The organism is Pseudophaeobacter sp. 1A09344 (genome assembly GCF_041008745.1).
Lineage (GTDB): Bacteria > Pseudomonadota > Alphaproteobacteria > Rhodobacterales > Rhodobacteraceae > Phycobacter > Phycobacter gallaeciensis_A.
In genome coordinates, this window is record NZ_JAXGFS010000004.1 from 114,436 (window position 1) to 170,959 (window position 56,524).

The 56,524-nt window shown below is 62.3% G+C and carries 55 protein-coding genes (1 of these 55 cut by a window edge); 18 read left to right on the plus strand and 37 right to left on the minus strand.

The window, feature by feature from the left end; translation table 11 throughout:
• The first annotated feature begins 150 nt into the window (after positions 1 to 150).
• On the plus strand, positions 151 to 465 hold the full coding sequence (locus SM765_RS08465; RefSeq protein WP_274837125.1) for an excinuclease ABC subunit A: 315 nt from the start codon (positions 151 to 153) through the stop codon (positions 463 to 465).
• A 30-nt stretch (positions 466 to 495) separates the two neighbouring features.
• Here SM765_RS08465 and uvrA read toward each other — a convergent pair whose 3' ends face one another.
• From uvrA to SM765_RS08500, 7 genes are all read right to left on the minus strand, one after another.
• A complete protein-coding gene (uvrA, locus tag SM765_RS08470; protein WP_274837126.1) occupies positions 496 to 3,357 on the minus strand; it encodes an excinuclease ABC subunit UvrA in 2,862 nt (953 codons plus the stop codon).
• Positions 3,358 to 3,451: 94 nt separating this feature from the next.
• Entirely contained in the window at positions 3,452 to 4,627 is a 1,176-nt protein-coding gene (locus tag SM765_RS08475; protein WP_274837127.1) for an MFS transporter, read from the minus strand.
• Between the two features lie 142 nt (positions 4,628 to 4,769).
• A complete protein-coding gene (gene lpdA / locus SM765_RS08480; protein ID WP_274837128.1) occupies positions 4,770 to 6,164 on the minus strand; it encodes a dihydrolipoyl dehydrogenase in 1,395 nt (464 codons plus the stop codon).
• A 374-nt stretch (positions 6,165 to 6,538) separates the two neighbouring features.
• Positions 6,539 to 7,117, minus strand: a complete 579-nt coding sequence (locus SM765_RS08485; RefSeq protein ID WP_274834249.1) for a DUF924 family protein — start codon at positions 7,115 to 7,117, stop codon at positions 6,539 to 6,541.
• A 139-nt stretch (positions 7,118 to 7,256) separates the two neighbouring features.
• A complete protein-coding gene (locus tag SM765_RS08490; RefSeq protein ID WP_065270385.1) occupies positions 7,257 to 8,531 on the minus strand; it encodes an MFS transporter in 1,275 nt (424 codons plus the stop codon).
• 205 nt (positions 8,532 to 8,736) lie between these two features.
• The gene (gene queA / locus SM765_RS08495) at positions 8,737 to 9,807 is read right to left on the minus strand and encodes a tRNA preQ1(34) S-adenosylmethionine ribosyltransferase-isomerase QueA (protein WP_274837129.1); all 1,071 of its coding nucleotides are present in this window, start codon (positions 9,805 to 9,807) and stop codon (positions 8,737 to 8,739) included.
• A 65-nt stretch (positions 9,808 to 9,872) separates the two neighbouring features.
• On the minus strand, positions 9,873 to 13,388 hold the full coding sequence (locus SM765_RS08500; protein WP_274834252.1) for a YhdP family protein: 3,516 nt from the start codon (positions 13,386 to 13,388) through the stop codon (positions 9,873 to 9,875).
• 47 nt (positions 13,389 to 13,435) lie between these two features.
• Here SM765_RS08500 and SM765_RS08505 point away from each other — a divergent pair, with 47 nt between their 5' ends.
• From SM765_RS08505 to SM765_RS08525, 5 genes are all read left to right on the plus strand, one after another.
• The gene (locus SM765_RS08505; protein ID WP_274829238.1) at positions 13,436 to 13,897 is read left to right on the plus strand and encodes a peroxiredoxin; all 462 of its coding nucleotides are present in this window, start codon (positions 13,436 to 13,438) and stop codon (positions 13,895 to 13,897) included.
• A 190-nt stretch (positions 13,898 to 14,087) separates the two neighbouring features.
• Positions 14,088 to 14,942 (plus strand): ferritin-like domain-containing protein, encoded by an 855-nt coding sequence (locus SM765_RS08510; RefSeq protein WP_274837130.1) that lies wholly within the window; start codon positions 14,088 to 14,090, stop codon positions 14,940 to 14,942.
• 215 nt (positions 14,943 to 15,157) lie between these two features.
• Positions 15,158 to 16,492: a M23 family metallopeptidase gene (locus SM765_RS08515; protein WP_274829235.1), complete on the plus strand. Its 1,335-nt coding sequence runs from the start codon at positions 15,158 to 15,160 to the stop codon at positions 16,490 to 16,492.
• Positions 16,482 to 17,018, plus strand: coding sequence for a bactofilin family protein (locus SM765_RS08520; RefSeq protein WP_065270389.1), 537 nt, complete (start codon positions 16,482 to 16,484; stop codon positions 17,016 to 17,018). The genes SM765_RS08515 and SM765_RS08520 overlap by 11 nt, the downstream gene beginning before the upstream one ends.
• A gap of 259 nt (positions 17,019 to 17,277) precedes the next feature.
• On the plus strand, positions 17,278 to 18,540 hold the full coding sequence (locus SM765_RS08525; protein ID WP_274837131.1) for a calcium-binding protein: 1,263 nt from the start codon (positions 17,278 to 17,280) through the stop codon (positions 18,538 to 18,540).
• Between the two features lie 104 nt (positions 18,541 to 18,644).
• On the opposite strand, the gene SM765_RS08530 is transcribed toward SM765_RS08525, so the two are convergent.
• Positions 18,645 to 19,193 carry a peptidylprolyl isomerase gene (locus tag SM765_RS08530; RefSeq protein WP_065270392.1) on the minus strand — a complete coding sequence of 183 codons (549 nt, stop codon included), beginning with the start codon at positions 19,191 to 19,193 and terminating at the stop codon, positions 18,645 to 18,647.
• Positions 19,186 to 19,692, minus strand: coding sequence for a peptidylprolyl isomerase (locus SM765_RS08535; RefSeq protein ID WP_274833735.1), 507 nt, complete (start codon positions 19,690 to 19,692; stop codon positions 19,186 to 19,188). The genes SM765_RS08530 and SM765_RS08535 overlap by 8 nt, the downstream gene beginning before the upstream one ends.
• A gap of 136 nt (positions 19,693 to 19,828) precedes the next feature.
• Here SM765_RS08535 and SM765_RS08540 point away from each other — a divergent pair, with 136 nt between their 5' ends.
• The 6 genes from SM765_RS08540 (at position 19,829) to SM765_RS08565 (ending at position 27,737) form a co-directional block, all read left to right on the plus strand.
• The gene (locus SM765_RS08540) at positions 19,829 to 21,022 is read left to right on the plus strand and encodes a phosphoglycerate kinase (protein ID WP_274837132.1); all 1,194 of its coding nucleotides are present in this window, start codon (positions 19,829 to 19,831) and stop codon (positions 21,020 to 21,022) included.
• A 223-nt stretch (positions 21,023 to 21,245) separates the two neighbouring features.
• Positions 21,246 to 23,084, plus strand: coding sequence for a methyl-accepting chemotaxis protein (locus tag SM765_RS08545; protein WP_274837133.1), 1,839 nt, complete (start codon positions 21,246 to 21,248; stop codon positions 23,082 to 23,084).
• Between the two features lie 367 nt (positions 23,085 to 23,451).
• Entirely contained in the window at positions 23,452 to 23,751 is a 300-nt protein-coding gene (locus SM765_RS08550) for an FtsB family cell division protein (RefSeq protein WP_065273470.1), read from the plus strand.
• A 232-nt stretch (positions 23,752 to 23,983) separates the two neighbouring features.
• A complete protein-coding gene (gene pdhA, locus SM765_RS08555; protein WP_065270396.1) occupies positions 23,984 to 24,997 on the plus strand; it encodes a pyruvate dehydrogenase (acetyl-transferring) E1 component subunit alpha in 1,014 nt (337 codons plus the stop codon).
• A 16-nt stretch (positions 24,998 to 25,013) separates the two neighbouring features.
• Positions 25,014 to 26,393, plus strand: coding sequence for a pyruvate dehydrogenase complex E1 component subunit beta (locus SM765_RS08560; protein WP_274837134.1), 1,380 nt, complete (start codon positions 25,014 to 25,016; stop codon positions 26,391 to 26,393).
• A gap of 12 nt (positions 26,394 to 26,405) precedes the next feature.
• On the plus strand, positions 26,406 to 27,737 hold the full coding sequence (locus SM765_RS08565; protein ID WP_274837136.1) for a pyruvate dehydrogenase complex dihydrolipoamide acetyltransferase: 1,332 nt from the start codon (positions 26,406 to 26,408) through the stop codon (positions 27,735 to 27,737).
• 94 nt (positions 27,738 to 27,831) lie between these two features.
• Here the strand turns inward: SM765_RS08565 and SM765_RS08570 are convergent, their stop codons facing one another.
• The 25 genes from SM765_RS08570 to fabD all read right to left on the minus strand — a co-directional run bounded on the left by SM765_RS08570 (position 27,832) and on the right by fabD (position 50,078).
• The gene (locus SM765_RS08570; protein ID WP_274837137.1) at positions 27,832 to 28,125 is read right to left on the minus strand and encodes a DUF1330 domain-containing protein; all 294 of its coding nucleotides are present in this window, start codon (positions 28,123 to 28,125) and stop codon (positions 27,832 to 27,834) included.
• A 190-nt stretch (positions 28,126 to 28,315) separates the two neighbouring features.
• On the minus strand, positions 28,316 to 29,125 hold the full coding sequence (gene cysE / locus SM765_RS08575; protein ID WP_065270400.1) for a serine O-acetyltransferase: 810 nt from the start codon (positions 29,123 to 29,125) through the stop codon (positions 28,316 to 28,318).
• A 129-nt stretch (positions 29,126 to 29,254) separates the two neighbouring features.
• Positions 29,255 to 29,539: a DUF7742 family protein gene (locus SM765_RS08580; RefSeq protein ID WP_274837138.1), complete on the minus strand. Its 285-nt coding sequence runs from the start codon at positions 29,537 to 29,539 to the stop codon at positions 29,255 to 29,257.
• Positions 29,536 to 33,504 carry a baseplate multidomain protein megatron gene (locus SM765_RS08585; protein ID WP_274837139.1) on the minus strand — a complete coding sequence of 1,323 codons (3,969 nt, stop codon included), beginning with the start codon at positions 33,502 to 33,504 and terminating at the stop codon, positions 29,536 to 29,538. Before SM765_RS08585 ends, SM765_RS08580 begins: the two co-directional genes overlap by 4 nt.
• On the minus strand, positions 33,504 to 33,977 hold the full coding sequence (locus SM765_RS08590; RefSeq protein ID WP_274834268.1) for an NlpC/P60 family protein: 474 nt from the start codon (positions 33,975 to 33,977) through the stop codon (positions 33,504 to 33,506). The genes SM765_RS08585 and SM765_RS08590 overlap by 1 nt, the downstream gene beginning before the upstream one ends.
• Positions 33,974 to 34,861, minus strand: coding sequence for a DUF2163 domain-containing protein (locus SM765_RS08595; RefSeq protein ID WP_274837140.1), 888 nt, complete (start codon positions 34,859 to 34,861; stop codon positions 33,974 to 33,976). The genes SM765_RS08590 and SM765_RS08595 overlap by 4 nt, the downstream gene beginning before the upstream one ends.
• The gene (locus tag SM765_RS08600) at positions 34,861 to 35,493 is read right to left on the minus strand and encodes a DUF2460 domain-containing protein (protein WP_065270405.1); all 633 of its coding nucleotides are present in this window, start codon (positions 35,491 to 35,493) and stop codon (positions 34,861 to 34,863) included. The genes SM765_RS08595 and SM765_RS08600 overlap by 1 nt, the downstream gene beginning before the upstream one ends.
• 52 nt (positions 35,494 to 35,545) lie before the next feature.
• A complete protein-coding gene (locus SM765_RS08605; protein ID WP_274837141.1) occupies positions 35,546 to 36,202 on the minus strand; it encodes a phage tail tape measure protein in 657 nt (218 codons plus the stop codon).
• The gene (locus tag SM765_RS08610; RefSeq protein WP_274837142.1) at positions 36,189 to 36,404 is read right to left on the minus strand and encodes a rcc01693 family protein; all 216 of its coding nucleotides are present in this window, start codon (positions 36,402 to 36,404) and stop codon (positions 36,189 to 36,191) included. The genes SM765_RS08605 and SM765_RS08610 overlap by 14 nt, the downstream gene beginning before the upstream one ends.
• Entirely contained in the window at positions 36,401 to 36,724 is a 324-nt protein-coding gene (locus SM765_RS08615) for a gene transfer agent family protein (RefSeq protein ID WP_274837143.1), read from the minus strand. The genes SM765_RS08610 and SM765_RS08615 overlap by 4 nt, the downstream gene beginning before the upstream one ends.
• Positions 36,725 to 36,727: 3 nt before the next feature.
• Positions 36,728 to 37,141: a phage major tail protein, TP901-1 family gene (locus SM765_RS08620; RefSeq protein ID WP_274837144.1), complete on the minus strand. Its 414-nt coding sequence runs from the start codon at positions 37,139 to 37,141 to the stop codon at positions 36,728 to 36,730.
• A 47-nt stretch (positions 37,142 to 37,188) separates the two neighbouring features.
• The gene (locus tag SM765_RS08625) at positions 37,189 to 37,596 is read right to left on the minus strand and encodes a DUF3168 domain-containing protein (protein WP_274833764.1); all 408 of its coding nucleotides are present in this window, start codon (positions 37,594 to 37,596) and stop codon (positions 37,189 to 37,191) included.
• Complete coding sequence (locus SM765_RS08630) at positions 37,593 to 37,943, minus strand: head-tail adaptor protein (protein ID WP_274837145.1); 351 nt, start codon at positions 37,941 to 37,943, stop codon at positions 37,593 to 37,595. The genes SM765_RS08625 and SM765_RS08630 overlap by 4 nt, the downstream gene beginning before the upstream one ends.
• On the minus strand, positions 37,940 to 38,539 hold the full coding sequence (locus SM765_RS08635; protein ID WP_274837146.1) for a head-tail connector protein: 600 nt from the start codon (positions 38,537 to 38,539) through the stop codon (positions 37,940 to 37,942). Before SM765_RS08635 ends, SM765_RS08630 begins: the two co-directional genes overlap by 4 nt.
• Positions 38,540 to 38,710: 171 nt before the next feature.
• Positions 38,711 to 39,892, minus strand: a complete 1,182-nt coding sequence (locus tag SM765_RS08640; protein ID WP_274837147.1) for a phage major capsid protein — start codon at positions 39,890 to 39,892, stop codon at positions 38,711 to 38,713.
• Positions 39,867 to 40,481, minus strand: a complete 615-nt coding sequence (locus tag SM765_RS08645; RefSeq protein ID WP_274837148.1) for an HK97 family phage prohead protease — start codon at positions 40,479 to 40,481, stop codon at positions 39,867 to 39,869. Before SM765_RS08645 ends, SM765_RS08640 begins: the two co-directional genes overlap by 26 nt.
• A gap of 32 nt (positions 40,482 to 40,513) precedes the next feature.
• Positions 40,514 to 40,732: a GTA head formation protein, RCAP_rcc01685 family gene (locus SM765_RS08650; protein WP_065270415.1), complete on the minus strand. Its 219-nt coding sequence runs from the start codon at positions 40,730 to 40,732 to the stop codon at positions 40,514 to 40,516.
• On the minus strand, positions 40,725 to 41,918 hold the full coding sequence (locus SM765_RS08655; protein WP_274837149.1) for a phage portal protein: 1,194 nt from the start codon (positions 41,916 to 41,918) through the stop codon (positions 40,725 to 40,727). Before SM765_RS08655 ends, SM765_RS08650 begins: the two co-directional genes overlap by 8 nt.
• A gap of 121 nt (positions 41,919 to 42,039) precedes the next feature.
• A complete protein-coding gene (locus tag SM765_RS08660) occupies positions 42,040 to 43,431 on the minus strand; it encodes a DNA-packaging protein (RefSeq protein WP_368981487.1) in 1,392 nt (463 codons plus the stop codon).
• A 541-nt stretch (positions 43,432 to 43,972) separates the two neighbouring features.
• Positions 43,973 to 45,127 carry an endolytic transglycosylase MltG gene (gene mltG / locus SM765_RS08665; protein ID WP_065270417.1) on the minus strand — a complete coding sequence of 385 codons (1,155 nt, stop codon included), beginning with the start codon at positions 45,125 to 45,127 and terminating at the stop codon, positions 43,973 to 43,975.
• Positions 45,128 to 46,393, minus strand: a complete 1,266-nt coding sequence (gene fabF, locus SM765_RS08670) for a beta-ketoacyl-ACP synthase II (RefSeq protein ID WP_274837151.1) — start codon at positions 46,391 to 46,393, stop codon at positions 45,128 to 45,130.
• Positions 46,394 to 46,667: 274 nt separating this feature from the next.
• Complete coding sequence (locus SM765_RS08675) at positions 46,668 to 47,411, minus strand: 1-(5-phosphoribosyl)-5-[(5-phosphoribosylamino)methylideneamino]imidazole-4-carboxamide isomerase (protein WP_065273473.1); 744 nt, start codon at positions 47,409 to 47,411, stop codon at positions 46,668 to 46,670.
• A gap of 170 nt (positions 47,412 to 47,581) precedes the next feature.
• Positions 47,582 to 47,815, minus strand: coding sequence for an acyl carrier protein (locus SM765_RS08680; RefSeq protein ID WP_065273474.1), 234 nt, complete (start codon positions 47,813 to 47,815; stop codon positions 47,582 to 47,584).
• Positions 47,816 to 48,236: 421 nt separating this feature from the next.
• A complete protein-coding gene (gene fabG / locus SM765_RS08685) occupies positions 48,237 to 48,974 on the minus strand; it encodes a 3-oxoacyl-ACP reductase FabG (RefSeq protein WP_065270419.1) in 738 nt (245 codons plus the stop codon).
• 171 nt (positions 48,975 to 49,145) lie between these two features.
• The gene (gene fabD / locus SM765_RS08690) at positions 49,146 to 50,078 is read right to left on the minus strand and encodes an ACP S-malonyltransferase (protein ID WP_274829199.1); all 933 of its coding nucleotides are present in this window, start codon (positions 50,076 to 50,078) and stop codon (positions 49,146 to 49,148) included.
• A 188-nt stretch (positions 50,079 to 50,266) separates the two neighbouring features.
• Between fabD and SM765_RS08695 the strand changes: the two genes are divergently transcribed.
• Positions 50,267 to 51,523: a cytochrome b/b6 domain-containing protein gene (locus tag SM765_RS08695; protein WP_368981488.1), complete on the plus strand. Its 1,257-nt coding sequence runs from the start codon at positions 50,267 to 50,269 to the stop codon at positions 51,521 to 51,523.
• 375 nt (positions 51,524 to 51,898) lie between these two features.
• Here SM765_RS08695 and SM765_RS08700 read toward each other — a convergent pair whose 3' ends face one another.
• Both SM765_RS08700 and SM765_RS08705 read right to left on the minus strand, forming a co-directional pair.
• Entirely contained in the window at positions 51,899 to 52,474 is a 576-nt protein-coding gene (locus SM765_RS08700; RefSeq protein WP_065270422.1) for a YceI family protein, read from the minus strand.
• Positions 52,475 to 52,667: 193 nt separating this feature from the next.
• Positions 52,668 to 53,195 (minus strand): hypothetical protein, encoded by a 528-nt coding sequence (locus tag SM765_RS08705; RefSeq protein WP_237028405.1) that lies wholly within the window; start codon positions 53,193 to 53,195, stop codon positions 52,668 to 52,670.
• A gap of 321 nt (positions 53,196 to 53,516) precedes the next feature.
• Here SM765_RS08705 and rpsF point away from each other — a divergent pair, with 321 nt between their 5' ends.
• The 5 genes from rpsF (at position 53,517) to SM765_RS08730 (ending at position 56,413) form a co-directional block, all read left to right on the plus strand.
• On the plus strand, positions 53,517 to 53,870 hold the full coding sequence (gene rpsF, locus SM765_RS08710) for a 30S ribosomal protein S6 (protein ID WP_065270423.1): 354 nt from the start codon (positions 53,517 to 53,519) through the stop codon (positions 53,868 to 53,870).
• A gap of 28 nt (positions 53,871 to 53,898) precedes the next feature.
• Positions 53,899 to 54,126, plus strand: coding sequence for a 30S ribosomal protein S18 (gene rpsR, locus SM765_RS08715; RefSeq protein WP_005982441.1), 228 nt, complete (start codon positions 53,899 to 53,901; stop codon positions 54,124 to 54,126).
• A gap of 11 nt (positions 54,127 to 54,137) precedes the next feature.
• A complete protein-coding gene (rplI, locus tag SM765_RS08720) occupies positions 54,138 to 54,761 on the plus strand; it encodes a 50S ribosomal protein L9 (RefSeq protein WP_065270424.1) in 624 nt (207 codons plus the stop codon).
• Positions 54,762 to 54,907: 146 nt separating this feature from the next.
• Positions 54,908 to 55,270 carry a hypothetical protein gene (locus SM765_RS08725; protein WP_274829187.1) on the plus strand — a complete coding sequence of 121 codons (363 nt, stop codon included), beginning with the start codon at positions 54,908 to 54,910 and terminating at the stop codon, positions 55,268 to 55,270.
• A gap of 678 nt (positions 55,271 to 55,948) precedes the next feature.
• Positions 55,949 to 56,413 (plus strand): lytic transglycosylase domain-containing protein, encoded by a 465-nt coding sequence (locus SM765_RS08730; protein WP_274837153.1) that lies wholly within the window; start codon positions 55,949 to 55,951, stop codon positions 56,411 to 56,413.
• Positions 56,414 to 56,513: 100 nt separating this feature from the next.
• On the opposite strand, the gene tig is transcribed toward SM765_RS08730, so the two are convergent.
• On the minus strand, positions 56,514 to 56,524 hold the 3' end of the coding sequence (tig, locus tag SM765_RS08735) for a trigger factor (RefSeq protein WP_065270427.1). The gene runs 1,321 nt beyond the window's last position; only the last 11 of its 1,332 coding nucleotides appear in the window; its start codon lies off the right edge, out of view; it ends in the stop codon at positions 56,514 to 56,516.

The window sequence follows — 56,524 nt, forward strand, 5'->3', positions numbered from 1 at the left end:
TGCAATCTGCCGCTTTGATCCGGCCAATCGGCAAGATCAGGCTGAACAACTGCGCCCAGATGGTTTCGCAAGGAAGGCACCGGCTTGGCGCGCTATCCTTTGCGCTGACCGCCAATCACCGATTGGCACAAAGCACAGGAAAGGAACGTCATGCGTTTCATCATCACTGCTGTCATTCTGGGCCTCAGCCTCCCCGCCGCCAGTTTCGCCGCGCCAAAGGGCTGCCCGCCGGGGCTGGCCAAGAAATCCGTTCCCTGCGTGCCCCCGGGCCAGGTAGGCAAGCACCGCGGCCCGCACGCGGTGGGGGACAGGCTGATGAACTACATCATTCTGCGCGACCCCAAGCGGTACAGGCTGGACCCGAGGTACACCTATTACCGCAGCCACGGCTATCTCTATCGGGTCGATCCTGAAACCCGCAAGGTTCTGAACCTGATCGGTGCGGTTGCAGACATCCTGGAATAGTCTGAGCCGCGCCCATAGGGAGAGGCTGCCTTACTCGGCAGCCACCCTGCCCGCTTGCTCCAGCATCGGTTTCAGATAACGCCCGGTATGGCTGCGCGGTTCTGCGGCCACCTGTTCCGGCGTGCCGGTGGCGACGATTTCCCCGCCACCATCACCGCCTTCGGGTCCGATATCGATGATATGATCGGCGGTCTTGATGACATCAAGGTTATGTTCGATCACCACCACCGAATTCCCCTGATCCACCAACTCATGCAGCACTTCGAGCAGTTTTTTCACGTCTTCGAAATGCAGACCGGTGGTGGGTTCGTCCAAGATATAGAGTGTCCGGCCAGTGGAGCGTTTCGACAGTTCCTTGGACAGCTTTACCCGCTGCGCCTCACCGCCTGACAGCGTGGTCGCTTGCTGGCCCACCTTGATATAGCCAAGACCAACCCGCATCAGCGCGTCCATCTTGTCGCGGATCGATGGCACCGCGGCAAAGAACTGCTGCGCTTCCTCGACGGTCATATCCAGCACATCCGCGATGCTTTTGCCCTTGAAGGTGACCTCAAGCGTTTCGCGGTTATAGCGTTTGCCCTTGCAGGTTTCGCATTCAACGTAGACGTCCGGCAGGAAGTGCATCTCGATCTTGATGACACCATCCCCCTGACAAGCCTCACAGCGGCCGCCCTTGACGTTGAAGGAGAACCGCCCCGGCTTGTAGCCGCGCGTCTTGGCCTCTGGCAGGCCCGCGAACCAGTCGCGGATCGGAGTAAAGGCACCGGTATAGGTCGCCGGGTTCGAGCGCGGTGTGCGGCCGATGGGGCGCTGGTCGATGTCGATCACCTTGTCCAGATGTTCCAGCCCCTTGATGGTCTCACACGGCGCCGGGGTCTGCCGCGCCCCGTTGAGGCGCATCGAGGCGGTCTTGAACAGGGTTTCAATCGTCAGGGTGGATTTACCGCCCCCGGATACGCCGGATACGCAGACAAATCTGCCAAGCGGGAATTCGGCTGTCACCTCTTTCAGGTTGTTGCCGGTCGCCTTGACCACCTTGATTTTTTTCTTGTTGCCCTTGCGCCGTTTGGCGGGGATTTCGATTTCCCGCACGCCTGACAAATATTGCCCGGTGACCGAAGCCGCATCGGCGGCGATCTGCTGCGGCGTGCCGTGGCTCACCACCTGCCCGCCATGCACCCCGGCACCGGGGCCGATATCGAACACATAGTCGGCCTGACGGATCATATCCTCGTCATGCTCGACCACGATCACCGTATTGCCCTGATCACGCAGGTTTTTCAGGGTCGTTATCAGCCGGTCGTTGTCGCGCTGATGCAGGCCAATGGACGGCTCATCCAGAACATACAGGACTCCGGTCAAGCCTGAACCGATCTGGCTCGCCAGCCGGATCCGCTGGCTCTCGCCGCCCGAGAGCGTGCCGGAATTCCGGCTGAGCGTTAGATATTCAAGGCCGACGTTGTTGAGGAAACCCAGCCGTTCGCGGATTTCCTTGACGATGGCGCGGGCGATTTCCTGTTTCTGGGTGCTGAGGTGATCCGGCACCTCCTCGATCCAGGCGAGTGCCTCACGGATGGATTTCTGCACCACCTGACCGACGTGAATATCGGCGATCCGCACCGCCAGCGCCTCTTCCCGCAGGCGGTAGCCGCCGCAGGCGCCGCAAGGGCGGTTATTCTGATAGCGTTCGAATTCTTCGCGGATCCAATTGCTGTCCGTCTCGCGATAGCGGCGTTCCATGTTCGGAATGACGCCTTCGAAAACGCGGGTGACGTTATAGACCCGGCCGCCTTCGTCATAGCGGAACGGGATTTCCTCATCGCCCGAGCCATAAAGGAACACCTGCTTCACATGGGCAGGCAGATCCTTCCACGGCGTATTCTTGTCGAACTCATAGTGCTTGGCAATCGCTTCGATGGTCTGAAGGAAGTACGGCGATTTGCCCTTGCGCCAGGGCGCCAGCGCGCCGTCATAAACCTTGAGGCTCTGATCCGGCACCACCAGACGTTCGTCAAAAAACAGCTCCATTCCCAGCCCGTCACATTCCGGACAGGCCCCAAAGGGCGCATTGAAGGAGAACAGGCGCGGCTCGATCTCGGGGATGGTGAAGCCGCTCACCGGGCAGGCAAAGTTTTCCGAGAAGGTGATGCGCTCGGGATCGCCTTCACGCGGAGCCGTTTCCAGAATGGCGATGCCATCCGCCAGATCCAGCGCGGTGCGCAAGCTGTCCGCCAGCCGGGTTTCCAGCCCTTCGCGCACAACGATCCGATCAACGACAACGTCGATGTCATGGCGGAACTTCTTGTCCAGGGTTGGCGGTTCGTCCAGCTCATAGAATTCGCCGTCCACCTTGACCCGCTGGAAGCCCTGCTTCCGAAGTTCAAGGAATTCCTTTTTGTACTCGCCCTTGCGATCCCGCACGATGGGCGCCAGCAGATAGCCGCGCGTGCCCTCCTCCAGCGTCATGACACGGTCGACCATATCCTGCACCTGCTGCGCCTCGATCGGCAGGCCGGTCGCCGGGCTGTAGGGCGTCCCTGCCCGCGCGAACAACAGGCGCAGGTAGTCGTAGATTTCGGTCACGGTGCCAACGGTAGACCGCGGGTTTTTCGAGGTGGTCTTCTGCTCGATGGAGATCGCCGGAGATAGGCCGCTGATGTGATCCACATCGGGTTTTTCCATCATGTCGAGGAACTGGCGCGCATAGGCCGAGAGCGATTCCACATAGCGGCGCTGCCCTTCGGCATAGATGGTATCAAAGGCGAGCGACGACTTGCCCGAGCCGCTAAGGCCGGTGATCACCACCAATTCGTCGCGCGGAATGTCCACGTCGACGTTTTTCAGGTTGTGTTCGCGCGCGCCGCGCACCTCGATGGACTTCAGCTCAGCCATGGAACCCCCGTTATCCGCGCCCCGGCCTGCACCGGTCGCCCGCCCCTACAGATAGGCAAAGCTTTCCGAGTCTCCAACCTAAAATCGAGAACGTTCAGCGAACATTTGATTTTCTGCGCAGTGCCGCCAGCCAGCCATGCACCAAACATCCGCAGATGAACACAATGACGCCGGTCACGATCATGCCATTATAGCCCGCCAGCCCCAGCACCCAGACCATCAGCGGCGTGCCGATGGTATTGCCAAGATTACCGGCCATGGCGAGGGCGCCATTGGAGCTGGCCTGATCGACCGCCCCGGAATTGAGCTGCGCCACCGAGGCAAAACTCGGTCCCTGCACCAGCCCCAGCGCCCCGGCCAGCGCCAGACAGGCCAGCGGCGCGCCGGGATCGGCCCACATCCAGACCAGCGCCAGCGCGCTGAGCGCAAAGCCCGCCTGGATCAATGGCACTGCATGGATCCGCCGCAGCAGGAAAACCCCCAGCGTCATCGACACTGCGATGCTGGTCAGCGGCATCGCGCCCATCACAAAACCCCGCACCTGCGGCGCCAGATAGGGCGGCAGGACGGTCAGGATCGCAACGAAACAGATGGTGTAGAACAGCCAGCCAGCCGCAGGTGCCGCCAGCCAGGGAGAGCGGAAAATCTCCAGATGCAGACGCGGTAGATCGGCGAACCGGGGTAGCGGCTGGCGCGGCGGCACCGGCACATCGCGCAGCACCCGCAGCAGCAACAAAGCCAGCGCTGCCATGATCACGGCGTGGGTGGCAAACAGCGCCTGAACCCCAGCCATCCGTGCCAGCGGAACGCCAAACCACGAAAGGAACGCAAAGGCTACCGCGAAAAACGTGCTCCACAGCGTCAGCGCCGCGCCGCGGTGCCGATTAGAACTGATCTGGGCAATCAGGGTCGGTGCCGCCACCACCACGCCCAGATGCGACAGGCCTTCGATCACGCGGGTGGCCAGAAACAGCGAGAAAGGCAGATCTAGGCTTTGCAGGGCGGACATCGCAGCGCCGCTGGCCAGGGCCGCCACAAGCGTGCGACGGAAGCCGAAAGAGGCCACCACCATGCCCGCAATGACACCCAGCCCGATCCCGAGGAACCCAACCAGCGAGACCGTGAATCCGATGGCGCTGCCCGCATCCGGAAACAGCTCGGCCATCTCAGCGAAGACCACGCTCACCTTGCCATATTGCGCTGCAGCGCCAAGGCCAGCGCCCCAAATCAGAAGGATCACACTCCAGCGGGTGTCCTGGCTCGGTGTCATGCTGAAATCCCGTCTGAATAGGTCATGATAAATATGCCTCGCCGCAATACCCCGAAACAATTGCAGCGACCAGCCGCTCAATAAAAAACCGCCCAAAGCCGCGAATGGCCTTGGGCGGTGCGTGTGTCACATGTCGCAGCGCTTAGAAGTGAATGGTGCGGTCAAAGGCGTTCAGGACGCTTTCATGCATCATCTCGCTCAGCGTCGGATGCGGGAAGACGGTGTTCATCAGGTCTTCCTCGGTGGTTTCCAGCTGGCGGCCCACCACATAGCCCTGAATGAGCTCCGTCACCTCGGCGCCGATCATATGCGCGCCCAACAGCTCACCCGTCTTGGCGTCAAAGATAGTTTTGACCAGCCCTTCGGGTTCGCCAAGGGCGATGGCCTTGCCGTTGCCGACAAAGGGGAAACGACCAACCTTGATGTCGTACCCCAGCTCCTTGGCCTTCGCCTCGCTGTAGCCAACGCTGGCCACCTGCGGATGGCAATACGTGCAGCCCGCGATGCTTTCTGGCTTGACCGGATGGGCGTGTTTGCCTGCGATCAGCTCTGCCACCATGACGCCTTCGTGGCTGGCCTTATGCGCCAGCCAGGGCGCACCGGCGATATCCCCGATAGCGTAAAGCCCCTCGACGCCGGTGCGGCAGAATTCATCGGTCACCACATGGGTGCGGTCAACGTTGACGCCAAGCGCCTCCAGACCCAGCCCTTCGGTATTGCCAACGATGCCAACGGCCGAGATCACCGTGTCGAATTCCATCTTCTGGACCTTGCCGCCAGCCTCAATATGAGCGGTGACCTTGCCTTTTGCCCGATCCAACTGCTTGACCATGGATTTCTCCATGATCTTCATGCCTTGCTTCTCGAAGGCCTTCTTGGCCATGCCGGAAATCTCGGCATCCTCGACCGGCAGCACCCGGTCCATCACCTCGACCACGGTGGTGTCGGCGCCCAGGGTGTTGAAGAAGCTGGCAAATTCGATGCCGATGGCGCCCGATCCGATGACCAGCAGCTTTTTCGGCATCCGCGGTGCGGTCAGCGCGTGGCGGTAGGTCCAGACCAGATCACCGTCTGCCTCCAGCCCCGGCAGCTCCCGCGCGCGGGCGCCGGTCGCGAGGATGATGTTCTTGGCCGCCAGATCCTCGGTGCCCTTGTCGGTCTTGACCGAGACCTTGCCCTTGGCGGGGATCGTCGCCTCGCCCATGATCACGGTGACCTTGTTTTTCTTCAGTAGATGCGCGACGCCCGAGGACAGCTGTTTCGCCACCCCGCGCGAGCGTTTCACCACCGCGTCCAGATCGTAGCCGATGCCATCGGCGCTGAGCCCGAATTCCTTGGCCCGGTGCATCAGGTGGAACACTTCGGAGGAACGCAGCATCGCCTTGGTCGGGATGCAACCCCAGTTGAGGCAGATGCCGCCCAGGTTCTCACGCTCGATGACCGCGGTCTTGAGCCCCAGCTGGGCTGCGCGGATGGCAGCCACATAGCCGCCGGGGCCTGCGCCGATTACGATCACGTCATAGGTTTGTGCGGCCATGATATCCCTCGCCAAACTGGATCTGAAACTAGTTTACCGTTAAACCAATTTTTTGCACGCCGCAATCTCGCAGTGACAAAAGCCTTTGGGAACGTGGTGGGCATTTTCACCGACCGGTATCCACCGCGAGACCTGCGCGCCGGAACAACCATATGCACAGTCACTGCTACAGGCCACAAAAAATCCCGCTCCAGCGCAGTCATCCCGCGACGACCGTTTCAAGAAGATGTGATCACGGCTGGCCGCATAGAGGGATGGTAAAGGGATTGTCTGGCGCCGAAAGCCCGGCACAGAAAAGGCGCTGTCCGACCGGCCAGACAGCGCCTTTAGAATGTCAGCGTCAGGGATACCCCCTGATAGTCGTTCCCCTCGGTTCAGCTGGCTTGCTGAAAGGTCCGGATCGTGGCGCCATACCCCCCGGCTTCGACGTAGTCGCGCTCCGGTTCGGTGCTGTGGCGCAGCAATGCATCGTTGCGGTAGGGAAAGCGACCGAACTTGCGGATCACGTCGCGATGGGCCCGCGCGTGCAGCAGATTGGACTCACCATATTCGGGCATCCGTTCCTTCAGCAGGCGCACGCAGCGCTCCTGATCGCACAGGTTTTCCGAATGCATCAGCGGCAGATAAAAGAACTGACGCGCAGGTTCATCGATCTTCAGATCCCATTTCTTATTCAGCGCGTTCTTGGCCACTGCCAGCGCAATCTCATCCGAGGCAAAGGCCTGACCTTCACCGCGGAACATGTTGCGCGGGAACTGGTCCATCAGGATGATATAGGCAAGGGTTCCACTGGGATAGGTGAGCCAGAGCGAGAACTTGCCCTCGCAGGCCTCCTCCCAGGCCTTTCCGAACCGTTTGCGGATGGTCGCGTCCAGATCATCATCCTGCACATACCAGCCCTTTTCTCCGACCTCGTCGAGCCAGAATTCAAGGATTTCTTCGGGGCCAACCATCCCATTTACTCCACATGTGTTGCCTACCCCCAAGTTCAGAGGATTTTACCCCCTCATGGCAAGTCATAGAACCGTCACAAATTGCAACAGGAGCGGCAATTGGTGAAATATTGCTCACGTTTCCTGCAGGTTAGCGCAATCACCCGGCCTCATGCGCGGCTTCCTGCTCTTCCATCTCGGTTTCGATGACGTATTCCTGTGCAAATTCGACCGCCACGGGCGAGCCTGTCGGCGCCATCGGCGCGAAGGTGCCCGAATCCTCGGCTGCGATCGAGGCACGCTGCGTCGTCCGATAGAGCGCGTATGCCGCCAGCGCAAAGGTCAGCACCGCCATGATCAGGAAGAATCCCGGAGGGCCAAAGACGCTTTCGCCCATCAGCCAACCGGTGATCAGTGGCCCGGTAATGGCGCCAAGGCCGTTGATGAAGACCAGACCGCCCGAGGCCGCCGCCATATCGTCGTAATCCAGATAGTCGTTGGTGTGGGCGATCAGCAGCGAATAAAGCGGGTTGGTCATCCCGCCGATAAAAAAGGCCGCCAGCAGCAGCATCCAGAAATTCGCGCCCATCGCCATACCCAGAACCGCCGCTGCGCCACTGAAGGCCGCCGCGAACAGGATCACCACGCGCCGGTCCATGCGGTCGGAAATCCATCCCAGCGGATATTGCAGCACCAGCGCGCCGACATAGAAGGTCGCGACGAACAGCGAAATCTGCGGCAAGGTCAGCCCGGCCGAAGCCGCGTAGACCGCGCTCATCCCGAACTGGGCCGAGAAGACGCCGCCCAGCAGAAACATACCCACGCAGCCCAGAGGCGATGCATCCATCAGCTGGCGCAAGGTCATCGGTTTCGTAGTGTCAAAGGCAGGCGTCGGCGAAATCGACAGCAAAATTGGCGCAAAGGACACCGAAATCACAACCGAGGCGATCACAAAGGTCTCATAGCCCGACGGGTTACCAAGCAGCATCAGCGCCTGCGCCGAGACGATGCCCAGCATCTGCACCAGCATGTAAAGCGACAGCGCCTTGCCGCGGTTGGCATTGTCTGCCGCATTGTTCAGCCAGCTTTCAGCGGTGACATACACGCCGGAAAAGCAAAACCCGATCAGCACCCGCCCGGCCATCCAGGCAAAGGGATTGGTGATCGCGGGATAAAGAATCATCACGGCAGAAATCAGCGAGGCCAGCGCCGCAAAGACGCGGACATGGCCGACCCGCCGGATCATCTCCGGCGCCATCCGCGAGCCGCCCAGAAAGCCGACGAAATAGGCGGACATGACAAAGGACATCTGCAACGTCGAGAACCCTTCAAGGTCGCCGCGCACCCCAAGAATGGTGCCCTGAAGACCGTTCCCGATCATCAGCATTCCCATCCCCAGAAGCAGCGCCCATGCGCTTGAGAGTACCTGCAGCATTGCCCGTATCCTTTTGCATCCGCCGCCTGCCCCCGGTTTTGAATCCGGCAGGCGGTGTTTCATTTCGCATCTTCCGCCCTTATCTGCGGATGCGGTGTGTGGAAAGAACTATCGCAGATCGCAGAGACGATTTCATCCCGCCGTCACGTTTACAGCGGAATTCTCTGCATTTTCTGAAGGTCTGGCGCTGGCGATCTGGCGGGGCTCAGCTCTGCCGCGATCCCGCCCCGGAGGGGATCAGAAGCGACGCATCGCCATAGGAGAAGAACCTGTATCCGCTGTCGACGGCGTGGGCATAGATCTGCCGCACGGTCTCCTGCCCCATCAGCGCAGAAACCAGCATCATCAGGGTGGAGCGCGGCAGGTGGAAATTCGTCATCAGCGCATCGGCCACATGGAAGGTAAAGCCCGGGTAGATGAAAATATCGGTCTCCCCTTCCCATGGCGCGATCGCACCGCTGCGTGCGGCGCTTTCGATCAGACGCAGCGCTGTGGTGCCCACCGGGATGATGCGCCCGCCTGCAGCCTTAGTCGCCGCGATCTCGGCGGCAGCTTCGGGGCTGACCCGCCCCCATTCGGCGTGCATCTTGTGGGTGGTCACATCCTCCACCTTGACTGGCAAGAAGGTGCCTGCCCCCACGTGCAGGGTGACATAGCTGAACGCGATCCCGCGATCCTTAAGCGCCTGCAGCAGCGGTGCATCAAAATGCAGCGAGGCGGTCGGCGCCGCTACGGCGCCGGTGTGGCGCGCCCAGACCGTCTGGTAATCGGTCTTGTCCTGCGCATCCGCCGGGCGCTTGGCAGCAATGTAGGGTGGCAGCGGCATGGCGCCCGCCTCGGCCAGGGCCGCCTCGAATTCGTCGCCTTCCAGATTGAACCGCAGGGCGCCCTGCCCGTCGACAACACCCTCCAGCACGGCGCTGAAACCATCGGCAAAACGGATCGTCTCGCCCGGTTTTACCTTTTTCAGGGGTTTCAGCAGGGCATTCCAGGTACCGTCTGCGCCCGGCTCCAGCAAGGTGACTTCGATTCGGGCGGAGGTATCGCCTTGCGCACTGCTGCGATGGCGCTGCCCCGACAGGCGCGCAGGAATAACCTTGGTGTCGTTCAATACCAGACGATCGCCGGGCTGGAACCACTCCGGCAGGTCTGAAACCCGCGCATCGGTAATCCGGTCTCCTTCGGCCACCAGAAGACGGGCCGCGCTGCGCGGAGAGGCAGGGCGGGTTGCAATCAGATCCTCGGGGAGATCAAAGTCAAAATCGCTCAGTTTCATGCGGCGGCATATAGGAGCTTTGTGATGCCTTGGCTATGGCAATCTGCGCCAGATTGCCTGTGTACTCAGCGTTCGCCGGCCTGAGGAGCGGTCGGGGCGGCTGGCACCTCTTCGGGCGCCAATGGCCCGCTGGTGGGCGGCGGCGCGGCGGGGGTCTGCCCCGGCACCTCCGGCGCCCGGCCCCGGAACAGCTCGCGGAAGATGCCCGGCGCCAGGCCCGACAAAGGATTGACCTGCACCTTGGGATCATCCGCCGTGCCCCGCAGCCGGTAGGAAAAGCCGATCAACCCTTCGCCCTTGCGGGTCAGGACGCTGCCGATGGCGTTCAGCACATAGATCGGGGAAATCACCCCCCGCATATCCAGTGCCGTGGTCTCAAGATTGTAATTCCCGTCCATCGACAGACCGATCGACGGCCCCACTGCACTGCTTTCGTGAACGATCAGATGGGTGGCGCCAAGGCGGAACTTTGCTTCGACTTCAGAAAACTGAATCCCCTGCCCGGCGAGTTCATTGACCAGACCCACGAGGCTGATCGCGTTGACCAGCGCTGCCATGGAGGGCGCGTCCTTCACCCGCGTGTTGCGCACGGTCATGCGGCCATCGTATTCGCCCGGCGTGGCTGCAGGCACCAGCGTCATGTCAAAACTGCCGCCCTGACCGTGCCGCAGCACCCCGGCCGAGCGGAAGATCCCGCCGGCATCCTCGGACTTGATCCGCGTCGCCGTGCCGCCCTTGTCCGGGACCACAATACCGCTCAGCGGGGTCTGACCATTCAGCCGCGCGGTGAACTTGCCATTGAAGCCGCCCGCCGTGGAAAACCGCCCCTGAAACCCATTGAGGGCGATACTGTCAGTTACCTGCAGCCGATCAAGGCTCAAGAGGATCGGTCCGGTGCCGCCCGATCCGGAGCCACTGCCGCCGCTGGAACTGGTAAAAGGCACCCGGCGCATATCGATCACGCCGCCGCCAATACGGATTTCCGGTGCCGCCACCCCGCGCCCAACAAATGTCACCGGTCCGCGCAGCCAGCCATCCAGCGACACCGCGCTAAAGGCCGCTCGGTCCAGCCCGCCATCTTCCCGCGTGGTCACGGTGCCCTCGGCCTTCAACCCCGCAGCCTCGACCCGCAGCCGGTCCACTGAAGGCTGCGCCCGCAGCGTTACCACAAGATCCAGAAGACCCGTGTCCGCCTCCGCCTTGCGCCAGCTCAGCGCTGGAATACGCAGGCCGATCCCTTCGAGCGCCGAGCGCAGGTTCAACTCGGGTGGCACCCCGGGCGCAAGGCGGAGCACGAATTCGCCTTGACCGGTCCCAAAGACGGACCCCGTCGGCAAGCCGATATTGAACCTCTCCACCACCGCGTTCGAAAGCGCCACCTTACCGGTGACATAGCTGGTCGGATCGGTACCGGGGCCAACCGGCTGGCGCCATGTTGCCGTCAGCGGCACATCCGACAGGGTCGCAGCACCAGAGAGCTGCACGTGGCTTTGATCCCCCGACAGTTCCAGCCGCTCTGCGGCGACCGGATGTCCCGGGACCAGAACCCCGCTACTGACGCCGGTCACGCTGCCCGTGTAGTGATAAAGGATCTCCTCTGGCGGCACGCCCGCGCGCAGGGGCAGCGACAAGGTTCCGCTGACCTGCACCTGCCCCTCTGCCAGCTTCACCGGCAGCCCCGCCTTGGACATGATATTGAGCGGCGGACGTTCGAGCAGCGACAGCCCCGCCGTTACCGCACCCGAGGCCTTGACCCGGACGATCCCCGGCGCGCCGCCTTTGATCGAAGTGTCGGGAATGATGAAAGACGTGCCCGTCACATCCACAGCGCCACCGTCATCGGCGGTCACCGTGCCCCGGCTGGCGATCACCACCAGACGCGTGCCGTGGATGCTGAAATGGCCATCGGCGCCCCGCACCGGCGGCAGATGCTTCTGAAAGCGCGCATCGACCCCGGAAAAGGTGGTATCTAGATGCAGAAACGGCTTTTCCAGCCCGGCGCCACGCAGCGCCACATAGGCATCGCGGGCAGTGCCTTGATAAAGGTTATCCCGCACCCATTCGCGCGGTTTCGGCGGCGCCGCGGCTGGCCACAATTCCTTGATCCGATCCACCGACATCTGATCCACATGACCGTTCAGCGCATAGGTCCATCCTGCTTCTTCGGCGGAGACCTTGCCGTCGAGCAGGATGTTGGAATCCCCGTCCTGGATCAAAACCTCGCCCAGGGTCAGGCTAAAGGGTTCCGGCTCCAACCGAAAATCCACCCCAACGCCCGCCAGTTCCAGCGGCTGATCGTACAGGTCGCGCGGGTTGAGGCTGAGGTCGGAAAACTGCAACTGCCCGACCAGTTCCGTGAGCCGTCCGTTCTCGATCCCGCTCAGATGGGCGCGCCCCTCCATCGTACCTGAGACCCAGCCGCTTTCGACTTTCAGCTCATCGAACTGCAGGGCCTGCTGATCAGGGTAGTAGGTGAAATAGCTATGCGCGCTTTGGATCGGCACGGGGCGGGTTTCTTCCGACGGCTGGATCACACCACGCCCGATTTGCAAGCCAGCGGAAAGGGTCAGCAGCTCGCCTTCGCTGCCTAGGCCACCGCGGAGCGAGCCGGAAATCGGTGCCCGCAGCGCCTGAAGCCAGCCAAGCGCCGGCGCCTGAACCGCGATATCCTCGCTCGCGATCTCTTCGATCAGGAACCCGAATTCGGCTGAGGCATCGCCGATGTCGGATTTGTAGTTGGCCTCAATGGTGCCGACATACTGCCGCCCGCTCAGCACCGAAAAGCCGCCAGACAACGCCAGCGATCTGCCCTCACGCGCCAGCCGCACGGTGCCGCCGTCCAGTGTCCAGACCCGGTTCAGTCGGCCATCTTCATAGCGCAGCGTCAAACCTTCGGTCTCAACCTCGGACAGCGCCGCAAGGACCGGGCGTTCAAATTGGGTATCCCAGTGTTCGATCAATTGCGGCAGGTCGGATGCTTCGCGGAACGGCGATCCCGCCTCAGAGAGGCTGAGTTCGAACTTGCCATCCGCGCCGCGCCGCAAAGAGGCAAAGAGCCCGCTGAGCCAGATCTTGCGGGGCTGAAACTTGCCACTCAGCAAGGGTCGCATCGCCAGCGACACCTGCGCATCCGCCAGCCGGGCCACCGGCGTTCCATCCGCCTGCGCCAGAGATACATCGCGCAGCCCGAGCCGTGGGCGCCAGCCCTTGTTCACCACAAGGTGGATTTCCCCAAACTCGATCTGAAGACCGCCAAGGCTTTGTTCCAGGCGCGTTTCGACCTTCTGGCGCAGCCATTGCGGCGCATCGATGCGGGTGCCGATCCCGAAATAAACCGCGCCCGCCCCGAGAAAGCATAGGACGGCCACAACGCGCACCACGGCTTTCAGCCGCCGCCAGCGCCGCCGGTCTTTGGGGCGCGCCGCAAGCCCTTCCGCGGCCTCCGCATCAGCTGGACCAGCGACCTGCTCGGCCCGTGCAGCCTCCTGCCCGGACGCCGCCTGTTCGGCAGCCTCGGGTGCCGCGACTTCCTCCGAGTGATCCGCTGACCTCGCGATCTGTGCTTTTCCTTTGCTCGCCATAGCCTATTTATGGCACCCAATGATGCAAAACCAAGCGGAGACCCCATATGCTCGAACCATCCGATCTCGCCCCGATGTTCACCCTGCCCCGTGACGGCGGCGGTGAAATCTCGCTTGCCGACCTCAAGGGACGAGCCGTCGTCCTGTTTTTCTATCCGCGAGATGATACCCCGGGCTGCACCAAGGAATCCATTGGATTTTCAGGCGCTTTGCAGGCTTTTGCCGATGCCGGGGTCGAGGTTTACGGGATTTCCAAGGACACCGTGGCCAAACACGACAAATTCGTTGCCAAACATGAACTGACCACGCCGCTCCTCTCCGATGCCGAAGGCACCACCTGCGAGGATTACGGCGTGTGGAAGGAGAAGAACATGTACGGCAAAAAACACTGGGGCATCGAACGCTCCACCTTCCTGATCGACGCCGAGGGCCGCATCGCGCGGGTCTGGCGCAAGGTCAAGGTGGACGGACATGTTGAGGAGGTTCTGGAGGCCGCCAAAGCCCTGTAACCTGAAACGGATTGCCGCCACACCACCCGGCGCTGCGCAACGCGCAGCGCCGGGCCCAACGGGAGGCGGTCACGTCACAAGTGACCAACGACGGGCGGGAGGTCCCGGCCTTCGTCACAGACAAATCCGTTGCCATGGCGCGCGCCACAGGGCAGGAACGCGGCGCAGCACGAAACCCGACGGAGGCGAGATGACCGACACCCCCAATTCTGAGGCCGGGATGTCCCTGGCCGAAATGGCGATAGAGGTTCTGACCACCGCCGACGGCCGCCAGAAAACCGCCCTTTCCCGCCAGCACGCGGCCCGCTGGTTTGCCTATCGTCGCGGTGAGGCACCCGAGATCCCGGTCGGCACCGCCAGCCCGCCACTGCGCCCGGCCCGGCCCGAAAAGCCGGAACTTCTCGATCCCCGCGACGTGCCAAAACGCAAACCCGGCTCCGAGGCGGGCCGTATCGCGCTGCTCCATGCGGTGGCCCATATCGAACTCAACGCAGTCGATCTGCATTGGGATATCATCGCGCGGTTTTCCCATGTGCCGATGCCCATTGGTTTCTTTGACGACTGGGTCAAGGCGGCGGATGAAGAATCCAAGCATTTCAACTTGATGTGCGATTGCCTTGAAGGCCTTGGCAGCCACTACGGCGCCCTTCCGGCCCATGCTGGCATGTGGCGCGCTGCCGAAGACACCGCCGAGGACCTGATGGGCCGTCTTGCTGTGGTGCCGATGGTGCTTGAGGCCCGGGGTCTTGATGTCACCCCCGGCATGATCAAGATTTTCCGGCAGGCAAAGCTGACCCAGGCAGTGGAGGCCTTGGAGGTGATCTACAAGGAAGAAGTTGGCCATGTCGCCTATGGCTCAAAATGGTTCCATTTCCTTTGCGGGCGCGAGAACCTCGATCCCAAGGATGTCTTTCACGATCTGGTCCGAACCTATTTCCACAGCACGCTGAAACCGCCCTTCAACGAGGAAAAACGCGCCGAGGCCGGACTGCCGCCGGATTTCTACTGGCCGCTGACCGACACCGGCGCACAGCCCGCAGGCTGACAAAGCGGCCGGGCGGCGCGTGACCGCCGCCGCCCTGCTCCTACCCGGCAAATTTCCGCCAATATCCTGCCTTGCAGGCACAAATTCCTTACTGATTGGTCAACAGACTTGCCCAATGAAGCCCGGCTGGCTATTCAAATGGGCCATGGCGCCTGGGCTCACAGGAATGTGAGTGGCCCTGCGCCATGCAATTGGGATGGGACAAGGATCAGCGCGTGCGCACACGTCTGACTATTAAAATTCACGCGTTTCTCGAACGGCATTTCCCCGAACGGCGCGTTTTCCTCAAATCGGATGACGACACCAGATTCATTCGGCTCAGGCCGGAAACACAGCTTATTGCCGTTGCCGGTATCGTTCTTTTTGTCGCCTGGTCGATCATGGCAACAGCCATTGTGCTGATGGACGGGATCGGCGCCGGAAACTTCCGCGAGCAAGCCAAACGCGATCAGATGAACTACCGTGCCCGGCTCAACGCCCTATCGCTGGAGCGGGATAACCGCGCCGAAGAGGCTCTGGCAGCGCAGCAGCGGTTCAACGCAGCTCTGGCGCAGATTTCCGACATGCAGTCCGAATTGCTTGCCTCGGAAACTCGGCGCCGGGAGCTTGAAACCGGCATCGAAGTCATTCAGGCCACGCTGCGCGACACCATGACCCAGCGGGACAAGGCGCGCGATGCCCTTGCCGAATTGCGCAAGGAAACCGAGGAAGACAGCCCGGTCCAGATGATGGCTGCTGTTGCCCCGGTGCAGATGGAGTTCCTCGCCGACGCGCTGGCAGAGACCGCCGCCGAGCGGGATCAGGTCATGGCAGACGCACAATCGGCGCTGGAGCAGCGGGATTCGCTTGAGATGGAAATCAAGCTGATGGACGAGCGCAACAACCAGATCTTCCGGCAGTTGGAAGAGGCGGTTACCGTTTCCGTAGCGCCGCTGGACAAGATGTTCCGCAGCGCCGGTATGCCGCCGGATCGGATCCTGGAGCAGGTGCGCCGCGGCTATAATGGACAGGGGGGTGGTCCCCTCACCCCTTTAGCCCTGTCGACCCGCGGTGAAGAACCCACCGCGGAAGAGCGTCGGGCCAACAGCATTCTCAATGAGTTGGACCAGCTGAACCTTTATCGCATGGCCGCGCAGCAGGCGCCTTTTGCCACGCCGGTGAACCTTGGCCTCGTGCGGCAAAGCTCGGGCTTTGGCTATCGCCGCGACCCTAAGACCGGAGGCCGCCGGCTCCACAAAGGATCGGATTTCGCCGGCCGCACCGGCACAGATATCTACGCCACTGCTGATGGCGTTGTGACCCATGCCGGCTGGCAATCCGGCTATGGCAGGCTGGTCACGATCCGCCATGCCTTTGGTATTGAGACGAAATATGCCCATAACTCAAAACTCCGCGTGAAGGTCGGTCAAAGGGTCTCGCGCGGGGATCACATTGCTGATATGGGTAACACCGGACGGTCCACCGGGACCCACCTTCATTACGAGGTTCGGGTCAACGGAAAACCCGTAAACCCTATGATCTACATCAAGGCTGCGAGAAATGTTTTCTAAGAGCAAAATCAATGAGCCCGGGCCGAAGCAGGCCGAAGCAACTCCGGCGGCTGCAACGCCGAGCGCCCCGCCCTCTGCGCCCGCGAGCGATTACAAGGCCACGCCGCCCAAGGCAAAACCGCCGGCATCCGTGCTCAGCTCCGATCTGCATATCACCGGGAACCTGAAAACCACCGGCGACATCCAGGTTGAAGGCACCGTCGAAGGCGACATTCGCGCGCATCTGCTGACCATCGGCGAAACCGCGACGATCAAGGGTGAAGTTACGGCTGATGACGTGGTGATCAATGGCCGTATCGTGGGTCGCGTGCGCGGCCTGAAGGTCCGCCTGACCTCCACCGCCCGTGTCGAAGGCGATATCATCCACAAGACCATCGCCATCGAGAGCGGCGCCCATTTCGAAGGCTCCGTGCAGCGTCAGGACGATCCGCTGAATCCCGGCGGCAAGAAAGCCGCTCCGGCTGCCGCCGCTCCGGCGCGCCCTGCTGCCGCACCGGCAGGCTCGGCCCCCAGCTCCGACAGCTAAAAGTCACAGGGACCTCTCGGTCGCTGAACTGAATAGAAGACCGTAAACGCCGCAGAGCCCTGCGGCGTTTCGCATTTCAGGGCAAGGTTCAGGTTGTGCTCCTTCCCCTTCCTTCCCAGTTAGCCAAAACGTAACCCACTGGGATACTGCTCCTTTACCTTCCATCATTCTACCGCCATGGTTGATCCTATTATCCGTTCCGAGGCCGCACCTTTCAAACGCAGCCTGGGGCGGGCCTGGTTCATAGGGAATTTTGAAATTGGCAAATGTACGCATCCAGGACTCCAACGGCACCTGGTCCATCAATGATTTGAACTCGGCGGATTTTGCGGATCCGGTTATTACCCAGCAATCCGCGACGTCGATCAGTATGAGCGGAACCAACGGGCTGTCGCTCCGGTTTAACGGCGATTTTTCAAACGCCTCCCCCTATGTGTGGGAACTCACAGATCTCTACCTCTACAGCTACGGCAACGAGGTCTTCTCCATGACCGGCTTCAGCGAGAGCTTTTACGATCTGGCTACGATGAGCGGCGCCGCGCTGGAACGCAGTATTCTGGCGGGAACCGATACCATCACCTCCAACAGCGCTGTCGGTAACCTGTGGTACACCTATGGCGGCGATGACACCATTGCACTTGGGAGCGGCGATGACACCATTGACGCCGGAACCGGGACCGACACGCTGGTTCTGAATACGCATTCAAGCCAGGCCACGCTACGGGGGCTGGACGATCTGTTCTCATCCTACTCTTCGGTTCAGGTCAGCAGCGCCATGGGAACCGACCGGATTAGCAATATCGAAATTCTGAAGTTCATAGACCGCAGCGTGGCACTGTCCCTTGGCAACGCTGGCAACGACCGGCTTCGCGGCGACGCACAGTCCGTGACCAATAGTGATGTCATGGCCGGCGGCTTTGGCAATGACACGCTTGATGGCGGCCTGCAGGACGACCTGCTCTACGGCAACGCAAACGATGACCATCTGAGCGGCGGCAGCGGGCGCGACACGCTGTTCGGTGGAACCGGTGATGACCATCTGACTGGGAATACCGGCTCCGACCGGCTGGTGGGCGCCGCAGGCGACGATGTGATCGAGGGCGGCAGCGGCCGGGATCGGGGCCTTGGCGGCGCGGGCGCGGATGAAATCACTGGCGGCAATCACCGCGACATACTGAACGGCGGTGGCGGCAATGACACCCTAACCGGCGGCGCAGGCGGTGATCGCCTGATTGGTGGCAATGGCCGGGACCGGTTGATCGGTCACAAGGGCGACGACAAACTGACTGGCGGTGGCCGGGCCGATATCTTTGTCTTCAAAAAGGGCCACGGCGACGACACCATTTCGGACTTCACTGTCGGTACCGACAGGATCGAAATCGGTCGCGGAGCTTCCCGTTTTGGACAACTGGACATCGAGCAACGGCAAGACGATGTGCTGGTCTCCTTCGCCAATGTCACCATCCTGATCGAGGACGCGGAGGTGCAGGACATCGCACAGGCGGACAATTTCCTGTTCTAAGGCATTTGCAGGCCAACCCGACGCACGAGAACAGCAAAGCCCGCGCGGATTGGCGCGGGCTTTGACGTATTTGAAAGATCGGCAGGGCCGCAGCCCCGGTTGGCTTACTCGGTCACGGTGACCTTGGTCATGACATCGGGCTGGCCCTTGACCGAACCGCTCTGTCCCGAGCCGCGCTTGATCGCGTCGACCACATCCATGCCTTCGGTGACCTTGCCAACGACGGTATACTGGCCGTTGAGGAAATGCCCCGGCGCGAACATGATGAAGAACTGCGAATTGGCGCTGTTCGGGTTCTGCGAACGGGCCATGCCGACGACACCGCGGTCATAGGCAATGTCCGAGAACTCCGCCGGAAGGTCCGGACGTTCGGAGCCGCCCATACCGGCGCGGCGCATGTCCTCGCCAAGCTTGCCGAACTGGACGTCACCGGTTTGCGCCATGAAGCCTTCGATCACGCGGTGAAACACCACGCCATCGTATTTGCCCTCGGCGGCCAGCGCGGTGATCTGCTCCACGTGCTTCGGCGCAACATCCTCGAAGAGGTCGATCTTGACGGTACCGTTGGCGCCCTCGCCTTCGATCTGGATTTCAAGGCCAGAGGCAAAGGCAGAGCCCGCGATCAGGGAAAATGCAGCAGCCAGCTTAAGCATCTGCGGCCACCTTGACGCTGATCATACGGTCAGGGCTCGCAGGCGGCTCACCACGGGTGATCGCATCAACGTGCTCCATGCCTTCGATGACCCGGCCATAAACGGTGTACTGGCCGTTCAGGAAGTGGTTGTCCTTGAAGTTGATGAAAAACTGCGAGTTTGCCGAATCCGGGTTGGCAGAGCGCGCAGCGCCCAGGGTGCCACGGTCATGCGGCAGTTTGGAAAATTCCGCCGGAACGTTCGGCAGATCAGAGCCGCCAGTGCCCGCCATACGCAGGTTGAAACCGTCTTCCATGTCGCCGTGCTGGACGTCGCCGGTCTGCGCCATGAAACCGTCGATGACGCGGTGGAAGGCCACGTTGTCATATTCACCGGCGCGGGCCAGTTCCTTCATCCGTTCGCTGTGTTTGGGCGCCACATCGGGCAGCAGCTCGATCACCACATTGCCGTCTTTCAGCTCGACGATGATGGTGTTTTCCGGGTCCTTGATCTCGGCCATCTGGCTCTCCTGTCGTGTTTGCTTTGCCAGATACCTAAGGGCAGCGGTCGCAATTGCCAAGGGAGCATTGACTGGGCGCACAAAAGCCCCGAAACAGCACCAAACACATTCGCCAATGACCGGAAGGAGCCTGAGGATGGGCTGGAATACCCTTGATGACATGGATCTCAGCGGCAAACGCGTTCTGGTGCGCGTGGATATCAACGTGCCGATCGTGGATGGCGTGGTGACCGACTCCACCCGGATCCGCCGCATCGCCCCCACCGTGCACGATATTCTGGCGGCCGGTGGCAAACCGATCCTGCTGGCGCATTTCGGCCGCCCGGGCGGGGAGCGCCGCGAGAACCTGTCGCTGAACCAGCTGATCCCGACGCTGGAGCGTGCCTTTGAAACCAAGGTGCTGTTTGCCGCCGATTGCGTTGGCCCCGGTGCCGAGGCTGCCGCCGCCGCCCTGCAACCGGGCGAAGTGCTGCTGCTGGAAAACACCCGGTTCCACGCCGAGGAAACCAAGAACGACCCCGATCTGGCCGCAGGCATGGCACGGCTGGGCGATGTCTACTGCAACGACGCCTTCTCCGCCGCACACCGCGCGCACAGCTCGACCGAGGGCATTGCCCGCCTCCTGCCCGCCTGCGCGGGCCGATTGATGCAGGCAGAGCTGTCTGCCCTGGAAAGCGCCCTTGGCGCGCCGAAACGTCCGGTGACCGCCGTTGTCGGCGGCGCCAAGGTATCAACCAAGCTGGAATTGCTCGGCAACCTGATCAAGAAGGTCGATTACCTGATTATCGGCGGCGGCATGGCCAATACATTCCTGGTCGCCAAGGGCATCGATGTCGGCAAATCCCTGGCCGAACGGATCATGAAAGACACCGCAGCCGAAATCCTGGCCGAGGCTGAAAGCGCAGGCTGCAAGATCATCCTGCCGAGCGACGTTGTGGTGGCCGAGGCCTTTGCCTCCCATGCGCCGCATCAAGTGCTGCCCGCCGACCAATGCCCCGCAGAGGGTATGATCCTGGATGCCGGTCCTGACAGCATCGCCACGATCAACGAGATCTTCGAGCAGAGCCAGACCCTGATCTGGAACGGACCGCTGGGCGCCTTTGAACTGGAGCCCTTTGACGCGGCGACCAATGCGGCCGCGCTGAAGGCGGCGGCCCTGACCCGCGCTGGAAAACTGATCTCGGTTGCTGGTGGCGGCGATACCGTTGCGGCACTCAACGCCTCGGGTGCAGCGCGGGATTTCACCTATATCTCCACCGCAGGAGGCGCCTTCCTTGAATGGATGGAAGGCAAGACCCTGCCCGGCGTCGCCGCGCTCGATCAGGAGTGAAATCATACGTCCCGGCAGGGACTTCTGAACACCTGAAAACAACAAGGCCGGGCGCATCATCGCCCGGCCTTTTTCGTGCTCTTCCAATTGATTACTCACATTAATTTGTGTTTTCTTGAGCGCCCTTTCGGACCCCCGTTAAGACTTCATAGACCCCTGCCTTCCTAGGGCTGGCCGCGCGTATTAACGCCACGGAACACACCCTCAGGAGCACCACTCAGCCATGAGCCGTTTTTCACTCCGCAGCCAAGTGCTGCTATTCGCAACCGCCTTTATAGTGATGCTGCTTGCCAGCACCACTGTCGCCTGGCTCACCAGCCTCAAACTCACCGGGGCCATCTCTCAGGCCAGCTACGTCAACGCTCAGGTCAAAAGCCTTGATGACATGAAAGAAGATATCGAGCAGGGGATCGGAGACCTTCTTGCCTATGCTTTGGGTCGCGGCGCCAGTATCGGCGACCTGCGCGGAAATATCGAAGAGGTCGAGACCGAAGTCGCAATGGCGAAGGCCCGGTTTCTCGACATTCCTCTGACCATCGCCCGTCAGCCGGAGGTCTATGAGACCATCATGACGCTGCCCGGCATATTGACCACACTGCACGGCCAGGTACAGCAGCTGGAAGCGGCGAGCCTTGAGATGCGCCAGCGCATGGCCTTTGCTACAGTCCTGCCAACCGTTCAGAAACTCCGCGACACGGTGAACGACATGCAGGACATGCTGAGCGCCACCCACGACGAGGTCAGCACCCGCATCGACGACCTTGCGGCCTTTGCCGAGCTGCCGCAGCTGATCGTCGGCCTGGTGGCCGTTCTGATCTCCACCGGCATCGCCTTTGCCTTTGGCCGCCAGCTCAGCGGGCCAGTTACCGGCGCCGCCCAGGCGGTTCAGCAGATTATGGACAAAGACTATGACCAGGAGATCCAGGGCCTCACCCGAAAGGACGAAGTCGGCAGCATCGCCCGCAACCTGCAAGAGCTGAAGGAAATCCTGCGCACGGCAGAGGAAACCGACGCAAGAAACCGCGCCGAAAACGACCGTCGCGTGGCCTTGTTCCAGACCATGGGCGCTGCCATGAGCGGCCTGACGCGCGGAGATCTGGGACAACAGATTGAGGCCGAAGACTGGGCCGACCTGGGCGACACCTACGTCACCCTATGCGAGGATTTCAACGCGCTCTCAAGCAGCCTGTCCGGACTGGTGGAAGAACTCAAACAAAGCTCCGCCGCAGTCGAGCGCAACGCCCGCGAAATGGAGCAGATGTCAGACCAGATGTCGCAGCGCGCCGAAACCCAGGCCGCGACGCTGGAACAATCCGCTGCGGCGCTGGAAGAAATGTCAGCCAGCGTCCAATCCAGCGCAGCCCAGGCGCAGGATGCCGACCGCGAGGTCAAGGAAGGCCGCCAGCACGCGGAACAGGGTGGCAAGGTCATGGATCGCGCCCGCGAAGCGATGAGCGCCATCGCGCAGTCGTCCGAGCAGATCAGCCAGATCATCACCGCTATCGACGACATCGCGTTCCAGACCAGCCTGCTGGCCCTCAACGCCGGGGTCGAAGCAGCCCGCGCAGGCGAGGCAGGCCGTGGCTTTGCCGTCGTTGCCTCCGAAGTCCGCAGCCTTGCCTTGAAGTCCGCGCAATCGGCGAACGAAATCAAGGAGCTGGTCACGGAAGCCGCGCAACAGGTGAGCGCAGGTGAGCGTCTGGTGCAGGACACTGGCGACACCCTCAGCCTGATTGCCAGCAGCGTTACCCGGGTGTCCGGCATGGTCTCGTCGATCGCCAATTCCTCCAGCGAGCAGGCCCAGGGCATCAAGGAGATCAATTCCGGCGTTGCCCAATTGGACCGGGTCACTCAGGACAATGCGGCGATGGTACAGGAAAGCTATGGCGCCAGCCGCCAGATGCGCGCCGAGGCAAGCCGCCTGAGCGAGCTGCTGCTCAGCTTTACCGGGCAGGCGCAGGAGGGAACAGCCGTGGCTGGTGCGCTTGATGAGGCGGGAGAATTCGCTGAAGCCGCTTGGCTTGATGAGGCCGATGACGACGAGCTGCTTTCCGCCGCCTGAACGCAGAAACACCTGATTGCGGCCGGTCCCGCACCGCGCTGCGTCAGTCAAATCAAAGAGTCGATACAAACCGGCCGGGACAACAGTCCCGGCCGGTTCTTCATTGCGCAGCGCCGCCCGCAGTCTGTCGACGGGTCTCTCACTGGAACACGGCCTGTCCTGCGCTGCGGCCAGAGTCACAGCACTCCCCACAAGCCCTGGCTGCCGTTGCGATCATGACACAGGCGCGGACTGCGAAACAGAAACTGCCCGCGTTAATCATTTTTGGGATTCACAGAGTGATTCGGTTGTGGCATACAGGATGCAGACATCGAAACAATCGGTGCAAAAACAATACTTTGAGCAGTATCATACAGGCAAACTCAACGTGACCCGAAGCAATAAGCCGTCTCTCGGCGCATTCGCCTTCTTCTCCATCGCATTCGCGCTGAGCGCGTATTTTACCTTTGCGGCGGTGCAGGGCGATTTCGGGTTGTTCAGAAGGGTCGAGATCCAGGCAGAAGCCGAAGAGCTTCGTCAGGATCTCGATCTCCTTCAGGCTGACATCGATCGGATGGAAAATCGCACCCGGCGCCTGTCTGATGATTACCTTGATCTGGATCTTCTCGATCAGCAGGCCCGTTCCGTTCTGGGCATGCTGCGCGCCGACGAAATCGTCATTCGCTGATCCAGCACCTGCCTCACAAGGCTTACCCTCCCTTTACCAGTGCATGAAACCGGTTGTTGCTGCAGGCTCTTTGCCGTGCAACCATGGCGTCACGAAGATATGACCGCCCGGAATATGGGATTTTTATGCATTGTTGTGACCCCGCGTCATAAAAGCACTCGCCAGTCACAGCAAAATCGAATATGGATTAGTTTAACACTAAACTATCTGGCTTTGAGGGGAGTCCGCCATCATGGCTGCTAGGAAAAGCACCAAGAAACCAAATGTTTCCGCCGAAGACCTGACCCGCCACTATCGCGAAATGCTTCTGATCCGCCGATTCGAGGAAAAGGCCGGTCAGCTTTATGGCATGGGTCTGATCGGGGGCTTCTGTCACCTCTACATCGGCCAGGAAGCCGTCGTGGTCGGTCTGGAGGCCGCCGCGGAGGAAGGCGACAAGCGCATCACATCCTACCGCGACCACGGCCATATGTTGGCCTGTGGCATGGACCCGGATGGCGTCATGGCCGAGCTGACTGGTCGCGAGGGCGGCTACTCCAAGGGCAAAGGCGGCTCCATGCACATGTTCTCGAAAGAGAAGCATTTCTATGGTGGCCACGGTATCGTCGGCGCGCAGGTACCTCTGGGTGCCGGGCTTGCCTTTGCCGATAAATACAAGGGCAACGGCCGCGTAACCTTTGCCTATTTCGGCGATGGCGCCGCCAACCAGGGCCAGATCTACGAGACCTTCAACATGGCCGCGCTGTGGCAGCTGCCGGTGGTCTTTGTTATCGAGAACAACCAATACGCCATGGGCACCGCCCAGGCCCGGTCGACCTCCACGCCCGAGTTGTTCACCCGCGGCGAGGCCTTTGGCATTCCCGGCGAAGCGGTGGATGGCATGAACGTGCTGACCGTCAAGGACGCAGGCGAACGCGCCGTGGCCCACTGCCGCGCGGGCAAAGGTCCCTATATCCTTGAGGTGAAGACCTATCGTTATCGCGGCCACTCGATGTCGGACCCGGCCAAGTACCGGACCCGCGAAGAAGTCCAAAAGATGCGCAGCGAACGCGACCCGATCGAACAGGTCCGCGAAATGCTGCTGACCGGCAAGCACGCCAGCGAAGACGATCTCAAGGCGATCGACAAAGAGATCAAGGACATCGTCAACAAGTCTGCCGATTTCTCCAAGGAAAGCCCTGAGCCCGCCCTGGATGAGCTGTGGACCGATATCTACGCCGACGAAATTCCGCAGAAGAGCGCCTGAGGGAGAGATCAAGACTATGGCAACTGAAATTCTGATGCCCGCCCTGTCGCCGACCATGGAGGAAGGCACGCTGGCCAAATGGCTGGTCAAGGAAGGCGATACCGTGAATTCCGGCGATATCCTCGCCGAGATTGAAACCGACAAGGCGACGATGGAGTTCGAAGCCGTCGACGAAGGCGTGATCGGCAAGATTCTGATCGCCGAAGGCAGCGAAGGTGTGAAGGTGAATACCGCCATCGCCGTGCTGCTCGCCGAGGGCGAAAGCGCCGATGACATCGCCGACGCGGCGCCTGCCGCCAAGGTAGAAGCGCCGACCGCAGAGGCACCTGCGGCGCCCGCTCCGGCCGCCGCTGCTGCCGCGCCCCAAGAGGCCCCGCAGGTGGACGAAACACCGGATTGGCCCCAGGGCACCGCGCTCAAGCAGCAGACCGTGCGCGAGGCGCTGCGCGATGCCATGGCCGAGGAAATGCGCGGTAGCGAAGACGTCTACCTGATGGGCGAGGAAGTCGCCGAATATCAGGGCGCTTACAAGATCTCGCAGGGCCTTCTGGATGAATTCGGCGCCAAGCGCGTCATCGACACGCCGATCACCGAACACGGCTTTGCCGGGATCGCCGTGGGGTCGGCCTTTGGCGGGCTGAAGCCGATCGTCGAATTCATGACCTTCAACTTTGCCATGCAGGCGATCGACCAGATCATCAACTCGGCCGCCAAGACGCTCTATATGTCCGGCGGACAGATGGGCTGCCCTATCGTGTTCCGCGGCCCCAACGGCGCCGCCGCCCGCGTGGGCGCCCAGCACAGCCAGGACTATGCCGCCTGGTACATGCAGATCCCGGGCCTGAAGGTCGCCATGCCCTATTCCGCCTCTGATGCGAAGGGCCTACTGAAATCCGCGATCCGTGATCCCAACCCGGTGATCTTCCTGGAGAATGAGATCCTCTATGGCCGCTCCTTCGATGTGCCTGACATGGATGACTACACCGTTCCCTTTGGCAAGGCGCGCATCTGGCGGACCGGCGACGATGTCACCATCGTCTCCTTCGGAATCGGCATGCAATACGCGCTCGAAGCGGCGGACAAGCTGGCCGAAGAGGGCATCAATGCCGAGGTGATCGACCTGCGCACCCTGCGTCCGATGGACCTGCCCACGGTGATCAAATCGGTGATGAAGACCAACCGCCTTGTCACCGTCGAAGAAGGCTGGCCGCAGGGTTCCGTCGGCAGCTACATCGCCTCCGAAGTGATGCAGCAGGCGTTTGATTACCTTGATGCGCCCATCGTCACCTGCACCGGCAAGGACGTGCCGATGCCCTATGCCGCAAACCTCGAAAAACACGCGCTGGTTACCACGGATGAGGTAATCGCCGCCGTGAAACAAGTGACCTACCGGTAAGGAGAGACAGCGATGCCCACAGAAATCCTGATGCCCGCCCTCTCTCCCACCATGGAGGAAGGCACGCTGGCGAAATGGCTGGTCAAGGAAGGCGACACCGTCGCCTCTGGCGATCTTCTGGCCGAGATTGAAACCGACAAGGCCACGATGGAATTCGAAGCCGTCGACGAAGGCGTCATCGGCAAAATCCTGGTGCCTGAAGGCAGCGAAGGGGTGAAGGTCAATACCGCCATCGCCGTTCTGCTCGCCGATGGTGAAAGCGCTGATGACGTGGACGCAGCGCCTGCCGCGAAGCCGGAAGTTTCCGCGCCAGAAACCGGCGTTGGAAACGATAATGGCGGCCCCAAGGAAGTCCCGCCCCCCAAGACGGCGCCCTCTTCCCCTGCCCCGGCTGCGCCTGCCGCCGCCGACGGCAGCCGCATCTTTGCTTCGCCTCTGGCGCGGCGCATTGCGGCAGACAAAGGGCTGGATCTGGCTGCGATCAGCGGCTCCGGCCCGCGCGGTCGCATCGTCAAAGCCGACGTCGAAGGCGCTACAGCAGCACCAAAGGCCGAGGCCCAGCCTGCCGCTGCCCCGGCAACCGCCGCTCCGGCTGCTGCTGCCGCGCCTGATGGTCCTTCTGCGGATGGCGTGGCCAAAATGTACGAAGGTCGCGATTACGAAGAGGTCAAGCTCGACGGTATGCGCAAGACCATCGCCGCGCGCCTGAGCGAAGCAAAACAAACCATCCCGCATTTCTACCTGCGCCGGGATATCCAGCTGGATGCGTTGCTGAAATTCCGCGGTGAGCTGAACAAACAGTTGGAAGGACGCGGCGTGAAGCTGTCGGTCAACGACTTCATCATCAAGGCCGTGGCTCTTGCGCTGCAATCTGTGCCCGAAGCGAATGCCGTCTGGGCCGGTGACCGCGTACTGCAGATGAAAGCCTCGGACGTGGCGGTTGCCGTCGCCATCGAAGGCGGTCTGTTCACGCCCGTGCTGCAAGACGCCGACATGAAGTCACTCTCCAGCCTGTCGACCGAGATGAAGGACCTGGCCACCCGCGCCCGCGACCGAAAACTGGCGCCGCATGAATACCAGGGCGGCTCCTTTGCGATCTCCAACCTCGGCATGTTCGGCATCGACAATTTCGACGCCATCGTGAACCCGCCCCATGCAGGCATCCTCGCGGTTGGCTCTGGCGTGAAAAAACCGGTTGTCGGTGCCGATGGCGAGCTGAAGGTCGCCACGGTGATGAGCGTCACCATGTCCGTCGATCACCGCGTTATCGATGGCGCGCTTGGGGCGAACCTCCTGGCCGCCATCGTCGAGAACCTGGAAAACCCGATGGTCATGCTGGCCTGATCCCGGGTGCTATTCCTATCACACCAAACAGGGGCCGGGCTGAAACGTCCGGCCCTTTTGCATCCTGCAGCCCGGTGCTGGCGCCCAAAACAGCCTAGGCGAGCTTGTCGACCAGAATGGCATTCAGCGTTGATCCGGTTCGACGCAGGATCGCAAGCCTTTGAAACTCATCCGAATTCCAGAACCGTTGCGCATGGGCACGGTCGGGAAACTCAAGGATGAAAGCCGCATCGGGCAGCGGGTCGCTGCCTTCCATCATCTCCGGCTCGCCGCCCCGGACCAGAAACTCGCCGCTATGCGCCTCAACCACTTTGGGGATTTTGGCAAAATACTCCTCCATCCAGTCGCGGCTGTGGATTTGCATCTGCCCGATAATAAACGCTGTCATGCTGTAACCTCCCAGACCAGCAACACTGGGCGAAAAGGCTAATGGCAAATCACCTCTGCACCAAACCTTCCCGGCAAGCAGGCGGAGGAAATACCCTGCCGAAACACCGGGCCTTGCAGACCATAAAAACAAAAACGGGGCGGCTTCCATTTGGAAGGCGCCCCGCTCCGTGCCCCTTACGGAGCCTGAATTACTCGCCGCTGGCCAGAACCTGGTTCATGCTGACCGAAGGCTGATCGCAACCAGCCTCACCAACGATCTTGGCCGGGACGCCTGCCACCGTCTTGCACGGGGGGACATCGTTCAGAACGACAGAACCGGCAGCAATGCGGCTGCAGTGGCCGATGCGGATATTGCCGAGCACCTTGGCTCCGGCACCGATCAGCACGCCATCCTCGATCTTGGGGTGACGGTCCTCTTCTTCCTTGCCGGTGCCGCCCAGTGTCACAGAATGCAGCATCGACACGTTGTCGCCAACCACGGCGGTTTCACCGATCACGATGGAGTGGGCGTGGTCGATCATGATGCCCTGGCCGATCTTTGCAGCCGGGTGAATGTCGACGCCGAAGATCTCCGAAATCCGCATCTGGAAGAAATAGGCCAGATCGTAATCGCCCTGTTTCCACAACCAGTGCCCAACCCGATAGGCCTGAACGGCTTGGTAGCCCTTGAAGTACAGGATCGGCTGCAAAAGCCGGTGGCAGGCCGGATCGCGTTCATAGACCGCCATCAGATCGGCCCGCGCCGCTGCAATCAGCGACGGGTCGGAGGCATAGGCTGCATCGACGATCTCGCGCAGAATCACCATCGACATCTCGTTCGAGCACAGCTTGGCCGCCACGCGATAAGACAGCGCCTTTTCGATGGTTGGATGGTGCAGGATGCAGGCGTGAATCAGACCGCCCATCAGGGGCTGTTTATCAACGGCCTCCTGCGCTTCGGTTGCGATGCGGTCCCAGACAGGGTCCAGCGGAGTAACGGCTTTGCGTGTCTTGATCATGGTGAGGCATCCTTTTCTCACATCAGACTACGTATCTAACGCAAGTTTGGCCAAACGCAAATTTGTGAAGAGAAGTATTTTCATCATGAATGGATCGCGGGGCAGACGTCCCATGCGTGGCGCACAGGCTTACCCTATTCGCCCATGCACGGCGCGCAGGACCCGGATCGTGCAAGCAAGGTATTCGGCATCATCGAGCGGTGGCTCATCCGCCAGCGGAAACAGCCGTGCTGCCGCGCTGAGCGTGCCATCGCCCCACCTGGGGTGCAGCCCCATGCCCTGCTCCATATGGGCACAGGCCCGCGCGGCCCCCGCAAACAGGCAGGCACAAAGGCGGGTGCGCTTTGCCTCGGGGACATGCAACAGCGCGCGGGCGGCGGAGGAGATATCACCCGGCAAGACGGGCCGCCTCATATCAGCGCCGCCCCGGCCGCAAGCCCGGCGCCGAACCGGTCAGAAACCTGCGCCACCTCAATCCGGTCCCCGGGCAATGCCCCATCCGCCACCTGCATCACCGCCGAGTAACTCCAGCCCGGCGCAGATAGGGTCTCTTCCCGCAGAACCACGGGTCCGCGCAGGACGCGCAGCAGATATTCCTCACGCGCCTCTCCCAGCGGTACCTCCTGCAGATCCCAGCTGTCACCCTCGATCCGAGTGCGGCGGATCCAGCTGACCTGTATCGCCCCGCCCAGCGCGCCCTCTAGGCGCAGATGCACTGGCGCATAGGGGCGCAGGCCGTTGCCGTCAATGGCCTCGATCCGGTGCACATAGCTTGGGTCGTCATAGCCTCGGCGCGCGGGTCCGATCCGGTAGTGACGCGCCCTTCGCCGCTGCGCCAGCGGCAGGTCGAGCTGGCGCAGGGTATCATCCAGCAGCACCACGAATGAACCTTCAGGCCAGATATCAGGCATCAGCCCATCGCTGCCCAGCTGGCCGCGCAAACGCCCGCGCAGTAGATAGGTCTCGGGGGCCACCAGTTCGGCACTGCGGAACTGGAAAATCTCCCAATTGCCATTGCTGCCATCGCCGATTGCAGCCGCATTGGCCCCGTTCAGCACCGCCAGCATATCGCGGCTTTGCAACTGCCCGAAGATCAGCTTGACCTGCAGGTCGGCGCCCAGGTCCCAGCGCCCGACCGGCCCGCGCAGCAAGGGCGTCTGGGTGATCCCGACGACCGACCGGGCTGCGATCACCTCTTCCAGTGTGTAGCCCTCGTCGGCCTGGGCGCCATAGACCGCGACACTGCCTGGCCAGGGCTGGGCGGTAATGGCCAGATGCGGCGCATGCGGGGTTTCCTCGCCCGTCAGCAAGGGCAGGTCCATGAACAGCGGCAGCACCGGCACGGGCGCTGCGAATTCATTGATGCCGGGCAGCTCCTCGGTGCTGGGGGATGGGATATAGACACCGGGATCGATCCGCACCGCCTCTACCAGCTGCGCTTCGGCCATGTCGATACGATCCACCCGGTAAAGGGCGGGCGCGGCCTCGGCGCTCTCACTGCCCTGCCCCGAGGTCTCCCCCTCAGTGCCGGAGTCAGCAAACGGCAGGGCAACCACATCCCCCACCGCAATATCCAGCCGCGATGGAGGTAGCACAAAGCGCGCGCTGTCGCGGGCGATGCGGGCCTCGATCAACCAGCGCTCGGCGATCTGGCGCGCTTCGGCGCGGGTGAGCACCATCGGCAGGTCGTGCTGGCCTACCGCATGGGTCACCTGATCGGGCAGAACCGCCTCTTGTGCGGCGAGATCGTAATTGGCGCCCCATTCGGCATAGCGCAACCGTACCCTGCCCGTCAGCTCGGCCTCGGCGGCGCGCTGATGGGCGATGTCTCCTTCCACCTCGGAGCTGTCGACCAAATGCTGCGGCTCCAGCAGACACGCATCGGTGCCCGTGCGTGGCAGGAAGCGCAGGAGCCCATCCTGTTCGATCACATCAAAGCCATGGCGCAGCATCAGTGGTTGCAGCGCGGCGCGGGCAGTCTCTGTTCCCTCAAGGCTATAGCCATGCACGATCCCGTAAAGCGAGCTGACATCAGTCTCGCTCACTCCGGAGCGGTCGCAGATCTCACTCACCACCGACGACAGCGTGCGCTGGCCGACACGCCCGTTCAACCAGTGCCCCCTTAGGTAATTCTCCCCATCACTCCAGACGTCGCTCGCGGCGGGAAAGGCCGGAAAGGGCCGCGCGTCCCAGGCCCAGACATAGGCGTTATCCATATCCAGCATCGGCGCGTCATATTCTGCCGAGATGGGGTTGTTGGCCGGATCACTCCAATACCCCAGCAATGCGCGCAGGTATTGCAGCTGCATCAGGTCGTCCCGTTGGCCATTGGAATACTTCGGCAGTCTCGATTCCGAGCTTTTGGGATCAAGGAACTTGTTCGGCTGATTGGTGCCCCTATCAATGGCGGCGCAGCCAAGTTCCGTGAACCAGATCGGTTTGCTTTGCGGCTCCCACGCCGTGGGCAGCGGCTGACGCACGCCGCCGATCCGTTCGTGATGGGGATGGCCCCACCAGTTGCGCAGATCCTTGTAGCGCCAGATCCAGGGTTCCTGATGGGCGCCATCGGTGATTGGGGTGCGGATCTGGGCGCCTTCGGCCTCGGGCGAGTGGTAATACCAATCGTAGCCTTCGCCCCCCTCGATATTGCCACGTAGGTAATCCAGATCATAGATCGCAGGCACTCCGGCTTGGGCGTCCAGATGGTCCGTTCCCTGTCGCCAATCGGACAGCGGCATGTAATTGTCGATCCCGATGAAATCCACCTCCGCATCGGCCCAAAGGGGATCCAGGTGGAAATAGCGGTCACCTTCCGGGCTTTGGTAGCCCCAGTATTCCGACCAATCGGCCGCATAGCCGATCTTGACCTCCGCCCCCAGGATCTGGCGTACCTCGGCGGCCAGCGCCCGCAGGGCCGCCACAGCTGGGAAACCGCTGGCGCCCCGGATCTGGGTCAGCCCCCGCATTTCCGAACTGATGCAAAAGGCCGCCACCCCGCCCGCCGCGGCGCAAAGCGCGGCATTGTGCAGAATGAAGCGTCTCAGCCCCCAGTCTTCGGGTCCACTATAGGTGACCGTGCCATCGCCGATGGTGAAATCACTGGCCGAGGCCTGCCCCATGAAGGCGGCGACTTCGGCAGCGGCAGCGGCGCTTTGATCCGGGCTACCTGCGCGCCCCGGCGCCACCGACAGTGTGATGCGGCCCCGCCAGGGCAGATGCGGCTGGTCCGGATTATCGCTCCATGGATCCGGCAGACCGTTGCCTTCGGCCTGATCCATCAGGATGAAGGGATAGAACATCACCCGCTGCCCGGCGGCATTCAGCGCCTTGATTGCCTCCACCACCGCCGCATCGGCCGGGGTGCCGCCATAAAGGGGGTTACGCTCTTCGTCCTTCAGCACCTCCGCGGCGCTGCTGCGATCCGCTCCTGAGACCTGCCAGGGCATTCCGACGCCCTCGGCCAATTTCTGCTCCACCTTGGGTTTGATCTGGCACTCCCCGCAGCGCAGGTCATCACCAAACCAGGACACGATCAGCGAGGTCGCCTTGCAGGTTGGCAACTCCTCCTCCAGCGCTGCAAGCGAGGTCAGAAGGTCTGTTTGCCCCGAGGGCGAGTGGATATTGGCGGCGCGCATATCACCGGGCCCACCGGAGTAGTTCACCGCGCTGCTGGCCAGCGCATATTCGCCTGTCCCCGGCATCAGCGCCACGCCCCGCACCAACTGCGCCGGATCAAGGTCGAACTCGGCACCGCCAGGCTGCGCGCCACGTATCACCTCAAACGAGAACTGCGGCACCCGGTTGCCAAAGCCATCCAGCGCGATGTTCTCCATCACCACATAGGCGGTACCGCGATAGGCAGGCACCCTGCCTGCGCCCTCGATGGCCTCCATCACCGGATCGGGCGCTTGATCCGGGGTGCCGCGATAGACCGTCATGTTGAGATCCAGCGGCGAGACTTCCTCCCCATCGGCCCAGACCCGCGGCACCGAGGCGATCTCCCCTTCGCAAAGGGCAATCGCCAGCGAGACCGAATAGCTGTAGCGCGTGACGCTGGGCTGCCTTGGCCCGCCCTTGCCGCCACCCGTGGTGGTGGTACTTTCCTGAAAGTCAGAAGCCCAGATCACCTGCCCGCCAATACGGGTGCGGCCCAGAACCTGCGCGATGGGTTGGCCTTCGCTGGCCTGGGTCAGGCGGAACTGGCTGACCTTGCCGGTTTCCACCGGGTCCGACCCGGCGCCAAGCAACCGTTCGTCAATGGCCCGCCCCAGCGTTGCGCCCACCGCCCGGCCAATCGCCACCGAGGACAGCCCCGCGACCGTGCCACCCACGGCCCCGCCGATTGCGGCGCCCGCCGCAGAAAGAAGAATGGTCGCCATCAACTCACCTCATCGGGAAATGCAAAACGCGCCACGATGCGGCGCTGCCAGGGGCCGGTCAGCGCGCTCTCAACGACGCCGCGCGCGCTATAGGCATGAATGAAACGGGGCTGCCCCTGTGGCACCTCTGGCGCGCCCGTTGCGGATTGAATGCCAAGGTGTTTGGCCACGGCCCCGGCGCGCATGCGAAACAACAAGACATCGCCGACCTCGCAGGCGGAGAGCGGTTTTGCCCGCAGATAACGCAGGGCCGCCTGCCAGAGGCGTTCCTCGGCCTGCGGTTCGGACCAGTCCATCGTATAAGGCGGCAGCGGCGCCGGTTCCTGCCCGCAGCGTGCCCGCCAGATCCCCCGGATCAACCCCAGGCAATCGCAGCCCGCACCCCGGCAACTGGCCTGATGCACATAGGGCGTGCCAATCCAGTCCCGAGCAGCCTTGGCAATATCCGCGCCTGTCACCCTTCCGCCCGTCATCGGCGGCTGCCGCCGGTATTGGCGCCGGTGGAGCGCGGCACCGACATCACCCAGTCCTCTCCGGGGATATCTGGAAAGCCCTGAAAGTTGATGAGGTTGTTGAATTTGAAGCGGCAGGTCTCCATCCGCTTGTCACAGCCCGCATCAAGCCGCAGTAGATCACCAGGCGCCACCGGCGCGCGCAGCGGCTCCCACAGTTCGATCAGGCGGCCCGTGGCATCGCTGCGGTCCTGTTTGATCGCACTCCAAAGCCCCTCAGCCGTGCCCGTCAGCACCGTCAGGCGCCCACGGGTAAACCAATCGGGTTCAAAGCCTGCCAGATCCTTCCAATAGAACAGGCGGCCTTCCTCGTTGCACTCGACCAAGCGGGTCTCGCTATAGCCGGGCAAGTCCAGATCGAAGCGGCAGGTGTCATCGCCCAGAACCGCGCTGCAAGGTTTCTGATAGACCCGGCCCAGCGGGCGGTTCAGTGCCTCGCTCAGCCCGCGTAGCTCGGCCTCAAAGGCACTGCCCGCGCGGCGCAGCTCTCCGATCGATCCGCGAAACTGCAGCCAGCGCAGCGACAGGTCCTGCCAGTTCACCAGCCAGCAGCGCATATCCGCCGCATCAAACCGTCCCGCCTCGATATCCTCGGCCCGCAGCGTGGTATCGGACAGCGCCCCCAGCGCCTCGGTATTGTCCACCGACAGGCCCGTCGCCTGTTGCAACGCTCGTGCGGTCAGCCCGCTGCCCGCCTTGAACGTCATCCCATCAAATGCCAGATCACAGTCGTGGTCGGTAAAGCCAAAGAATTCGCCATCCCGGCAGGTCAGTCCCCAGGCCCGGCACAGTGTTGTCACCCCAGTGGCGAGGTGCTCCAGAAAAGGTTGCGACGGCCCGGCCATCAGATCCGCACCTCCACAATCGGCACATCCGGCACATCGCCCGCCTGAAAGGAGGCGACGCTGGTCAGGATCTGATCGGTGTCAAACCGCACCGGCACATCGAATTCAAAGCCCGCGACGACCTCCAGCCCGGCCTCGGGCGGATAGGCCAGCGTGATTTCACCCGTCGCGGTGTCGAGTTCGTAATCGACGCTCTCGCGCAATTCCTCCTGCTTCAGGCCCACGCGCACCGTTCCCGCCACCGGTTTGGCAATCGGGCGATGGTAGAGCGAGGTGCCGGAGCGATAGGACTTCACCAGTTGGAAGCGCGTAGTCTGCCCATCGCCGGTGCCGATCACCTCGTCCCGGAAATCGACCTCTGCGCTGGCGCGGGCCGATTTGTAATCCGACCAGTCCTTCCAGCGAAAGCCGTACATCTGCCCCTGACGGGCCTCGAAAAAGGCAATCAGAACCTCGATGTCCTCAAGCGAGCGCAGACCAAGCCCGGCATCATAGCGGCGCCGCGAATGCGCCCAGGGGGTGTTGCGCTCCTCATGGCCATTGGCGAGCGAGACGATATCAGTGCGCCGCTGCGGACCGCCGACCGAGCCGAAGCTGAGCGAGGCGGGAAATCGGACATCGTGGAAATTCATCGGAATACCCCCTTTTGGGATCTGTCGTTGGGTAGATCAGGCGGCGCGCAGATCAGCGATTGCGGTTGCCACGCGACAGGGCGCGGGACAGGCGCGCGGCGATCTGCCCTTCGCTGCGGCGGAACCCGGCCACATCCGGAGTGGTAATGTTCATCACCACCTGCGTTCCGCCGCTGCCGGAACTGGTGACGCCAAGCGATCCGTCGGCGGTGCGGCGCAGTGGCAAGATCGCCTCTGGCCCCGCTTCGCCCATCAATCCGGTGCCGCCGCGCATGGGAAACATCGTGGCGCCGCTAACCACGCCGCCCCGGGCAAAGGGCATCACCCGCCCCTGCGAAAAGGCAGCGCCATCGGCAAAGGGCAGTATGTCACTGACCAGATTGCCAACACCGCTGGCCAGCAGCCCGCCCACATGATCGGTGACCGGGCGAATAGCGGCGTTATAGCTGGTTCGGATCATCGAACGCGCAACGGTATCCAGCGCGTCCGACAGGCTCTTGCCATCAAACACCACGCCTTCAAAGGCGCGGCGCAGCCCGCGCGACATGCCGCGTTCAAGGCTTTGCACATCCTTGCCCGTCGCGGCAAAGGCCTGGCGCACCCGGCGCAATTCCGTGTCGAAACTGGCCGCCATGCCGGCGGCATCCCCCAGCGCGTCGCCCAATGCCTCGCTGCGCAGTTCCAGTTCGGCGATTTCACTCTCCGCCATGGTCAGGGTCCTTTGCTTTCGGAGTATCGGGAAAGGCTGCGATCAGATCCTCAAGCCCTGCACGGTCCAGCGCCCCGCCAGCGCCCGCAGGAGTCAGCATCAACCGCAACTCGGCCGGGGTCAGGCGCCAGAAGGTATCGGGGCTAAGGCGCAGACCAACCAGGCCGACACGCATCAACGCGGGCCAGTCAAAGCCGCTCATGCCTCTGTTCCGGGAAGCGAGAAACTGCCCACCAGCAGCTGCGCCGCCACCCGCGCTGCACCCATCGGTCCCGCCGCGATATCGGCCTGGGCCAGTTCCTCGGTGCTTAAGGAATTGCCGCCGCCCTCAAGACCCGCCACCAGCAGGGCAAGGATATCGCGGGCGGAAAACCGCCCCGCTTCGAACCGTTGCACCAGATCGACGAGGCTTCCCTCTGCAAGGCTTTGCTCCAGCCCGGCCAGGGCGCCAAGGGTCAGCTTCAGCACGTAAGGCGCGCCGTTGATGGTGATTTCCACCTCGCCTCTGTAGGGGTTCGCCATGGGTCACACCGCGGTAAAGCTGAGCATCCCGGCGCTGGCCAGCGCCAGCTCGTAGGTTGCCTCGCCATTGTGGGTGCCCGCATAATCCAGCGAGGTCACCTGAAACGGGCCTTCGATGATGCCGAAATCGGGGATCACCACCTGAAAATCCGGGGTGATACCGTCAAAGAACAGCTGCCGCGCCCGCTCATCCGTGCCCGCATCGCGAAACACCCCAGAGCCCGAGATATTGGCCGAGCGCACCCCGGCGCCAGAAAGGCGCTCGCGCCAGCCGCCCTGGCTTTCAAGGCTGGTCACATCGACGCTTTCGGCGTTGAAACTGATGCGGGTGGCGCGCAGCCCCGCGATGGAATCGAATTGCCCATCGCCGGTCATATCCACCTTGATCAATAGATCCTTGCCATTCTGTGCACCCATGAGGTCACTCCACTGTTGTCTGAATTAAAGAACCGGCAGAGCAGCATTCAGCTGTCTTCGACCCGGGCGGAAAACCGCAATACGATGCTACGCCCGCCGCCACTGAGCCGCTGTGCCGCGGCACGGTCGAACCAGAGGCCCACCAGCCGCCCCCGGCTGAGCAGCAGCGGCGCATCGCTCAATGCATCACAAACCGCCGCCGCCACGGATTTTGCATGGGCAAATCCGGCGGTGTCAGAAAACACACTGACCGTGAACCGGTGCCGCGCCCCGGCCCCTGTGGCATCCGAACGGTCCTCGACCTCCTCTGGCCCCAGAGCCACGTAGGTCTGTGGCAGGGTACCCGATGGCAGCGCATCATAAAGATCGCTGCCGATGAGAGCGCTTAGCGCCGGGTCCGCCAGCAGATGCTGATAGACCGCGGCCTGCAGCGCGGCGGAAATAGCATAGCTCATGCGCCCAGCTCCTCTACCGCGAAACAGGTCAGATAGCGCGCGCCGGGGTCCGCTTCGCTCACCGCGTCTATGCGAAACCGGCGGGTACCTTCGCGAAGCCGCTGATCAGGACGCGGCCGCGCCGTCGCCCCCACGGGGGCGGCCCGCACAGTGATGCGATAGCGTTGCAGCGACAGGCTGCCGCCCTGCTGGTCTGCGTTACGCCCGCTGAGCGCCGTGACCTCGGCCCAGAGGGTGCCAAGCGCGCTCCAGCTTTCGACATATCCGCCCGCGCCATCGGGCAGACGCCGCGGGTCCTCCAGCACCAACTGCCGGGACAGATGCGGACGGCGCGACGCCGCAGTCATTGCACCGCCCCCAGGGACAGGCGTATGGCGCGATAGCGTTCGATAAGGCTGGTGACACCAAATGGCATGCAACCGCCGTGCAGGCCGGTATCCCCGCGGTATTCGTAGTAATGCGCCGCCAGCATCAGAACCGCCTGCGCCAGATCGGCAGGCAAGCCGCCCCAATCCGGCGCCAACCCGGCCTCGAAACTGACCCGCACCGAACCGCCCTTGGCCACGATGGGCAGGAACCCGCGCTGCGGACAGAGTCTGGGATGGTGGGTGTCGCGCTCCAGCCGGTAGAGTGCAGGGTCCACGATCATTTCGCCGCCCTCAGCATCCCGCATCACGATCTCGGTCACCGAGGTCACCGGCGCGACCGGCAGAACCTCTGCCTCTGCGTTGCGCCAGCGCGTCTGCTCCCAGGTGAAACTGCGTGTTATCAGTATCTTTCCAGTCCGCGCCTCGATGGCAGAGAGAGCCGCACGCAAGAACCCGTTCAGAACACCATCCTGAAGGCTGTCTTCGGGAAACCCGGTGCCCAGTCGCAGGTGCGCCTTGAAGGCCTCCAGCGGCAAGGCGCTGTCCGGCAGCGGCGCCACATCGGTCAATATCATCACATTTCTCCGCACTTCCCGGCGTCCTCATGGCTTTGTCTCATCGGCTGCAGCGGGCGCACATCCTCCCTGCCGCTCGGACGGAGGGGGGGGCAGCTGGACGACAGGGAGTATCTGACATGCGCCCGCCGACGGGTCCGGGCTGCCGGTCCCGTCATCGGTCCCGGGCGGTTAGCTCAGGCCGAATTTCATCAGTTTGATGGCCGCAAAATCGCTGACATCACCGCCGATGCGTTTGGTTGCGTAAAACAGCACATGCGGTTTGGCGCTGAAGGGATCGCGCAGCACCCTGAGGTCGGGCCGTTCGGCAATTGTGTAGCCGGCCGCAAAATCGCCAAAGGCCACCGCGTAGCTGTCCGATGCCACATCGGGCATGTCCTCGGCCACCAACACCGGATAACCCATCAGCCGCGCCGGTTCGCCCGCAGCCAGACCGTCGGTCCACAGGAAGCGGCCGTCAGCGTCCTTCAGCTTGCGGATTACCCCGGCGGTCTTGGAATTCATCACAAAACTCGCGTTGGCCCGGTAGCGCGCCCCAAGGGCATAGACCAGATCGACAATCGCATCGCCCGAACCGATGCCGCCGTCGGTACCCGTTGCCACATAACCGAGGCTGCCCCAGCTCCAGCTGCTATTGTCGACCGCCGGGTGAGTCAGAATCCCGGTGGGTTTGTCGATCCCGTCACCGCTCAGAAAGGCCGCCGCCTCGGAGCGGGCAAATTTGTCGGCGATACGTCCGGCCAGCCAGCCTTCGATGTCAAAGGCGCTGTCGTCCAGCAGCCGTTGCGAGGCCTTGGGCAAGGCGCTGAGTTCATGCAGCGGGATGGTGATCCGGTCAATGGAGGGCGTGCCGGTTTCGACCGTGGGATCAGTTTCCCTGGCCCAGCCTGCCTCCACATCCGTATGATCGATCAGCACATCGAACGAGGTCGCCTCGACATTCACGACCGAGGCCACGGCCCGGATCGATGCTGTCGATTGCAGCACCGATTTCACCGTGTCCGCCGTTTGCGGATCCGCCAGGTAGCCGCCATCGCTGTTGACCACGGTGGACAGGGATTTACCGTCAAGATCCAGCCCGCGCAACGCGCTCTCATCCCCCGAGCGCAGATAGCTGCCAAAGGCCTTATTATGCGGGGCACCAATGTCTTCGCTTGCCGCCAGTTGCGGTCGATTCACCACCAGAGATTTTCGATCCAGCATTGTCATTCGCGCGTCCACCTGTTTCAGTTTTTCCTGCACTTCACCCCGGAACCCCCTGAAGTCTTTGACAAAGCCGGAAACCGCCTGCCGGACTTCCTGCGCCAGAGGCGCCGTATCTCCGGTGTCAGCCGGACTGTTGTGATTGCTCATCTGCCTGTCCTGTGTTGTGAAGGTTATGCGCGCCCGGGATCCCCTCGGCATCCGCGCAGGCATCGCGCAGCTCAGCCGCGAGGGTCCGCAGAGCCTCATCTGCGCCACGCCGCGATTTTGCCGACACCCGGGCCGTCGCCAGCATCGGGAAGGTCACCAGCGAAACCTCCCAGAGATCCAGCTCGGCCAGTTGCCGTCCGCCCACGGCCCGCCGGGTCGCCTTGACCGTGCGATAGCCAATCGACAGCCCGTCAATGGCCCCGGCCGTGATCAGGGAGACCGCCTCGGCGCCGCGGCGAGTATCGGTCAGGACCCGGCCGCTGACCCAAAGACCACGCGCATCTTCGCGTACCTCGTCCCAGACCCCAATGGGCTGCGCAGGATCGTGCTGCCACAGCATCTTGACCTTGCAGTCCCGCGAAGCCAGTGCCTGTAACGAGGCACCATAGGCCCCGGGCATCACCACATCGCCGCCCTGATCGACCTCGCCAAACAGGCTGGCGTAGCCCCGGATGACATTGTCCGCCGCAAGGGCAATCCCGCCGCCGCCTTTGGCAAACTTATGTTCCAATTCCATTTCAGGTGGCATGCAATACTCCCGATAACACTCTGAATTTGTGATCAAAGACCAACCAGAAAGGATTGAAACGCCTGCGCCAGGATCACCGCGGCGACGCCATAAACAGTCAGCCACAGGCGTTTTTCCAGCCGTTCCATCATCTGCTCCATCCGCTCCAGCCTGCGGTTCATCGCTTGGTTCTGGATCTCGGTGACGCGTTCATGCGCCGACAGCCGCAATCCCGGAGAACAATCAAACGGGGGCAAGGGTATCTCAGACATCCGTCTCTCCCTCTGCCAGCGGCGGCAGGCCCAGCAGGCGGCGTTTTTCATCCCGGCTCAGGAAATCGGCGCGGGAGATCCGGCGCCACTGCGCCTCGCGCTCGGCCGCAAGGGCCGTCACCTGATCAAGGTCTGGTTTCAACTCCAGCGCCTCACCCGTAAATCCCGACAGCCAATCCGAAAGCGCCGTTGCCACACGGCCCGCCAGCGGCAGCACGGTCAGCCGGTAAAACGCGCGGTTTGCCTCTTGATAATTGGCGTAGGCAGCATCGCCGGGCAGGCCCAGCAGCATCGGCGGCACCCCGAATGCCAGGGCGATTTCCCGCGCGGCGGCCTCCTTGGTTTTTTGGAATTCCATGTCCGAGGGCGAAAACCCCATCGGTTTCCAGTCAAGGCCGCCTTCCAAAACCATCGGGCGGCCAGCATTGCGTGCACCCTGGAAATTCGTTTCAATTTCATCACTTAACCGTCGAAACTGATCCTCGGGCATCATGCCCTGCCCATCGCTGCCGGACCAGACCAGCGCCCCAGATGGACGCGCAGCGTTATCCAGCAGCGCCTTGGACCAGCGCGAGGCGGCGTTGTGAACGTCCACAGCCGTCGCGGCGGCCTGCAAGGGTGCAAGCCCGTAGTGGTCGTCCTGCGGGTGGAAACTGCGGATGTGGCAGATCGGGCTGCGGGTGACAGTGGCGGCAAACCGGTGCTTGCGCCCGCCCACCGCATAGTCATAGGCCACCGGCCAGCCATCGCCCCCGGGAACGACGCTGATCCGGTCTGGGCGCAGCACGTGCAGCTCCGCCGGTAGTCCCTCCTCCCCGGCTACCGCCTCAACGTAGGCATTGCCAGACAGCAGGATATACCCAATCAGCGCCTCGATCAGGTCCGAGCGGGATTGCGCCGGGTTTGGCCCTGCGAGCAGGGTCAGCAGCGGATGGTGATCATAGCGTTGCGTCGCGTCCTGCAAGACCAGCGGCAAAGACGCGGCTGCCTCGGCGATCAGTTTGACGGCGCGAAAGCCAACGGGATTGCCTGCAAATCCGCTGCGGGTCAGCGAGACGGCGTCGCGCGGACTCCAGCCGACACCGCCCAGCCCGTGCCAGTTCACCACGCGGGCCGCCGCGCTTGCTTTCTGCTGCACCGGTGGTTCGGCTGCCCGTGTCTTGCGCCGCAGGAGGTCAAAGACCATGCTGCACTCCTCATGCTTGATCGGGCCAATCCGCCCTTTGCTGAGAAACAGTTGTGCCTGAGGGGAATGAAGATCCACGAAGTGCCGCGCCCGCCGGGGGCGCAACACCCCGGCCCCCGGATCAGAGCAGACGCGCCCGTGGCAGGCGCAGAGAGGCGGCAGGACGGATCATCAAATCGTGCAGGGCCCAGACCAGCGCATCCAGCCGGTCAGGCGATCCCTGGCCCAGATATCCCCGCGCCGTCATCTGGCACATCTGATCTTCCAGCGCAGCGAGCCCCTGCAGATGCGCCACCCGTCCCTGTTCATAAAGCGCCGCCACCGGTTCCGCCCGCGCCGCCTTGCCGCGCGCGGCGTGCAGGGCGCGAAAGGGCACCATTGGATCCACTTGCCGCAATACGCTTTCGACCAGTGCGCCGCCCTGATTAACCTCGGCCACCAGCCGGTCGGCGTCGAATTCCTCGCGCGCACGGATCGCCGCCTGGGCCCAGGCCAGCGGCTGCGCGCCCTCCTGGGTGCGGTCGGCCAGCACGAAGGCGCGCCAATCCTGCGGCGGCCCGTCGGTGATGGCACCGGCCACCACGATCCCACAGGCGTCCGAGGATTTCCCAGCGCTGACAGCAGGGTCCACCGCCACCACCACCCGGCTCAGCCGCGGCGCAGTCTCGACCCGGCCCCGCTCCAACTGTTCCGCCGACCAAAGCGCCCCCTCCACATCCGAGAGCAGCACCCCGTCCAGTTCCTGCCGCCCCAGCCGCGATCCGGTATAGCGCGCCCGTACCTCCGTCAGGAATGAGGGCGCCAGATTGGCCCGGTTTGCCTCGGTCGCGGCGTGGCTTTGTACTGTGCTGTCCCGCGCCAGCAAGTCTCGCAGCAGCCGGGTGTTGCGGGGCGTTGTGGTAACGCAGACCTGCGGGTGCGTGCCAAGCCGCAAGGCGAATTGCAGCATATCCCAGCAATCCCGGCCCTTTTTCCACTTGGCCAGCTCGTCCGCCCAGGCCGCATCAAACTGCGGGCCGCGCAGCGCCTCGGGATCATGGGCGGAAAAGGCCTGCGCCATCGCACCATTGGCCCAGATCAACTTGCGCTCGCTCGGCTTCCACATCGGACGGCGATCCGAGGGAGAGCAAGCCAGCAGCCCGCTGTCGCCATGGATCATCACATCACGCACCTGATCGTATGTCTCCGCAACCAGCGCGACCCGCCGGGCCTTTCCTGCGGCCAGGGGCGTCGCCCCCTCGACCTGCGCCCGCAGCCATTCTGCACCGGCCCGCGTCTTGCCCGCCCCGCGCCCCCCAAGGATCACCCAGCAGCGCCAATTGCCCTCTGGCGGCAGCTGATGGGGATGGGCCCAGACCTCAAACAGATAGGGCAGCGCCCGCGTGGCCTTGTCACTCAGCTCCTCCAGCAGGCGGTTCTGCAACTGCAGCGGCCCGGAGGCAATCCAGGCGGCGGCTGATTTCAGCCCGGGCCTCTTCAAGGTCGAGTTCAGAATCGCCTGCGGCAGTGTCATGGGTTCGCTCTGCAATCAACTTCTCCACTTTCTGGCTGTCCCGGATTAGGCTTTCGAGCTTCGCCACCTGCTGCCGCTCTCCCTGTGTCAGCGCCTCTGCACCGTTTTGCATCAGAGAGTCGTGCAAGCCCTCCGCCTCGTTGCGCAGTCGCAGCAGCGAGGCCTGCAAAGACCGCAAAAGATCGCGGACAGGCCGATGGTCATCGGCGAGGTCTGGTGTTGTCATGGGAATAATCGGGCCTCATACGGAAATGCTCCGGATGAGAGAAAGAAAGGACGGCCGCCGACATGCGCTGCGGGGCCGCCAAGTTTCCTTCCAACTGCAGCTCAACTTATACGGGTTTCTGCCCGTCATGTCAAGCGCTGCAGCAGGTTGGCAGAACGGCGGCGCCAATCCTTGTTAGGCTTTGCGGCCCGTCGGATGCAAAGCGACCGGGTGTCCCACGGTCAGCACGCAAAGAAAAAGGGCGCCGAGGCGCCCTTTTGTATCACTGTGAATTTGTCCTCCGCCGCTGGGTGCCAGCGTCAGATAAAGGACGCCTCAATCACTGCTACGCTCTGCCTCGATCTGGCGCCACTTGACCACGTTGCGGTTGTGCTCGGCCAGGGTTTCGGCAAAGGCATGGCCACCCGTGCCATCAGCGACGAAGAACAGGTAATCCGTTTCATCCGGATTGACCGCGGCCTCCAGGCTGGCAAAGCCAGGGTTGGCAATTGGGGTCGGCGGCAGCCCTTCGATGACATAGGTATTCCAAGGCGTTACCCGGCGCAGCTCGCTTTGACGCAGACCACGTCCCAGCACGCCCTCGCCTTGGGTGACACCATAGATCACCGTCGGGTCGGTCTGCAAACGCATGCCGCGTTTCAGACGGTTGGTAAAGACGCTGGCCACTTGCCCACGTTCCTCGGCAACACCGGTTTCCTTTTCGATGATCGAGGCGAGGATCAGCATCTCTTCGGGCGTTTCCACAGCAGCATCCGCAGAGCGGCCTTCCCAGGCGGCATTGATGCGCAGGACTTGACGTTCTTGCATTTCTGCAAGGATCGCTGCCCGCTCATCACCGGGCGTGACCTCATAGCTGTCCGGCGCCAGCATGCCCTCGGGCGGGCGCTCACCGGGATCGCCTTCAAGGATATCCATGGACTTTAGCGCCTCGGTCACCTGCCAGCTGGTCACACCTTCGGCCAGTGCGATACGGAACCGGGTGTCGGCTTCGGCCTTTTTCTCAAGGTATTCGGCAGGCGCTTCATCCTCGGCGGGGTTGAACTCTGCCCGCTCCACGAACCGGTTGCTGGCCGGATCCAATTCGCGCACCTCAGCCAGAACCCGGGTGACGCCGACGCGATAGACGATCTCGGTGCCGCAGGTGCTGGCGCCGCCACGGGTGATCTGATCGACGATCTCCTCCATCGAAGCGCCGGGCTGTACCAGGTAACTACCTGCCTTCAGCAGCGATGCCTTGTCGCTGTATTTCACACCAACCCGGAACAGGGCCCCGGAGGTCACCGCGCCCTGATCCTCCAGCGTGCGGGACACGCGGGTCATGTTGGAGCCGCTTTTGACGCGCAGGCAGATGGCCTGCTCCAGCGGTCCCTCAGAGGTGTATTGCGACTGGCCCCACATGATGACGCCGCCCAAGAGGAACAGCGCCACGATGAGGACCGTCAGCATGTTGGAGGCCAGTGCGCGCCACATTTATTTCGGCTTTCCGAAGATCACCGAAGCATTGGTGCCGCCAAAACCGAAGGAGTTCGACAGGGCCACGTCGATCTTGCGTTCGCGTTTGGCGTTGGGCGCCAGATCGACCCGGCTTTCGATGGCGGGGTTGTCCAGGTTGATGGTCGGCGGTGCCACCTGATCGCGGATCGCCAGGATCGAGAAGATCGCCTCGATCGCGCCGGCCGCACCCAGAAGGTGCCCGGTCGACGATTTGGTCGAGGACATGGTGACATTGCCCGCGTGATCGCCCAGCATCCGCTCAACCGCGCCCAGCTCGATCGTGTCGGCCATGGTCGAGGTGCCATGTGCGTTGATGTAATCCACGTCTGTCGGCTTCAGGCCCGCATTGGACAGCGCAGCCCGCATGGCGCGCTCGCCACCCTCACCCGATTCCGACGGGGCGGTGATGTGATAGGCGTCGCCCGACATGCCGTAACCCAGGACCTCGGCATAGATCTTGGCGCCGCGCGCCTTGGCGTGTTCGTATTCTTCCAGCACCACCACGCCGGCACCCTCGCCCATGACGAAACCATCGCGGTCCTCATCATAGGGGCGGCTCGCGGATTGCGGATCGTTGCCGTATTTGGTGCTGAGCGCCTTGCACGCGTTGAAACCGGCGATGCCGATCTCGCAGATCGCCGCCTCGGCGCCGCCGGCAACCATCACGTCAGCATCGCCTGCGCGGATGATGCGGCTGGCATCACCAATGGCATGCGCGCCGGTGGAACAGGCGGTGACGACCGAGTGGTTCGGGCCGCGGAAGCCATAACGGATCGACACCTGACCGGAGGCAAGGTTAATCAGCGAGCCAGGAATGAAGAAGGGAGAGACACGGCGCGGACCGCGTTCCTTGATCAGAACCGCGGTATCTGCGATCGAGCTGAGCCCGCCGATGCCGGAGCCGATCATCACGCCGGTGCGCAGCAGGCTTTCCTCATCGCTCGGGGTCCAGCCCGCATCCTTGACGGCCATATCCGCAGCCGCCATGCCATAGAGGATGAAATCATCCACCTTGCGCTGTTCCTTGGGGGCAAGGAACTCATCGGGGTTGAAGGTACCATCGGTGCCATCACCGCGCGGGACTTCGCAGGCATAGGTGGTGGCGACGCCGCTTTCATGGGCATCGAACAGGGTGATCGGCCCGGCGCCGGATTTACCTTCCAGCAGACGCGACCATGTTTCTTCTACCCCGCTGGCCAAAGGGGTAACCAGGCCAAGTCCGGTGACAACTACTCGACGCATTCCATGCTCTCCTCTGCCTCGGCATTTTTCGCCCATCCAGATACCTTGGATTTACCAAAAGGTGCAAGAGCGCCGACGCAGGTCCGCGCAGATGGGCCGGTCGGACTGTATTGTCGGAGAGCCACCAAAGAAAAACACCCTACGGCCTGCTGCGCCGAAGGATGTTTTCATTTCTTTTCAGCAGACTAAGCGACTGACCTATCACCTTGGTAGCCCGGAGCATCCGCCGCCGGAGCCCGCAGAGCGCCGAAGTAACGACCGCGTCATCGGTGCTTTAGCGAAATTCCGCGACGGGTTCGGGTTGCGGACGCGCGGTTTCCAGCGCTTCCTCAAGCGTCAGCGTCTTGCGGAACAGCGCCCGCCCGACCAAGGCACCGGCAATATTGGGGATGTATTTCAACCGCGAAATGTCATCCACGTTGCGCACCACGCCGCTGGCGATGACCGGCGCTTTCGCCTCGGCTGCGAGACCGGAAATCAGCCCCAGCTGCGCCTCGACCTCGGACATGTCGCTGTCGATATCGGTGACCAGGATTGCCGCGAAAGGCGCGTTTTCAAAGGCGGCGATATAGGCTTCAGGAGAGAACGCACCGGATTGACGCCAGCCTTCGGTCATCACCTGCCCCTGCCAGACATCCACCGCGAGCACGATCTGATCGGGGTGTTGCTTGGCCAGTTCGCTGACCAGCGCCGGATCCCGCGCGGCCAGGGTGCTGACGGTGACCCGCCCGGCACCAAGGTCGATCCAGTGCTCGACCTGCTCGCGGCTTCGCAGGCCGCCCCCCAGTTGCACCGGAATGCCGACGCTGCGGATGATTTCCTCGACAAGGGCGGCATTGGAATCATCGCCCTGCACCGCATTAAAGTCGGTCAGGTGCATCCATTCCGCTCCGGCGGCCGCAAAATCCTTGGCCGTCTTGACCGGATCCACATGCCAAAGAACCGGTTCCTCCAGGCGCCCCTTGTCCAGCGTTACGCAACCGCCGTTCATCAGCTCCATCGTGGGGTAGATCATCATGGCATAGGTCCTCCTAGCGGGTTGGATCAGGATATCGCCCCCAGCATACCACAGACTGGGGACGTCCATGATCACCTCGCCACAAAACCGTCCACCCTCCATGACGCAAAACGGCGCTTCCCGGTAGGAAAGCGCCGCCTTGGCATTCACAGATATGTGAATGACGTATCTTAGGAAGCTTCAGTGATGAATTTCACTGCGTCGCCGAAGGTCTGGATGGTTTCGGCTGCATCGTCCGGAATTTCGATTCCGAACTCTTCTTCAAAGGCCATAACCAGCTCGACCGTGTCCAGGCTGTCTGCGCCCAGGTCGTCGATGAACGAGGCATTCTCGGTCACTTTGGCTTCTTCAACACCCAGGTGCTCTACAACGATCTTTTTCACGCGGTCTGCGACGTCGCTCATATCCATTCCTCGTTTTTTCTTCAGGGCAATCTGCCCGGTTTTGCCCTTACCCGCTCGGGCTGGCGTGGTTTTGCCCGATCCGGGCGGTTGTGCCCCCGCCGGGCGGGGGCTGACCGAGACAGGGGTCAAACCCCTTCGTCAGCGGAAATATGGGCCGCCTATAGCACAGACGCGCCCAGAGGCAAACGTTTTCGCGCCGTTCCGGGTGATCCAGAGAACGGGTTAAAACGCGTGCTGCACTGGCAAATGGAGGTTGTGGGGAACGCCCACAAGCCCCGCGCCGCGGATTTCACCATAAAGTTTTTGTTAACAGATACTTGTGAAGGAGATCACCTCTGACGGGCGCAAAAAAGGAGCCCGAGAGGGCCCCTTTTTCATCATTCTGCAACGCCGCAATCCGGCGCGGCAAGGCTATTGCTAATCACAGCATCGCCATACCGCCATTCACGTGCAGGGTGCTGCCGGTCACATAAGCGGCCTCGGCGCTGGCAAGGTATAGAACCGCGGCAGCGATCTCTTTCGAATCTCCCATGCGGCCTGCTGGGATCTGTGTCAGGATCGCGTCCTTTTGGTTGTCGTTCAGCTTGTCGGTCATCGCCGTGGCAATGAAACCGGGGGCAACCGCATTGACGGTGATGCCCCGGTTGGCCACTTCGTAGGCGAGGGATTTGGACATGCCAACCATACCGGCCTTGGAGGCTGCGTAGTTGGCCTGCCCCGGGTTGCCGGTTGCACCGACCACTGAGGAAATATTGATGATCCGGCCCCAGCGCGCCTTCATCATGCCGCGCAGCACGCCCCGGCACAGGCGCATGGTGGACGTGAGGTTCACGTCCAGAACGCTCTGCCATTCCTCGTCCTTCATGCGCATGAACAGGTTGTCTTTGGTGATGCCTGCGTTGTTCACGAGGATATCAACGGAGCCCATTGCCTCAGCCGCCTGTTTCGGCAGCGCTTCGACGGCGTCCGCGTCGCTGAGGTTGCAAGGCAGCACAAAGGCGCGCTCGCCCAGTTCCTCGGCCAGGGCCTTCAACGGCTCTTCGCGGGTGCCGGAAAGGGCAACAGTGGCGCCAGCAGCATGCAGCGCGCGGGCGATATCGCCGCCAATACCGCCGGATGCGCCGGTGATGAGGGCAGTCTTGCCAGTCAGATCAAACATGTTCTTTTCCTCAAGTCTTTGAACGGCCTCATGCAGAGACGCTATTTATGGTCTTCTCCCGGCGCGCAAGCGTCGGGACGCGTCCGCCCGCCCCATGGCGGGCCCGTTTGCGCCCACCCGGGCGACCACGTCCCGCCGGGCAACCGGCAGACATATCGCTCAGGCCGCGCGTCAGCCTTCAACCGCTGCTTTGACGCCCTCGGCGGTGCCGAACTGACGGCAAGTCAGGCTGCGGTCGATCTTGCGGATCATACCGGACAGGGCCTTGCCCGCGCCGATTTCCCAGAATTCGGTCACCCCCTTGGCGGCCATCGCCTGCACGCTTTCGCGCCAGCGCACCGAGCCGGTGACCTGCTCGACCAGCAGCTGGCGGATGGTATCGGGATCGGTCACCTCATCAGCGCGGACATTGGCGATCAGCGGCACGGCAGGGGCTTTGATCTCAACACCTGCCAAGGCCTCGGCCATCACATCGGCGGCAGGCTGCATCAGCGCGCAGTGGAACGGGGCACTGACCGGCAGCATCACGGCGCGCTTGGCGCCCTTTTCCTTGGCAATCACGGCGGCGCGCTCAACAGCGGCCTTGGATCCGGAGACCACAACCTGCGTCGGGTCGTTATCATTGGCAGCCTGGCAAACCTCGCCCTGAGCGGCCTCTTCGGCAACGGCCCGCACTGCGTCAAGATCCAGCCCCAGGATCGCGGCCATGGCGCCCTCGCCCACCGGCACGGCGTCCTGCATGGCAGCGCCGCGGGTGCGCAGCAGACGCGCGGTATCGGCCACCGAGATCGCCCCGGCAGCAGCCAGCGCTGAATACTCACCCAGCGAATGCCCGGCGACAAAAGCGGCCTTGTTGATAGTGATACCTTCGGCCTCAAGTGCGCGCATCGCGGCCATGGAGGTCGCCATCAGCGCCGGCTGGGCATTGCGAGTCAGGGTCAAGGTTTCGATATCACCCTCCCAGATCAGGTTGCTAAGGGATTCCCCCAGCGCCGCGTCGACCTCGTCAAACACCGCTTTTGCGGCGGGATAGGCCTCGGCCAACTCCTTGCCCATGCCGATTGTCTGGGCACCCTGCCCGGGAAACACGAATGCGACAGTCATCAAAGACCCCATCTTTATTTGCCATTTCAGCCGGTTTAGACGCAGCTGACCCTGCGTACAAGGGATCTGCGCCCGATGCCGCGTCAGCGCACCTCCCATGTGCACCGGTTGACAGCTGCCCGCATTGCATGCGCGCCCCCGCACGGTAGGCTGTCGTCGTATCCCGTACCCAAGGAGGGTTTGTCCACGTGTCCCGCCGCAATTCATTCTCCAGCTATGGCAGTGTCGCCAAGACGTTTCACTGGCTGACAGCCTTGCTGATCCTTGCCGCCTTCCCGCTTGGCTATTTTGCCAACGAGCTGGCACACACCATTCAAAGCCCCGGCTTTGACGGCGCGCAGGAGACCATTTCCCGCGCCACGCTGTTGTTTTCCCTGCACAAGACGGTCGGCGTTGCCGTCTTCTTTGTGGCCCTGGCCCGGATTCTCTGGGCGGTGACGCAGGAGAAGCCGGGGCTGCTGCACCCGGACAACAAGCCCGAAGCACTGGCGGCCGAAATCGTGCACTGGATGCTCTATATCTCTCTGGTGGCGGTGCCGCTGACCGGCTGGATCCACCACGCCGCGACAACGGGCTTCGCACCGATCCTCTGGCCCTTTGGCCAGTCCCTGCCCTTTGTCGCCAAATCCGAAAGCGTTGCCAGCCTATTTGGCGCAGCACATGGTATTCTGGTCTGGACCCTGCTGGCCGCGCTGGTCCTGCACGTGGCGGGCGCGCTGAAGCATCATGTGATCGACAAGGATTCGACCTTGCGTCGTATGCTGCCCGGATCCGGTGATCTGCCCGTGCCCCCGGCGCAAAGCCACAGCGCCCTTCCTGCCCTTGCCGCCATTGTCGTCTTTGCAGTGGTCCTTGGTACCGGTGCGTTCCTTGGTCTCGACGACGACCAAACCGCCACAGCCACGCAGGCCGCAACCTCTGCACCGCAGCCCACCGCGAGTGCGGAAACCGAGACCGCAGATACCTCCGGCTGGCGCGTCGAGAGCGGCACCCTTGCCATCTCGGTTGTGCAGATGGGCAGCAGCGTAACCGGTCAGTTCGCCGACTGGAACGCAGACATCAATTTCGAAGAGCCGACAGCGCCGGGACCGGCTGGCGATGTTTCCGTCACCATCTCGATCGCTTCGCTGACCCTTGGATCTGTCACGGACCAGGCGATGGGCCCGGATTACTTCGATCAGGCGACCTATCCCACCGCAACCTTCGAAGGTGAGATCGAAAAGACCGCAGACGGCTATAAGGCGGTTGGACCGCTCACCATCCGCGATCAAAGCGTGCCCATCACCTTGCCATTCGAGCTGACCCTGGACGGTGACAAAGCCAGCATGCGCGGACAGACCACCGTCAACCGGCTGGATTTCAATATCGGTCAGGGCACCCAGGACGAAGGCACGCTTGCCTTTGCGGTGGAGATCTCGGTGGAGCTGGAGGCGACGCGCCACTGACGCGACCTTCCTCAACCCCAAGCGTTTCCTTGCGCGGGCCACTCCGGTGGCCCGCGTTTTCGTTTGGGCCATCGATAATCGTATATGGGTACAAAACGGCGGCAGAGCCTCCGCATGGGGGCGGCCCCGACAGGTACAGCCTCCACGGTGCAATGAGGCCAAGGGTATGAAAACCCGTACCTGTTGTCCTCCACGCCATAATCGGGGACGCAGCAGGGATCCTACGGCTCTCGCTGAGATGCCTCCCTGCCCGCGTCTCCTCCGGCCATCGCTAGAGCCTATTGAGCCCCCTAGAGCTCATCACACCTGCGGACATAAAAAAGCCGCCGGTCCCATACTGGAACCGGCGGCGGATCTTACGATCGTGTCAGTAGCTTATTCAGCTTTCATCGCTTCGATGGAGATCTGAACCTGAACTTCATCGCTGACGTAAGGAGCGAATTTTTCCAGACCGTAGTCGCTGCGCAGCAGCGAGGTGGTGGCGTTGAAACCAGCCCAAGGCTTGCCCGCCATCGGGTGATCACCCGACTGGTTCAGTTTGGCATCCAGAACCACGGATTTGGTCACACCGTTCAGCGTCAGGTCGCCAGTGATGTTTGCAGTGTTCTCGCCGGTCACTTCGATCCCGGTGGAGGTGAAGGTCACCATCTCGTCTTCGGTTGCCGCAAAGAAGTCGTTGGACATGAAGTGATCAAAACGGGCTTCCCAGCCGGTCAGCATCGACATCACCGGCATCGACACGGAAACGCTGGAGGCTGCCGGATCTTCCTTGTCGAACATGATCTCGCCTTCGAAGCCCGAGAACATGCCCCAAGTGGTCGAGAAGCCGAGGTGGTTGTAGTTGAACACCACTTGGCTGTGGCTGGAATCCAGCACGTATTTTTCAGGCGCGGCGACAGCGGCGGTGGCGGCGGCGCCGGTCAGGGCGGCGGCAAGCAGAAGGTTTTTCATCGTCAGAGGACTCCGTTGGAACGAATTTTGTATGCCCAACACCTGTGCCACCGGGCGACGAAATGAAACTGGCAATTTTCCACATTGTCTGTTCCTAACCGAACAGTTACCCGTGCCTCGGAAAGTTGTCTGTTTGATTGCAAGACCTTACCGAGCAACCGCGAAAATCCTGCGCCCATTTTTCAAGCGGTTTTCAGGTCAGCAGCGGCACAGATCCGCTGAGCTGATCGCGCAACAGGCTGCGGGACTGCACAGTACTCAGCGGCACCTCGAACAACAGGCTGCCATCCGCCTCGAACAACTGAACCGTGGCCGAGGTCAGCCGTGCTGCCCCAAGGCTGTCGTAGCGGCGGCGCAGAATAGTCCGGACCGCGCCTTGGCTATTGGTTCTCAGGACCCGCAATTCCCGCCGCACCGGATCGAAACACACTTCTGTGCCGGGCCGCAGGGGCCGTATGGTCAGCAGAACCATCCCCAGAAAGAAAAAGACCACGCAAACGCCCACCCGGATCACTTTGTCCCCCGGGTGCATCATTTCCGCGTTCATCATCCACAGCCCTGCCGCGCAGAGCAATAAAGCCACGCCCAGCATCTGCAGCAGCATCCTCCGCATCGGCCAATTCGCTTTGAACCCCAGCACAAGCGACCCGCCCCTCATGGCGCCAGGGGCTGTGGCAAAGGATCCGGGAATGAAGGGGTGCGGGATCTGGGCTAGGCGCATGGGGTCCTCACTGTAGCTGGCCGGGCAAACCGACGCTCGTTAATGCTTGATTAACCACGTTGAAGCCGATGAATGCGGCAGTATTTTGACCAAACCAAGGGGGTTTCCCGGACGCCACAGTGGCCTTAAGCATCACCTTAGGCCGGGCCCCGAGTGATTGCAGGCGTAGCGCTGCGTTTAACCCTTGCTCTTATCGGCAAAGCCTGTATATCGGGGCTTCCTTCCGCACGACATTCGATCCGCGCAGACTCTCGTGACAGGGCCGCGGAAGGCTACATCGCCCCGTCTATGAAATGCGCCTAGACACAAACAGGAGTTCGCATGCCCCTCTATGAGCATGTAATGATTGCGCGTCAGGACCTGTCCAACTCGCAAGCTGAAGGCCTCATCGAACACTTCGGTGCTGTTCTGTCCGACAACGGCGGTAAGCTGGTCGACCAGGAGTACTGGGGCGTCAAGACGATGGCCTACAAGATCAACAAGAACCGTAAAGGCCACTATGCCTTCCTGAAGACCGACGCACCGTCTGCGGCGATCCAGGAAATGGAACGCCTGATGCGCCTGCATGACGACGTCATGCGTGTTCTGACCATCAAGGTCGACGAACACGACGAAGGCCCCTCGGTCCAGATGCAGAAGCGTGACGACCGTGAAGGTCGCCGTGAACGCCGCTGATCAACGCTTGAGAAAAGGACGCTAAACCATGGCAGCCAAACCGTTTTTCCGCCGCCGCAAAGTGTGCCCCTTCTCGGGCGACAATGCGCCGAAGATCGATTACAAAGACACCCGTCTTCTGCAGCGCTACATCTCTGAGCGCGGCAAAATCGTTCCCTCCCGTATCACCGCCGTTTCGGCGAAGAAGCAGCGTGAACTGGCCCGCGCCATCAAGCGCGCCCGCTTCCTCGCCCTGCTGCCCTACGCCGTGAAGTAAGGAGACCTGACATGCAAGTTATCCTTCTTGAACGTGTGGCCAAGCTGGGTCAGATGGGCGACGTCGTAGACGTCAAACCCGGTTACGCCCGTAACTACCTGCTGCCGCAGAGCAAGGCCAAAGTTGCTTCCGAAGCCAACATCGCCTCTTTCGAAGCCCAGAAAGCGCAGCTGGAAGCGCGTAACCTGGAGACCAAGAAAGAAGCCGAAGCCCTGGGCGAAAAGTTCGACGGACAGCAGTTCATCGTGATTCGCTCCGCTTCCGATGGCGGCAACCTCTACGGCTCGGTCACCCCGCGTGACGCAGCCGACGTTGCCACCGAGGAAGGCTTCTCGGTCGACCGCAAGCAGGTCATCATCCGCGAGCCGATCAAGACCCTTGGTCTGCACGTGGCCGAAGTGCACCTGCACCCGGAAGTCATGGTCACCATCAAGCTGAACGTGGCCCGTTCGCCGGAAGAAGCCGAACTGCAAGCCTCGGGCAAATCGATCCAGGAGCTGGCCGCCGAAGAGGAAGCCGCTGCTGAATTCGAAATCTCCGAGCTGTTCGACGACATCGGTTCCGCTGCCTCCGACGATGAGGACGAAGGCGAAGCCGCTCCGGCCGCGACCGGCGACGAAGAGACCAACGCCTGATCCCAGCGGATCACAGCGAGAGAACACGAAGGCCGTGCCCCATATGGGCGCGGCCTTTTCCTTTGCCAGACAGCACACTGGCCATGATGGACCTTCCTGCCTACAGTGAATGGGCAAGAGATGCATTTGGACAAAGGAGAAACCCGATGATGCTGAGAACCATCGCGATTGCAGGGCTATGCGCCGCGACCCTTTCCGGATGCGACACGCCATCGGTTGACGCGCCCTTGTCGCTGGCCGGAACTCCGGGCCCGAACTATCAAACGGATCTGGCACAATGTCAGGCCTCGGCCCGTCAGATCGGACAAGGTCACATCGGAACAAGCGCCGCACTTGGTGGCGCAGGTGGTGCCTTGGTGGGGGCGACCGAAAACAGCGACAAGGCGCTTGTTGGTGCGATTGCCGGCGCCATGGCTGGTGCCGCCGTAGGCGACATACAGGTCAAACAGGCCCAGCGTGACTACGTGATCCGCTGCATGCAGAACCGCGGCCATCCGGTGACCGGCTGATCGCGGATTTCCGCCACATGGGCTGATGAGGTCGGCGGGAACCAGCTGGGTCCCGCCCCCGGCAAGCGCGCCTGCTGCGCTGCGCGGGGGCCTTGCACGCCCTTTCAGTTCTCGGGCGGCGTCTGCTCTGGCGGGTTTGGCTTTGTTTCAGCCGGTACTTCAGCCAATGATGCGAAACTCATTTGCGCTGTTATTATGGACCGCTCAGCTTATTGGGACCGCGGAAAGTGGGAAACGGCCGCGGCCCCTTTTTACTGCTCGTTTACGGGCACCGCTACAGGCGAAAGCAGGGCACCCTTCCTGAGGTATTATTTTTGCCTCAATGCGCATGGGTATTCTGGCGTTTCCAGCGAAAATTAACAAAGCCTTATAAATTAGAATTGTTTGCACTTTTCCGGATATCGGCGGAGGCCCGCCAAAGCTGCCGACGGTACGTGCCAATGGCTCCATAACGGGACTTTTGCGCGCCTGAAACGGGCGCTCACACCCCTTTCAGCGGCCTTGCCCCCCTCATGGATCGGTGAAGATTTGCCGATGAAACAGCGCTGCGCTTCCGCCCGATTGTGGCCATTCTCAAGCATGACTAGTCTGCCGTGACGGATCCCCCTGTGCCCATCGTCTCCCCAGACGGAGCGCCCTTCACGGATCCATTCTGTTACTGTTGCCCGGAGTTCCCCGATGCACCGACGTCATGTCTTCTCTCTGCTGGCCTTGCCGCTGCTTGCCGCGGGCTGCGGCTCTGCCCCTCAGGCCGTCAGCCGCAACGAGCCGCCACTGTTTCCCAATGAAACCCCGGACCTGCGCAGGAAGATCAATTACTGGTCCGACCATTACGAGGTACCACGCTCTCTGGTGCACCGGCTGGCGGTACGGGAGAGCACCCATCGCCCAACAGCCGTCAACCGGCCCTACTACGGCCTGTTGCAGATTCTGCCCGCCACCGCGCGTTCGATGGGCTTCAAAGGCAAGCCACAGGACCTGTTGGACCCAGACACCAACCTTGAATTCTCGGTGAAATACCTGCGCGGCGCCTGGCTGCTTGCCGATGGTAGCGAGGACACCGCAGTCAAACATTACTCGCGTGGCTACTACTACGAAGCCAAGCGTCGCGGCATGCTGAAGGAAACCGGCCTGAGGACCTGAACCGGCTTGTGGTGTCCATGTGGCCCGCATTCCCTGTACCAGAATGAAAAAGGGCCGCCCCTGACGGGCGGCCCTTTCAACAACCACTGGAAGAAGAGGATTACTCCTCGT

Excerpts from the sequence above, each read along its gene's own strand:
- cysE (WP_065270400.1), bottom strand. The coding sequence starts at position 29,125 with ATGATCAAGACACGCAAAGCCGTTACTCCGCTGGACCCTGTCTGGGAC.
- fabG (WP_065270419.1), bottom strand. The coding sequence starts at position 48,974 with ATGTTTGATCTGACTGGCAAGACTGCCCTCATCACCGGCGCATCCGGC.
- SM765_RS08640 (WP_274837147.1), bottom strand. The coding sequence starts at position 39,892 with ATGAGCAATCACAACAGTCCGGCTGACACCGGAGATACGGCGCCTCTG.
- SM765_RS08520 (WP_065270389.1), top strand. The coding sequence starts at position 16,482 with ATGTTTTCTAAGAGCAAAATCAATGAGCCCGGGCCGAAGCAGGCCGAA.
- SM765_RS08605 (WP_274837141.1), bottom strand. The coding sequence starts at position 36,202 with ATGGCGGAGAGTGAAATCGCCGAACTGGAACTGCGCAGCGAGGCATTG.
- queA (WP_274837129.1), bottom strand. The coding sequence starts at position 9,807 with ATGAAACTGAGCGATTTTGACTTTGATCTCCCCGAGGATCTGATTGCA.
- SM765_RS08560 (WP_274837134.1), top strand. The coding sequence starts at position 25,014 with ATGGCAACTGAAATTCTGATGCCCGCCCTGTCGCCGACCATGGAGGAA.
- SM765_RS08620 (WP_274837144.1), bottom strand. The coding sequence starts at position 37,141 with ATGGGTGCACAGAATGGCAAGGATCTATTGATCAAGGTGGATATGACC.
- SM765_RS08645 (WP_274837148.1), bottom strand. The coding sequence starts at position 40,481 with ATGCCACCTGAAATGGAATTGGAACATAAGTTTGCCAAAGGCGGCGGC.
- SM765_RS08660 (WP_368981487.1), bottom strand. The coding sequence starts at position 43,431 with ATGACACTGCCGCAGGCGATTCTGAACTCGACCTTGAAGAGGCCCGGG.
- SM765_RS08635 (WP_274837146.1), bottom strand. The coding sequence starts at position 38,539 with ATGATATTGACCGATGTGGCGCCGCTGCCGGACAGCGCCTTGCCGCTG.
- SM765_RS08530 (WP_065270392.1), bottom strand. The coding sequence starts at position 19,193 with ATGCTTAAGCTGGCTGCTGCATTTTCCCTGATCGCGGGCTCTGCCTTT.
- SM765_RS08585 (WP_274837139.1), bottom strand. The coding sequence starts at position 33,504 with ATGGCGACCATTCTTCTTTCTGCGGCGGGCGCCGCAATCGGCGGGGCC.
- pdhA (WP_065270396.1), top strand. The coding sequence starts at position 23,984 with ATGGCTGCTAGGAAAAGCACCAAGAAACCAAATGTTTCCGCCGAAGAC.
- rpsF (WP_065270423.1), top strand. The coding sequence starts at position 53,517 with ATGCCCCTCTATGAGCATGTAATGATTGCGCGTCAGGACCTGTCCAAC.
- SM765_RS08610 (WP_274837142.1), bottom strand. The coding sequence starts at position 36,404 with ATGAGCGGCTTTGACTGGCCCGCGTTGATGCGTGTCGGCCTGGTTGGT.
- rplI (WP_065270424.1), top strand. The coding sequence starts at position 54,138 with ATGCAAGTTATCCTTCTTGAACGTGTGGCCAAGCTGGGTCAGATGGGC.
- SM765_RS08505 (WP_274829238.1), top strand. The coding sequence starts at position 13,436 with ATGCTCGAACCATCCGATCTCGCCCCGATGTTCACCCTGCCCCGTGAC.
- SM765_RS08465 (WP_274837125.1), top strand. The coding sequence starts at position 151 with ATGCGTTTCATCATCACTGCTGTCATTCTGGGCCTCAGCCTCCCCGCC.
- fabD (WP_274829199.1), bottom strand. The coding sequence starts at position 50,078 with ATGACTGTCGCATTCGTGTTTCCCGGGCAGGGTGCCCAGACAATCGGC.
- lpdA (WP_274837128.1), bottom strand. The coding sequence starts at position 6,164 with ATGGCCGCACAAACCTATGACGTGATCGTAATCGGCGCAGGCCCCGGC.
- SM765_RS08485 (WP_274834249.1), bottom strand. The coding sequence starts at position 7,117 with ATGGTTGGCCCCGAAGAAATCCTTGAATTCTGGCTCGACGAGGTCGGA.
- SM765_RS08510 (WP_274837130.1), top strand. The coding sequence starts at position 14,088 with ATGACCGACACCCCCAATTCTGAGGCCGGGATGTCCCTGGCCGAAATG.
- SM765_RS08535 (WP_274833735.1), bottom strand. The coding sequence starts at position 19,692 with ATGGCCGAGATCAAGGACCCGGAAAACACCATCATCGTCGAGCTGAAA.
- SM765_RS08595 (WP_274837140.1), bottom strand. The coding sequence starts at position 34,861 with ATGGCCGGGCCGTCGCAACCTTTTCTGGAGCACCTCGCCACTGGGGTG.
- mltG (WP_065270417.1), bottom strand. The coding sequence starts at position 45,127 with ATGTGGCGCGCACTGGCCTCCAACATGCTGACGGTCCTCATCGTGGCG.
- SM765_RS08700 (WP_065270422.1), bottom strand. The coding sequence starts at position 52,474 with ATGAAAAACCTTCTGCTTGCCGCCGCCCTGACCGGCGCCGCCGCCACC.
- SM765_RS08615 (WP_274837143.1), bottom strand. The coding sequence starts at position 36,724 with ATGGCGAACCCCTACAGAGGCGAGGTGGAAATCACCATCAACGGCGCG.
- SM765_RS08630 (WP_274837145.1), bottom strand. The coding sequence starts at position 37,943 with ATGACTGCGGCGTCGCGCCGTCCGCATCTGTCCCGGCAGTTGGTGCTG.
- SM765_RS08655 (WP_274837149.1), bottom strand. The coding sequence starts at position 41,918 with ATGGTCTTTGACCTCCTGCGGCGCAAGACACGGGCAGCCGAACCACCG.
- SM765_RS08680 (WP_065273474.1), bottom strand. The coding sequence starts at position 47,815 with ATGAGCGACGTCGCAGACCGCGTGAAAAAGATCGTTGTAGAGCACCTG.
- fabF (WP_274837151.1), bottom strand. The coding sequence starts at position 46,393 with ATGCGTCGAGTAGTTGTCACCGGACTTGGCCTGGTTACCCCTTTGGCC.
- SM765_RS08570 (WP_274837137.1), bottom strand. The coding sequence starts at position 28,125 with ATGACAGCGTTTATTATCGGGCAGATGCAAATCCACAGCCGCGACTGG.
- SM765_RS08540 (WP_274837132.1), top strand. The coding sequence starts at position 19,829 with ATGGGCTGGAATACCCTTGATGACATGGATCTCAGCGGCAAACGCGTT.
- SM765_RS08675 (WP_065273473.1), bottom strand. The coding sequence starts at position 47,411 with ATGATGATCTACCCCACGATGGAGCTGATGAACGGCGGTTGCGTAACG.
- SM765_RS08730 (WP_274837153.1), top strand. The coding sequence starts at position 55,949 with ATGCACCGACGTCATGTCTTCTCTCTGCTGGCCTTGCCGCTGCTTGCC.
- uvrA (WP_274837126.1), bottom strand. The coding sequence starts at position 3,357 with ATGGCTGAGCTGAAGTCCATCGAGGTGCGCGGCGCGCGCGAACACAAC.
- SM765_RS08490 (WP_065270385.1), bottom strand. The coding sequence starts at position 8,531 with ATGCTGCAGGTACTCTCAAGCGCATGGGCGCTGCTTCTGGGGATGGGA.
- SM765_RS08600 (WP_065270405.1), bottom strand. The coding sequence starts at position 35,493 with ATGAATTTCCACGATGTCCGATTTCCCGCCTCGCTCAGCTTCGGCTCG.
- SM765_RS08545 (WP_274837133.1), top strand. The coding sequence starts at position 21,246 with ATGAGCCGTTTTTCACTCCGCAGCCAAGTGCTGCTATTCGCAACCGCC.
- SM765_RS08705 (WP_237028405.1), bottom strand. The coding sequence starts at position 53,195 with ATGCGCCTAGCCCAGATCCCGCACCCCTTCATTCCCGGATCCTTTGCC.
- SM765_RS08580 (WP_274837138.1), bottom strand. The coding sequence starts at position 29,539 with ATGAGGCGGCCCGTCTTGCCGGGTGATATCTCCTCCGCCGCCCGCGCG.
- SM765_RS08625 (WP_274833764.1), bottom strand. The coding sequence starts at position 37,596 with ATGAGCTATGCTATTTCCGCCGCGCTGCAGGCCGCGGTCTATCAGCAT.
- SM765_RS08725 (WP_274829187.1), top strand. The coding sequence starts at position 54,908 with ATGATGCTGAGAACCATCGCGATTGCAGGGCTATGCGCCGCGACCCTT.
- SM765_RS08590 (WP_274834268.1), bottom strand. The coding sequence starts at position 33,977 with ATGACGGGCGGAAGGGTGACAGGCGCGGATATTGCCAAGGCTGCTCGG.
- SM765_RS08500 (WP_274834252.1), bottom strand. The coding sequence starts at position 13,388 with ATGGCGAGCAAAGGAAAAGCACAGATCGCGAGGTCAGCGGATCACTCG.
- rpsR (WP_005982441.1), top strand. The coding sequence starts at position 53,899 with ATGGCAGCCAAACCGTTTTTCCGCCGCCGCAAAGTGTGCCCCTTCTCG.
- SM765_RS08565 (WP_274837136.1), top strand. The coding sequence starts at position 26,406 with ATGCCCACAGAAATCCTGATGCCCGCCCTCTCTCCCACCATGGAGGAA.
- SM765_RS08475 (WP_274837127.1), bottom strand. The coding sequence starts at position 4,627 with ATGACACCGAGCCAGGACACCCGCTGGAGTGTGATCCTTCTGATTTGG.
- SM765_RS08650 (WP_065270415.1), bottom strand. The coding sequence starts at position 40,732 with ATGTCTGAGATACCCTTGCCCCCGTTTGATTGTTCTCCGGGATTGCGG.